Below are 55,965 nucleotides of genomic sequence, written 5' to 3' on the forward strand. Positions count from 1 at the left end.
ACTTGCATGTGTTAAGCACGCCGCCAGCGTTCGTCCTGAGCCAGGATCAAACTCTCCGTTGAAAACAACACCCACACCCAACCGAAGCCAGATGCGGAAAAAGAGATGCCTGACAGACGACACTGACAAAATTGTCAGAATCATTGTCAAAGAAACCGTTCAACCGATCCACCCCAAGGGGCTTCACAGAAGACGGGGCATAACAAACTAATTCGTCGACTATGACACACTGTTGAGTTCTCAAACATCACACGCACACCGAAGTAGACCCTGTTCGGGGCCGCCTCCGGGGCAACCTGCAAAAACTTACCGGTTCCGATCCACCCCGTCAACTCGGGGGCCGATCCTCACTGGTGCCGGGCGCGCGACAAGACCCTTCGGTGTGGCCTTGCGGCCCGAGGGCGTCGCTCGCGACGACAAGAAGAACGTTAGCAGCGGGTGACGACGAAGCCAAAATCGGGTCACGATCGGGGGCGCAGGGGTGGCGCCGGACGGTAGGCGGACACGCTCCGCTCCCCCGTGATCCAGAACCGCCAGGGCCGCTCAGCTGCGGCGCGGAGACCGACGCGCGGCCCCGTCGAGACGTCGTCGACGGCGTCTCCGAGCGTGAGCCGGACGGGACCCGCGGTCAGGTCGACGCCGTCGTCCTCGAGGGTGATGCCGAGCGCCTTGCACAGACGCGCCGGGCCTCGAGCGAGGTCGCGGTCGGAGGCGCCGGGACGGCGCTCCCGGGCCAGCTCGATGCCCTCGACGACCTCGCCGGCGCGGAGCAGGACGGCGCTGGGCCGGCCCTCGGGACCGCAGACGACGTTGCAGCACACGTGCATGCCGTAGGTGAAGTAGCAGTAGAGCCGGCCGGCCGGGCCGAACATGACGGCGTTGCGACGTGTCATCCCGCGGAACGCGTGCGAGCCCGGGTCGTCGGGTCCGTCGTACGCCTCGACCTCGGTGATCCGGACGGCCACCTCTCCCCGGCGCAGCACGGCGCCGAGGAGGCGAGGCGCCTCCTCGAGGACGGGGCCCGAAAGATCAGGCAAGCCGTGCCCGATGTGCCTCGACGACGGTCGTCAGCTCGGACAGCTGGTCGCGCACCCGCTGCGGGGCGGTGCCGCCGCGACCGACGCGGGACGCGACCGACCCCTCGATCGTCAGGACCTCGCGGACCGCGGGAGTGAGGGACGGCGAGATCTCGGCGAACTGCTCGTCGCTGAGCTCGTCGAGCTCGATGCCGAGCTCCTCGCAGCGGCGGACGCAGGCGCCCGCGACCTCGTGGGCGACGCGGAACGGGACGCCCTCGCGCACCAGCCACTCGGCGATGTCGGTGGCGAGCGAGAAGCCCTGCGGAGCGAGCTCGGTCATCCGGGCGCTGTTGAACGTGAGGCTGGCGACCATGCCGGTGAACGCGGGGAGCAGGACCTCGAGGGTGTCGACGGAGTCGAAGACCGGCTCCTTGTCCTCCTGGAGGTCGCGGTTGTAGGCGAGCGGGAGCGCCTTGAGGGTGGCCAACAGGCCGGCCAGGTTGCCGATCAGGCGACCGGCCTTGCCGCGCGCGAGCTCGGCGATGTCGGGGTTCTTCTTCTGGGGCATGATGCTCGACCCCGTCGACCAGGAGTCGTGCAGCGTCACGAAGTCGAACTCGCGGGTCGACCAGAGGATGACCTCCTCGGCGAACCGGCTGACGTCGACGCCGATCTGCGCGGTGACGAAGGCGAACTCGGCGACGAAGTCGCGAGCCGCGGTGCCGTCGATCGAGTTGGCGGTCGAGCCGGTGAAGCCGAGCTCGGCGGCGACACCCTCCGGGTCGAGGCCGAGACTGGAGCCGGCGAGCGCGCCAGCGCCGTACGGCGAGTCGGCGGCCACCCGGGCGTCCCAGTCGCGGAGCCGGCCGACGTCGCGCAGCAGCGGCCAGGCGTGGGCGAGCAGGTGGTGCGAGAGCAGCACCGGTTGGGCGTGCTGGAGATGGGTGCGGCCGGGCATCACGACGTCGAGGTGGTCGCGGGCCTGGACGGTGAGGGCGTCGACGAGGTCGAGGACCCGCTCGGCGATCTCCGCCGCGTGGTCGCGCAGGAAGACCTTGAACAGCGTGGCGATCTGGTCGTTGCGGCTGCGGCCGGCGCGGAGGCGGCCACCGACCTCGGCACCGACCTCCTCGACCAGGAGCCGCTCGAGAGCACCGTGGACGTCCTCGTCCGAAGGGTCGGGGTGCAGCTCGCCGGCCGCGTACCGCTGGCCCAGGACGTCGAGGCCGCGCAGCAGCTCGACGTGGTCGGCGTCGGTGAGCAGGCCGGCCCGGTGCAGGGCGTTGGCGTGGGCACGCGAGCCCGCGAGGTCGTACGGCGTGAGCCGCCAGTCGAAGTGGGTCGAGCGCGAGAGCGCGTCGAGCTCGGGCGACGGGCCGCCCGCGAAGCGCCCGCCCCACAGCTTGCCGGTGTTGGTGCCGCCGGCGTTGTTCTCGCTCATGCCACTCCCAGGATCTGCCGCACTGCGGCTCTCATCATCGTCGTCAGGTTGTCGTTGGCGGCGGTGCCGTCGGCGTCGAGCGCGTCGGCGGACCACCAGGCCGCCTGGTCGATGGTCCCGCGCTCGATCGGCTCGAGGCCGTCGAAGTGCAGGCCGCCGGCGTCGTCGAGGCGGAGCGCGTAGAACGTCTGGTCCTGCACGAGGTGCCAGAAGCCCCAGTCGAACTCGGCGATCTCGTGGCCGACCGGTTCTCCCAGCTCGTCGGGCGAGACCTCGATCCCGGTCTCCTCGCGCATCTCGCGGGCCGCGGCGTGGGTGAGCGGTTCGTCGTGGTCGGCACCGCCGCCGATGCTGAACCAGTACGTCACGTCCGGCGCGGCCGGGTCCCACCCGTGGAGCAGCAGGACCTCGCCGGCGCCGTTCACGGGCAGCACCCGCGCGGTGGTGCGGTGCCGTACGACGCGTCCGCCCATCAGTCGGTGCCGAACTCCATGGCGGCGTAGTCGAGGGCCTCGTCCTCGCCGGCCTCCTGCTGGGCGGCCGGGTTGCGGGCGATCCGGTCTGCTCCTCCGGCCTCGATCTCGCCGAAGAGGGTGCCGTTCTCGACGAGAACCTGGCCCTGGTCGAGCGGCTGCGCGGCGTACGCCTCGAGCTTCCAGCGCGAGTCCGCGATGTCGAGGTTGCGCATCGTGAGCTGGCCGATCCGGTCGTTGGGGCCGAAGGCGGCGTTCTCGGTGCGCTCCATCGAGAGCTTGTCGGGGTGGTAGGAGAAGTTCGAGCCGTCGGTGCGCAGGACGGTGTAGTCCTCGCCGCGGCGCAGCCGCAGCGTCACCTCGCCGGTGACGAGCGAGGCGATCCAGCGCTGGATCGACTCGCGGATCATCAGGGCCTGCGGGTCCAGCCAGCGGCCCTCGTAGAGCAGCCGGCCGAGCTGGCGGCCCTGGGCGTGGTAGTTGGCGATCGTGTCCTCGTTGTGGATCGCGTTGAGCAGGCGCTCGTACGACGTCCACAGCAAGGCCATCGCCGGCGCCTCGTAGATGCCGCGGGACTTGGCCTCGATGATGCGGTTCTCGATCTGGTCGGACATGCCCAGGCCGTGCCGGCCGCCGATCAGGTTGGCCTCGTGGACGAGCGCGACCGGGTCGTCGTAGCGGACGCCGTTGATCGCGACCGGGCGGCCCTGCTCGAAGCGGACGGTGACGTCCTCGGTGTCGATGGCGACGTTGGGGTCCCAGAACTTCACGCCCATGATCGGCTCGACGGTCTCGAGCGACACGTCGAGGTGCTCGAGCGTCTTGGCCTCGTGGGTGGCGCCCCAGATGTTGGCGTCCGTGGAGTACGCCTTCTCCTGGCTGTCGCGGTAGGGCAGGTTGTTGTCGGTGAGCCACTGGCTCATCTCGTGGCGCCCGCCGAGCTCGGTGACGAAGTCGGCGTCGAGCCACGGCTTGTAGATCCGCAGGTCCGGGTTGGCCAGCAGGCCGTAGCGGTAGAACCGCTCGATGTCGTTGCCCTTGAACGTCGAGCCGTCGCCCCAGATGTCGACGCCGTCCTCGTGCATCGCACGCACCAGCATCGTGCCGGTCACGGCGCGGCCGAGCGGCGTGGTGTTGAAGTAGATGCGCGCGCCGGAGCGGATGTGGAAGGCACCGCACGCGATCGCGGCCAGGCCCTCCTCGACGAGCGGGCGGCGGCAGTCGACCGCGCGGGCGATCTCCGCGCCGTACTGGACCGCACGGTCCGGGACGCCGCTGATGTCGGGCTCGTCGTACTGGCCGATGTCGGCGGTGTAGGTGCAGGGCACGGCGCCCTTGGACCGCATCCAGGCCACGGCGACCGACGTGTCGAGCCCTCCCGAGAACGCGATGCCGACGCGTTCGCCGACGGGGAGGGACGTCAGGACCTTGCTCACGGGGAATCTTCCTTCTGGTGGTGGGTGTCGGCGAGGGCGAGGAACCGCCGGGCGAGGTCGTCGCCCCCGCTGGGCTCCCGGCCGATCACGAGGACGGTGTCGTCGCCGGCGATGGTGCCGAGGACCTCGGGGAACTCTGCCTTGTCGAAGGCGGAGGCCAGGAACTGGGCGGCGCCGGGCGGGGTGCGCAGCACGACCAGGTTGGCGCTGGCGTCGGCGCTGACGAGCAGCTCACCGCACAGCCGGGCCAGCCGGGCCGCTGCAGCAGCGGTCTCCCCCGGCGCCGCGGGTCGTCGGTCGCCGCCCTCGGCGGGGACGGCGTAGACGAGCGCGCCGGACGCCGTACGGACCTTGACGGCGTCGAGCTCGACCAGGTCGCGCGACAGGGTGGCCTGGGTGACGCGCAGGCCGCTCTCGGCGAGGAGGTCGGCGAGGTCGCCCTGGGAGCGCACCTCGTGCTGGGTGACGATCTCGACGATCCGCTGGTGGCGGGCGTTCTTGGTCGTGGGGCGGAGGGCGGTGTTCATCGCAGCTCCTCGGCCAGGAAGGCCAGGATCGCCTTCTGGGCGTGCCGCCTGTTCTCGGCCTCGTCCCAGACGACGCTCTGCGGCCCGTCCAGCACCTCGGCATCGATCTCCTTGCCGCGGTACGCCGGCAGGCAGTGCATGGCGATCGCGTCGGGCTTGGCCTGCTCGAAGAGCGTCGTCGTCAGGGAGTACGGCGCGAAGACCTCGGCGCGGGCCGCGGCCTCGTCCTCCTTGCCCATCGAGATCCAGGTGTCGGTGACGACGGCGTCGGCGCCGGTCACGGCCGCGACCGGGTCGGGCTCGAGCACGGCCGACCCGCCCGTGGTCGCGGCGATCGCCGAGGCCCGGTCGACCATCGTGGCGTCGGGCGCGTAGCCCTCGGGCGAGCTGACGCGGACGTGCATCCCGGCGGTGGCGCCGGCGAGCAGCCAGGAGTTGCCCATGTTGCAGGCGCCGTCGCCGACGAACGCGACGGTGAGGCCGGCGAGCTGCTGCTTGTGCTCCTGGATGGTGAGCAGGTCCGCGAGCAGCTGGCAGGGGTGGAAGTCATCCGTGAGCGCGTTGACCACCGGGACGCCGGAGTGCTCGGCCATCTCCTCGAGGTGGGCCTGCGCGTAGGTGCGCCACACGATCATCGAGGCCTGGCGACCGAGGACGCGGGCGACGTCGTGCACGGACTCCCGGACGCCGATGCCGGCGAGCGCGCCGTCCACCAGCATGGGGAAGCCTCCGAGCTCGGCGATGCCGGCCGCGAAGGACGCCTGGGTGCGCAGCGTCTGCTTGTCGAAGATCATCGCGACCGTGCGCGGACCGGCCAGCGGCTTCGCGTCGTACGGCGCGTGCTTGAGCTCGGCCGCGAGCGCGAGGACCTGCGCCTGCTCGGCCGGGGTCAGGTCGTCGTCGGCGAGGAAGTGCCTGAGCTGGGCGTTCATGCCATCGCCTCGTCGAGGATCTTGGGCCAGGCCTCGAGGAACGCGTTGACGTCGTCCTCGGTCAGCACGAGCGGCGGTGCGAGCCGGATCCGTCGCGGGGTGGCGTTGTTGACGATGAACCCGGCCTCCAGGGCCGCGGCCGCGACCTCGGCGGACACGTCGGCGGCCAGCTCCAGGCCGACGAAGAGCCCGTCGCCCCGGACCTCGGTGACGCGCGGGTCGACGGCAAGGCCGTCGCGGAGCTTCTGGCCGAGCACGGTGACGTGCTCCAGCAGGTCCTCGTCCTCGATGGTGCGGATGACGGCGAGCGCGGCCGCGCAGGCGACCGGGTTGCCGCCGAACGTGGTGCCGTGGTTGCCGGGCTCGAGCAGTGTGCCCGCGTCGCCCAGGCCGATGCACGCGCCGATCGGGAACCCGCCGCCAAGGCCCTTGGCGACGGTGACGACATCGGGCCGCACGCCGGTCCCCAGGTGCGCGAACCAGGCGCCCGTGCGCCCCATGCCCGACTGGATCTCGTCGAGCCAGAGCAGCGCGCCGTGCTCGTCGGCGACCGCGCGGGCCGCGGCGAGGTAGTCCTCGGGAGGCACGACGACACCGGCCTCGCCCTGGATCGGCTCGAGCAGGATCGCGGCGGTCTCGTCGGTGACGGCGGCGGCGAGCGCGTCGGCGTCGCCGTACGGGACGAAGGTGACGTCGCCGGGCAGGGGCTCGAACGGCGTGCGGTAGGCCTCCTTGGAGGTCAGCGCCAGGGCGCCCATCGTGCGGCCGTGGAAGCTGCCCTCGGCGACGACGACGTGCGTGCGGCCGGTGCGGCGGGTCAGCTTGAACGCGGCCTCGTTGGCCTCGGTGCCGGAGTTGGTGAAGAACACCTTGCCCTCCCCCGGCTCCAGGCCGAGCAGGGTCAGCAGCTTCTCCGCCAGCTCGACCTGCGGCGCGCTGGTGAAGAAGTTGGAGATGTGTCCGAGGGTGCCCAGCTGGCTCGTCACGGCGTCGACGATGGCCGGGTGGGCGTGGCCGAGGGCGTTGACGGCGATGCCGCCGAGGAGGTCGACGTACTCCTTGCCGTCGGTGTCCCAGACGTGCGCGCCCTCACCGCGGGCGAGAACCAGCTTCGGCGGGCCGAAGGTGTTCATCACGCTGGCGGCGTACCGCTCTGCGTAGTCGCTCACTGGGAGTCCCTCGCCTTCCGGGTCTTCGTGTCGACGCCGGGCAGGACCTGGGTGCCGACGCCTTCCTTGGTGAACAGCTCGAGCAGCACGGCGTGCTCCTCGCGGCCGTCGACGACGGTCGCGCGGGGTACGCCGCCCTGGACCGCCTGGAGGCAGGCGTTCATCTTCGGGATCATCCCGGAGGCGAGCGTCGGGATGATCTCGGCGAGCGCCTCCGGGCCGATCTCGCCGATGACGTCGTCGGAGTCCGGCCAGTCGAGGTAGAGGCCTTCGACGTCGGTGAGGACGAGCAGCTTCTCGGCCTTCAGGGCCACCGCGAGCGACGCGGCGGCGGAGTCGGCGTTGACGTTGTGGACGCGGCCGTGGACGTCGGGGGCCACGCTGGAGACGACCGGGATCCGGCCGGCCTCGATGAGGTCGAGGACCGACTCGGGGCGGACGTGCTTGACCTCGCCGACGAGGCCGAGGTCGACCTCCTCGCCGTCGACGACCGTGTTGGTCGGCTCGGCCGTGAACAGGCCGGCGTCCTCACCGGAGCAGCCGACCGCCAGCGGACCGTGCTCGTTGATGAGACCGACGAGCTCGCGCTGGACCTGGCCGACGAGCACCATGCGGACGACGTCCATCGCCTCGGGGGTGGTGACGCGCAGGCCGCCGCGGAACTCGGACTCGATGCCGAGCCGGTCGAGCATGGTCGAGATCTGCGGGCCGCCGCCGTGCACGACGACCGGCTTGAAGCCGGCGAACCGCAGGAAGGCGATGTCCTCGGCGAAGGCACGCTTCAGGGTGTCGTCGGTCATGGCGTTGCCGCCGTACTTCACCACGACGATCTTGCCGTGGTACTTCTTCAGCCACGGCAGCGCGGCCGCGAGCGTGCGGGCCTTCGCCGGGTCGGGCTTGGACGGGTCGTGGTGGATGTGTTCGATGCTCATGAGGAGTACGCGCTGTTCTCGTGGACGTAGGCGTGGGTCAGGTCGTTGGTCCAGACGGTCGCCCGCTCGGAGCCGGCCTTGAGGTCGATGGTCACGCTCACCTCGCGGGGCTTCAGGTCGACGGTCTCGGGGTCGGCGTGCGGGGTCGACTGCTTGCAGACCCAGACGCCGTTCATGGCGACGTCGAGGTCGGCCGGGTCGAAGGCGGCCTGCGTCGTACCGATGCTGGCGAGGACGCGCCCCCAGTTGGGGTCGTTGCCGAAGACCGCTGCCTTGAAGAGGTTGGAGCGGGCGACGCTGCGGCCGACCTCGACCGCCTCGTCCTCGGTCGCCGCGTTGAGCACGGTGATCGCGATCTCGTGGTCGGCACCCTCGGCGTCGCGCAGCAGCTGCATCGCGAGGTCGGTGCAGGCCTGGGTGAGCGCCTCGGTGAAGTCCGGCAGCGACGGGGTGATGCCGCTGGCGCCGCTGGCCAGGACCGTGACCGTGTCGTTGGTGGACATGCAGCCGTCGGAGTCGAGCCGGTCGAAGCTGACCCGGGTGGCCGCCCTGAGGGCGGTGTCGAGGTCGGCGGCCGGCACCACGGCGTCGGTGGTGAGCACGACGAGCATGGTGGCGAGCTGGGGTGCGAGCATGCCGGCGCCCTTCGCCATCCCGCCGATCGACCAGCCGGCGCCCTCGACGACGACCTGCTTGCTGACCGAGTCGGTGGTCATGATCGCCTCGGCGGCCTGCTGGCCGCCGTCGGTCGCGAGGACGTCGTACGCCGCGGTCGCGCCGGCGAGCACCTGCTCACGGCTGTTGGTGAGGCCGATCAGGCCGGTCGAGCAGACGACGACGTCGAGCGCGCCGATGCCCAGCCTGTCGGCGACGGTCTCCGCGACCGCGTGCGTCGTCTGGAAGCCCTCGGGGCCGGTGTAGCAGTTGGCACCACCGGAGTTGAGGAAGACCGCGCGGACGGTGCCGTCCTTGACGACCTCCTGGCTCCAGAGCACGGGGTTGGCCTTGCAGCGGTTGGCGGTGAAGACGCTGGCGGAGTCGTAGGTCGGCCCGTCGTTGACGACGAGCGCGACGTCCTTGGCGCCGGTGGACTTGAGGCCGGCGGCGACGCCGGCGGCCCGGAAACCTGCGGGGGCGGTGATCATGGGGCGATTCCTACGGTCGTGAGGCCCAGGCCTTCGTCGAGGCCGAGCGCGAGGTTCATGCACTGGACGGCAGCGCCGGCGGTGCCCTTGGACAGGTTGTCCACGGCACCGACGGCGACGAGTCGTCGCGCGTCCTCGTCGACCGTGACCTGGAGGTGGACCGCGTTGGAGCCCATCACCGACTTGGTCTGGGGCCACTGGCCCTGCGGCAGCAGGTGGATGAACGGCTCGTCGGCGTACGCCTTGGCGTAGACGTCGTAGGCCTCGTCGGCCGAGAGGTCGGACGTGAGCCTCGCCGAGCAGGTCGCGAGGATGCCGCGCGGCATCGGCACGAGGAGCGGCGTGAAGCTGACCGCGACGGTGCCCTCGACGAGCTTCGAGAGGTTCTGGGTGATCTCGGGGGTGTGCCGGTGGACGCCGCCGACGCCGTACGCGCTGGCGTTGCCCATGACCTCGCTGCCGAGCAGGTGCGGCTTGGCGGCCTTGCCGGCGCCGCTGGTGCCGGAGGCGGCGACCACGGTGACGTCGGGCTCGATGATCCCGGCCGCGACGGCCGGGGCCAGCGTCAGGCTCGAGATGGTCGGGTAGCAGCCGGGGACGGCGACGCGGGTCGCGCCGCGCAGCAGGTCGCGCTGGCCGGGGAGCTCGGGCAGGCCGTAGGGCCAGGTGCCGGCGTGCTCGCCGCCGTAGAACTTCGCCCAGGCTGCGGGATCGGCGAGCCGGAAGTCGGCGCCGCAGTCGATCACGACGGACTGGTCGCCGAGCTCGGCGGCCACGGCGCCTGACTGGCCGTGCGGCAACGCGAGGAACACCACATCGTGACCGGCGAGGGTTTCGACGGTCGTCTCCTCGAGCACCCTGTCGGCCAGGGGCACGAGGTGCGGCTGCAGGGCACCGAGCGGCTGACCGGCGTTCGACGCCCCGGTGAGGGCGCCGATCTCGACGTCCGGATGGGCGAGGAGAAGGCGCAGCAGCTCACCTCCGGCGTACCCGCTGGCTCCGGCGACGGCCACACGCTTCCTGGTCATGTGCATGACTATACACATCCTTGCATGTTCATTTGCACCGGGGTCCGTAAGTCAGGTGCACCGGGTCCGGCCCCGTGGCTACGTTGGCCCCATCATGACGAGACTCGACTTCGCCGACTACCTCCGCCACCTCGAGAGCGACTCGGCGCGCTTCCGTGAGGTGCTGGCCGACTGCGACCCCGACGCGCGGGTGCCGGGGTGCCCCGACTGGACCGCGGCCGACCTGCTCTGGCACCTCGCCCGCGTGCAGTGGTTCTGGGGCACCACGATCCGCACCCGTCCCGCACCGCCCGAGGGCGACGATGACGACGAGGTCGCCGGCCCCGAGCGCCCGGCGTCGTACGACGGCCTGCTGGCGGCGTACGACGAGTACTCGGCGCTGCTGGTCTCGGAGCTGCGCGCCGCCGACCCCGCCGAGCCGGCCTGGAGCTGGTCGACCGAGCAGACCGTCGGGTTCACCTACCGCCGACAGGCGCACGAGGCGCTGATCCACCGGCTGGACGCCGAGCAGACCGCCGGCCAGGTGACCGCGCTCGACCCGGTGCTGGCCACCGACGGCGTCGACGAGTGCCTCGACATCATGTTCGGGGGTGCCCCGCCGTGGGGCGCGTTCGCGCCGCTCCCCCACTTCGTGCGCATCGACGTCACCGACCAGGACGAGTCGGTCTGGGTGCAGCTGGGCAGGTTCACCGGCACCGACCCCGACGGCGAGCACCACGACCTCGACGACATCCGCGTCGTACCGGCGCCGGAGTCCGAGGCCGACGCCGTGGTGAGTGGCCCGGCCGCCGCGCTCGACGCCTGGCTGTGGCGGCGGGGCGACGACAGCGACGTCCGGGTGACGGGCGCGCGCGACGTCTACGACCTCTTCCGGCTCGCGGTGAACCAGCCGATCACCTGATGGCTTCGAGGCTCGCTCCGCTCGCACCTCAACCGTCGGGGCTGCTGAAACCGATGTGAAGGCGATGCGAAACCGCGGCTCCTCACGATGAGGGCATGACACAAGTTCTTGACACCGACCTGGCCGTCGCGGCCTCCGGGCTGGTCAAGACCTTCGCGGACTTCCGAGCGGTCGACGGGATCGACCTCGAGGTGCGTCGCGGCGAGGTCTTCGGCGTGCTCGGCCCCAACGGCGCGGGCAAGACCACCACCCTCAAGATGCTCGCCACCCTGCTGCCGATGGACGGCGGCGAGGCCAGCATCTTCGGCGTCGACGTACGCCGCCACCCTCACATGATCCGTCAGCTCGTCGGCGTGACCGGGCAGTACGCCTCGGTCGACGAGAACCTCACCGGCTACGAGAACCTCTGGCTCTTCGGCCGGCTCCAGGGCCTCGCGTCCTCCCGGGCGAAGGCGACCGCGGCCGACCTGCTCGAGCGCTTCGGGCTCACCGAGGCCCGCGACAAGCAGATCTCGACCTTCTCCGGCGGCATGCGCCGCCGGTTGGACCTCGCAGCCAGCCTGATCTCGCAGCCGCCGCTGATCTTCCTCGACGAGCCGACCACCGGGCTCGACCCGCGCACCCGCGGCCAGATGTGGGACACCATCCGTGAGCTGGTCCGCGGCGGGAGCACCGTCCTGCTCACCACGCAGTACCTCGACGAGGCCGACCAGCTCGCGGACCGCATCGCGGTCATCGACCGTGGCATCAAGGTCGCAGAGGGCACCCCGGACGAGCTGAAGAGCTCGGTCGGCAGCTCGACGCTGCAGCTGCGGATGGAGCAGGCGTCCGACACGACCAGTGCCGCGGACGTCGTACGCCGCGTGCTCGGCGAGGAGCCCGTCCTCACCCCGGAGGCCGGCGGCATGAACGCCGCCCTCACCGACGCCAACCAGGCCGCGGACGTGCTGATCGCGCTGCGTCAGTCCGGCCTGTCGATCGCCTCCGCGACCGTCCAGAAGCCCACCCTCGACGAGGTGTTCATGGCCATCACCGGCCACGGCGCCGAGGACGAGACCCACACCACCCTGGAGGTGGCCTCATGAGCACCACCCTGCTTCCCGATCGCGAGACGACCGAGGTGCTCGACCGCACCATCGCGGTCCGTCCGACGCTGCGGGACACCGTCGACCAGAGCCTCGCGATGGCCTGGCGCGCGCTGAAGAAGATGCGCCGGAACCCCGAGCAGTTCTTCGACGTCACGATCCAGCCACTGCTCTTCACCGCGATGTTCGCCTTCATCTTCGGCGGCGGACTCGCCGGGTCCGTCCAGGACTACCTGCCCTGGCTGATCCCGGGCATCCTCGCCCAGACGGCGCTGACCGCCTGCATGGCGACCGGCACCCAGATGCGCGAGGACATGGACAAGGGCGTCTTCGACCGGTTCAAGTCCCTGCCGATCGCCCGCATCGTCCCGCTGGCCGGCCCGATGCTCGCCGACATCCTGCGCTACGGCATCGCCGCGACGCTCACACTGCTGACCGGGATGGCGATCGGCTACCGGCCCCAGGGCGGCGTCACCGGTGTCCTCGCCGGCTGGGCGCTGACCATCTTCGCGGGCTGGTCGCTGTCGTGGATGTTCGCGTGGCTCGGCACCGTCGCTCGGTCTGCCCAGGCGGTGCAAGGCATCGGGATGATGATCATGTTCCCGCTGACGTTCCTCTCCAACGTGTTCACCGACCCCGAGACGATGCCCGAGTGGCTGCAGAAGTTCGTCGCCATCAACCCGGTGTCACAGGTCGTCACCGCCTGCCGAGACCTGATCAACGACGGCGCCTTCACGGTGCACGTCGCCTGGGCGCTGCTCGGCTGCGTGGTCGTCGTCGCGATCTTCGCGCCGCTCGCCGTGCGGTCCTACTCCCGCAAAATTTGAGCCGTTACCCGAGCTCCGCCAGGAGGTCACCGACCTCCGGGCGGAGCTCGGGTGCGTTGCGGCCCTCGACGCTGGCGCGGAAGCGCGCCTCCTCCCCCGGCAGTGCCGCCTCCGCCAGCGCCAGCCCGGGCTCCCAGGCCAGGCTCGGCAGCTGGCGGTTGTAGCCGAAGCGGTCGGCGTACACGAGCAGGTGTACGGCGCGCGCCGCGCGGGCCGGGTCGGGCTCCTCGGACAGCTCCCAGAGCGCGAGCGCGAAGAGGATGGACCCGAAGACCGGGAAGTCCAGGAAGCCGATGGCGCCGTCGAGGATCCGGGGTGACTTCTCGAGCAGGTCGCGCCGCATCCTCTCGACCTCGTCGCGGCGGCGGTGGTGCACGTGGGCGGCGATCGCCGCGGCCTCGGCGTACAGCGTCCAGGGCTCGAAGCCGACGCTCGCCTCGAGCCCGGGGAAGCTGCGCGACGACAGGATTCGCGCCGCCTCCCGGTAGCCGCGCAGGCCCTGCTCGACGCGGCCCGCCGCGAGGTCGAGCTCCGGCCGGCCGCACAGCAGGATGATCGCCGCCCCGAAGATGCCGGTGGCGCCGTCGGACGCCTCGATCTCGTCGAAGATCCGCTGCGCCTCGTCGATCCGGCCGCCCTCCAGGGCTCCCATGGCCAGCACGGCCTTGAGCTGCGCGACGTCCTCGTCGGCACCGAGCGCGTCGAGCGTGGGGATGGCGAGCTGCGCGAACTCCATCGCCTCGGCCATCTCCCCCACCTGCATCGTGAGCCCGGCCAGCTGCGCGCGGACCAGCGCAGCGCTCCAGGGGCCGTCGGCATCGTCGGTGAGCGCGAGCGCCTGACGCCCACGCTCCTGCGCGACCTTGATCTCGCCCTGGTTCTCGTGGAACTGGCTCGACCACTGCAGCGCGAGCTGGGCGACGCGGCGGTCCGGGTCGTCGCACATGGCCTCGACCGCATCGAGGTGACCCTCCTCGACGGTCGCCCGTGCAGCGAGGAGCACGGTCGCCGAGATCCCGCTGCGGGAGCCCCGATCGCCGGGACCCAGCGCCTCGAGCCGGTCGAAGGCGCGCCCGACGGCGGAGTCGGTGAAGATCATCGAGTTGAAGGCGATCGCGACCAGCGTCGCGCGGAACGCGTCCTCGAGCTCGGGCGAGATCGTCGCGTCCGCGACGACGTCCTCGACGTCGGGTGCGACGTTGACCACCTTGAGGTGGCTGCCCTCGATGGTCCAGAAGTCCGAGAGGCAGGCCATCAGGACGACGACCGCGTCAGCGTCCCGGCCGCGCAGGCACCGACGGAGCAGGTCGACCAGGTTGCCCTCCTCCGCACGGATGGCGTTCATCGTGTCCACCTGCTCGGGACCGAACAGCCGTCCGGCGCAGCGGCGCGCGTACGCGACGCCCCAGTCCCGGAGCCGCTCGACCGTGTCGCCGTCGTCGCCGGCGCCGACGAGCTGCATCTGGCCGAACTCGCGCACCGTCTCCAGCAACCGGTAGCGGAGCTCGCCGCCCCCCTCGACGACCGTCACCAGCGACTGGTCGACCAGGTTGGCGAGCGCACCGAGGGCGTCGTCACCGACGACGGCCTCAGCGCCGTCGAAGGAGAACCCGTCGCGGAAGACCGAGAGCCGCCGCAGGGCGACGCGCTCCTGGTCGCGCAGCAGGTTCCAGCTCCAGTCGATGACGGCGAGCAGGGTCTGGTGACGCTCGGGCGCGTCGCGCGACCCGCCGCGCAGCAGCGTGAAGCGGTCCTCGATCCGCCGCTCGATCTCGACCACCGACATGACCCGCACCTTGGCAGCGGCGAGCTCGACGGCGAGGGGCAGGCCGTCGAGGCGGGCGACGAGCGATCGCACCTCCGCCTCGTCGAGGCGTACGCCGGGGCGGGCGGCCGTCGCGCGCTCGCGGAAGAGCTCCTCGGCGTCGTCCAGGCTCAGCTGCGGCAGCAGGTAGACCCGCTCGGCGGCGATGCCGAGCGGCGCGCGCGTCGTGGTCAGCACGCGCAGCGCCGGGGTGCGCTGCACCAGGACCGAGACGAGGTCGGCCACCGCCTCGACGAGGTGCTCGCAGTTGTCGAGGATCAGCAGGGCCGGGGTGGTGCCGACCTGGTCGACGACCCGGCTCAGCAGGTCGACGCGGCGGGTGACTGCCGCGTTCGGACGTCCGGCGGCGACCGACTCGCGGACCCCGAGGACGTCACCGACCTCCACGGCGACCCCGTCTGCCGAGGTCACGCCGGCCAGCTCGACGAAGTGCACGACCGGTTGCTCGGCCAGCCGACCCATCAGGTGGGCGAGGCGGGTCTTGCCGAGGCCGCCCGGGCCCACGATCGACGTGACCCGCGAGGCACGCATCATCTGCTCGAGCGCCACCACGTCGCCCTCGCGACCGATCAGCCGCGACGCCTCGTAGAGCAGGCCCTCGCGCACCGGTCGGTCGCGGGTGAGGAGCTCGGCGTACAGCGCCTGGATCTCGGGGCTCGGGTCGATGCCCAGCCGGTCGGAGAGCTCGGTGCGATAGCCCTCGTAGCGGTCCAGCGCGGCCGGGACGCCATGCACGCCGGCCACCGAGCGCAGCAGGGCGGCCACGACGTCGTCGTCGGGCTCCGCGCGCTCCAGGAGCGGCAGGGCAGCGACGTAGTCGCCGGCGGCGGCCAGCCGCAGCCCCTCGGGGCGCAGCGCCCACGCGTCGACGTCGGCGGCGGCCAGGGTGAGCCGGTAGCCACGGGCGGTCCGCTCGATCGCGTCCGCGCTGGTCGCGGACCGGGCCCGGGACACGACGACCTGGAGGGCCTTGGTGGGGTTGGCCGGGACGTCGTCGCCCCAGACCTCCTCGACCAGTGCCGTCTCCGACAGGCCGCGCGGTCCGGCGTCCACGAGGCTCCGGAGCAGGGCGTGGGTGCGCTCCCCCGGCACCGGCTCGCCGCGCCAGGTGACGTCGTCGAGGACCGTGAGCCGAGGGGCGCTCGGTCCGTCAGCGCTGGACGGCACCGGTCCGCTCGGCGGCGAGCGCCACGGCCGCGTCGCGCGCGGCCGTCGTCTCCTCCTCGGTGAGCGTGCGGTCGGGGGCCCGGAACCGCAGCGCGAACGCGAGCGACTTGCGCCCCTCGCCCACCTGCTCGCCGGTGAAGAGGTCGAAGAGCCGGATCGACTCGAGCAGATCCCCGGCACCCTCGCGGAGCGCCGCCTCGACGGCCGCGGTCGTGACGGACGCGTCGACCACGAGGGCGACGTCCTCCTTCGCGAGCGGGTACGTCGAGAACTCGGGCCCGGGCGTCACGTCGCGGGCCCGTCGCATCAGCAGGTCGAGGTCGACCTCCACCGCCGCACTGCGCGGCGGGAGCCCGAACGCCTGGCAGACCTTCGGGTGCAGCTCGCCGGCGTGCCCGAGCTCGACACCGTCGACGAGCACCTGGGCGCACCGGCCCGGGTGCCACGGCGCACGCGAGGCCGACACGACCTCGACCTCGACGCCGAGCTCGGTGCCCAGGCGGCGCACGATGCCGATCGCGTCGGACCAGCCCGCTGCGCGGCCCTCGCCCCACCAGCCGGCGCGCTCACGCTCGCCGGCCAGGACGACGGCGAGGTGCAGCGGCTGCTCCGGGATCGCCTCGAGCAGCTTGGCGAGCTCCGCCTCGGTCGGGCGCCAGTCGACGCCGTAGATCGGCGCCGGGCCCCGGTCGACCGGGAACGCGACGGTGCCGGTCTCGAACAGCGACACCCCGCCGGCGCCGCGGCCGATGTTGCGGGCGGCCGCCTTGAGCAGCCCCGGCAGCAGCGTGGTCGTGTACGACGGCTCCTCGCTGGAGAGCGGGTTGGCCAGCCGGACGGTCGAGCGCAGCACGTCGTCGGCGGGCAGCCCGAGAGCGTCGAACGCGGACTCGCCGACGAACGGGAAGCTGATCACCTCGACGCAACCGGCACCGGCCAGCATCCGGCCGACCCGGCGGCGCAGCCGCTGCTCGCGGGTGAGCCCGCGGCCGGCGGCCTCACGGGGCAGCACGGAGGGCACCTGGTCGTAGCCGACGATCCGGGCGACCTCCTCGACGAGGTCGAACGGGTCGCTGAGGTCCGGACGCCACGGCGGCGGCGTCGCGACCAGCGTGGTGTCGTGCTTGTCGAGCACGCAGCCGACGGCCTCGAGGTTGGCGACCGTGGTGGCGGCGTCGATCGGCATGCCGGTGACCCGCTCGGGCAGGTCGTAGGCCATCTCGATCGGCGCCTGCTGCGGCGGGATGCCGACGACCGTGACGCCCGGGTCGGCCGTGCCCCCGCCGTACGTCGTGAGCAGCTCGACCACGCGGTCGGCGGCCGCCTGGGTGACGACCGGGTCGACGCCGCGCTCGTTGCGCTTGCCGGCCTCGGAGGTGAGCTTGTGGCGCTTGCCGGTGCGGAACATCGAGGTGGCGTCCCAGTGGGCCGCCTCGACAAGCACGGACGTCGTGGTCGCGGACATCTCCGTGGTCTCGCCGCCCATGACGCCGCCGAGGCCGATGATGCCGGAGTCGTCGGTGACGACCAGGTCCTCGGGCGAGAGCGCACGATCGGTGCCGTCGAGGGTCGTCAGCCGCTCGCCGGCGGTGGCCCGCCGGACCCGGATCGGGCCGGTGAGCTTGTCCGCGTCGTAGCCGTGGATCGGACGGCCGATCTCGAGCATCACGTAGTTGGTGACGTCGACGGCGAGCGAGATCGGGCGCATCCCGGCCTGGCTCAGGCGCCGCACCATCCAGTCCGGCGACGGGGCGGCGGGGTCGAATCCGGTCACCGTGCGGGCGACGAAGACAGGGCAGCCTTCGGGGTCGTCGATCTCGACCGGGTAGCCGGCGCCGTTCGGCTCGGGGACCGAGCGGTCGGCCGGGTCGCGGTAGGGCGCGTCGTACGCCAGCGCGGCCTCGCGGGCGACGCCGCGCAGTGAGAGCGCGTACGCGCGGTCCGGGTTGATCTCGAACTCGATGACCTCGTCGTCCAGGCCGAGCACCGGGAACGCGCTGTCGCCGGGGGCACCGGCATCCGCCGGGAGCACGATGATGCCGTCGTGGTCCTCACCGAGGCCGAGCTCGCGGGCGGAGCAGATCATGCCGGCCGAGAGGTGGCCGTAGGTCTTGCGGGCGGAGATCTCGAAGTTGCCGGGCAGCACCCCGCCCGGGAGGACGGCGACGATCAGGTCGCCCGGCTGGAAGTTGTGGGCGCCGCAGACGATGCCCTGGGGCTCGCCGGTGCCGTTGGCGTCGCCGACGTCGACGGTGCACCAGTTGATCGTCTTGCCGTTCTTCTGCGGCTCGGGCTCCATCGTGAGCACCTTGCCGACGACGAGCGGACCGGTGATCTGGTCGCCGGGCTTCTCGATCGCCTCGAGCTTGAGCCCGAGCGCGGTCAGCCGGGCCGTGAGGTCCTCGGTCGTCACGTCGGCGGGCAGGTCGACGTACTCCCGGATCCAGGAGACAGGGGCCTTCATGTCGTCAGAGTTCCGTTCCGAATGCCGTGGTGAAGCGGATGTCGCCCTCGAAGAGCTCGCGCAGGTCCTCGATGCCGTGGCGGAACATCAGCGTGCGGTCGATGCCCATGCCGAAGGCGAAGCCGGTGTAGCGCTCGCTGTCGACGCCGCAGGCGGCCAGGACGCGCGGGTTGACGACGCCGCAGCCGCCCCACTCGATCCAGCCCTCGCCGCGACAGGTGCGGCACGGCGCGCCGTCGAGGACGCCGGCACCGCGGCAGACGAAGCAGACCAGGTCGACCTCGGCGCTCGGCTCGGTGAAGGGGAAGTACGACGGGCGGAAGCGCGTGTTGATGCCCTCGCCGAACATGGACGCGGCGAAGTGGTCGAGCGTGCCCTTGAGGTTGGCCATCGTGATGCCCTCGTCGATGGCCAGGCCCTCGACCTGGTGGAAGACGGGGCTGTGCGTGGCGTCGTACTCGTCGGTGCGGAACACGCGACCGGGGCAGACGACGTAGATCGGGGGCGTGCGGGTGAGCATCGTGCGCGCCTGCACCGGCGAGGTGTGGGTGCGCAGCACGAGGTGGTTGTCGGCGGGCTCGGTCCAGAACGTGTCCTGCATGGTCCGCGCCGGGTGGTCCGGGCCGAGATTGAGCGCGTCGAAGTTCAGCCACTCGGCCTCGATGACCGGGCCTTCGGCGACCTCCCAGCCCATCGCGACGAAGATGTCGGCGATCAGCTCGGCGCCCGTGGTGAGCGGGTGCCGGGCGCCGGTGGGCACCCGGTCGGTCGGCAGCGTGACGTCGACGGTCTCCTCGACGAGCATCCGCTCCTCGTGCTCGGCCTCGAGCACGGCCTGCCGCGCCGCGAGCGCCTGGTTGACGGCACCGCGTGCCTGGCCGATCCGCTGGCCGGCCTCCTTGCGGGCCTGCGGTGGCAGCGCGCCGATCTCGCGGTTGGCGAGGGCCAGCGGGGACCGGTCGCCCGTGTGGTCGATCCGCACCTGCTTCAGCTCCGCGAGGTCCTGCGCGGCCGCGATCGCCGCGAGGGCGGCGTCACGGGATGCCTCGACCTCCTCGGGCTTCAACGGGGTGACCTCCACGGGGTCGTAATCGGTGTTCGGTCCGGACACGGAGCGCCTCTCGCGTGACGATGGATACTGCCGAGTGCGAGTCTAGGGAGCCGGTCGCCGTCCCAGCGACCCGGTTCCCGGTCGTGGCTACCCTGCGCCGGTTGCGGGCAGCTCGACGTCGATCCGGGCGCCGCCGCCCTCGGCGTCGCCGATGGCGACGGTGCCGCCGTGTGCCTTGACCAGACCGTTGACGAGGTAGAGCCCGAGCCCGGAGCCACCGCGGCCGCCGCCGGTCCAGAACTTCGTGAACACCCGCCGCCGCATCTCGGGCGAGATCCCCTCGCCCTCGTCCTCCACACGGACCCGGACACCCGGCTCCTCGGCGGTCACGCTCACCCGGACGGCGCCGGAGCCGTGGCGTACGGCGTTCTCCACGAGGTTGGTCACCACCTGGGTGAACTTGTCGGGGTCGACGGTGATCTCGGGGAGGCTCTCGCCGATGTCGAGCTCGATCGGTCGGCTGGTGCCGGCCGCGACCGACTCGACGACCCGCCGCACCAGCACGCCGGCGTCGGACGGGCGCGGGTAGAGCTGGAGCCGTCCGGTGTCGATGCGGGCGACGTCGAGCAGCTCGGCGATCAACCGGCTGAGGCGGTCGGAGTCGACGCTGACCGTGGTCAGCATCAGCTTCTTCTGGTCGTCGCTGAGCTTGTCCCAGCGGTTCAGGAGCGCCTGCACGAAGCCCTTGACCCCGGTCAGGGGCGAGCGCAGCTCGTGGGCGACGGTGGCGACGAGGTCGGAGCGCTCGCGGTCCAGGCGGTCGCGGCCGCGACCGGACCTCAGGCTGACGGCGACCCCGGCCACCGGCTGGTCCAGCGCGGGTCGGTGGATCCGGGCCACGACGAGGACCTCGGTGCCGTCCGGCAGCAGCCACGCCTGCTCGGGCACGGCGGAGCGGGTCGGCAGGCCGTCGTACGGGCAGTTGAACGAGCACCAGTCCCGGCCCTCATGGTCCTGCAGGGCGAGCACGTCGCTGAGAGGACGGCCGACGACGGCCGCCCGGTCAGCACCCAGCCAGCGGGCCGCGACCGCGTTGACCGCGGTCACCGCACCGCTGCCGTCCGCGATCACCACGCCGTCGGCGAGCAGGTCGAGGTCGGCGGGCTGCATGCCGATCACCCTACGGGCAGCGGTCCGGGGGGCTACCGACGCTGCGCCCGGGCCGACGCGTAGAGGCACAGGGCGGCCGCGGTCGAGAGGTTGAGGCTCTCGGCGCGGCCGTGGATCGGGATCCGGACCCGGTGGTCGGCGAGCTCCGCGAGCTCGGTCGGGAGGCCCCACGCCTCGTTGCCGAGGAGCCAGGCGGTCGGCGCGGCCAGCAGCTCGTCGGCGTGGTCGAGATCCACCTCGCCGGCGCCGTCGGCGGCCAGCACCTGGAGGCCGGCGGCCTGCGCGGCGCGCACGGCGACGGCGGGGTCCGGCTCGATCGCGACCGGCAGGTGGAAGAGGCTGCCGACGCTGGCGCGGACCGTCTTCGGGTTGTAGGCGTCGACCGAGTGACCGGCGAGCACGACGGCGTCGGCGCCCGCGGCGTCGGCACACCGGATCACGGTGCCCGCGTTACCGGGGTCGCGTACGTCGGCGCAGAGCGCGACGAGTCGGGCAGCGTCGAGGGCGTGCTCGACGGGCCGGTCGAGGAAGCGGCAGAGCCCGACCACGCCGGCCGGGGTGACGCTGTCGCTGAGCGAGGCGAGCGCGCGGTCCTCGACGACCGTCCACTGCGGGGCGACCGACGCGAGGTCGGCGTACTGCTGGGTGGCTGCCTCGGTGGCGAACACCTCGACGACGCAGCCCGGCACCTCGAGGGCACCCTCGACGGCCTTCGGGCCGTCGGCAAGGAAGAGCCGCCGCTCGAAACGTTCCGAGCGGCGGCTCAACTTGCGAGCATCCTTGACGCGAGCGTTGCTCGCGACCAGGGGCTGCATCTGGCTCAGGCGGAGACCTTGGGCGCGTTGACGTCCTCGGGCAGGGCGGCCTTGGCGGCCTCGACCAGCGTGTTGAACGCGGCGACGTCGTTGACGGCCAGGTCGGCGAGGATCTTGCGATCGACCTCGATGCCGGCCAGGTTCAGGCCCTGGATGAAGCGGTTGTAGGTCATCCCCTGGGCGCGGGCCGCAGCGTTGATCCGCTGGATCCACAGCTTGCGGAAGTTGCCCTTGTTCTTGCGCCGGTCGTTGTAGCTGTAGACCAGCGAGTGGGTGACCTGCTCCTTGGCCTTCCGGTACAGGCGCGAGCGCTGACCGCGGTAGCCGCTGGCCCGCTCGAGGACGACCCGGCGCTTCTTCTGGGCGTTGACCGCCCGCTTGACGCGTGCCACTGATTTACTCCTTGTTGCTAAGACTTCTTGGGTGCGGGGGTCTCGACGAGCTCGACCACCGAAGGGTGGGGCTGGTCAGAGACCGAGCATCTTCTTCGCGCGCGGGACGTCGGACTTCGCGACCTCGACGGTGCCCGTCATGCGGCGGGTGACCTTCGAGGGCTTCTTCTCGAGGTTGTGACGCTTGCCGGCCTTCTCGCGAAGGATCTTGCCGGACCCGGTCACCCGGAAGCGCTTGCTCGCACCGGAGTGCGTCTTGTTCTTCGGCATCTCTGCTCTCTCTTCTCGTCCTGCTGGCGTGCTCGCGGCTGGCGCGACCACCCGCGTGGTTCCGGCGGCCTGGGGACCGCCGAGGTATCAGGCCTCGATCTCGGGATCGAGGTTCTCGGAGCGCCCGCGCTCCTTCTTCTGTGCGACCGGCCCGGCGGCGTGGGCGGCGTCGCGCTCCGCGCGCTCCTCCGCCTCGTGGGCCGCACGCTCGGCGGCGCGCGACTCCTTCTCCGCCTTCATCTCGACCTTGGCGTCGGCCTTCTTCTTGTGCGGGCCGAGCACCATGATCATGTTGCGGCCGTCCTGCTTGGGCGCCGACTCGACGAAGCCCAGCTCCGTCACGTCCTCGGCCAGCTTCTGGAGCAGCCGGAAGCCCAGCTCGGGCCGGTGCTGCTCGCGACCGCGGAACATGATCGTGATCTTGACCTTGTCGCCGGCGCGCAGGAACCGCACGACGTGACCCTTCTTGGTCTCGTAGTCGTGCGCGTCGATCTTCGGACGAAGCTTCATCTCCTTGATGATCACGTTCGTCTGGTTGCGACGGGCCTCGCGAGCCTTTTGGGCGTTCTCGTACTTGAACTTGCCGTAGTCCATGAGCTTGCAGACTGGCGGCTTGCCCTGCGGGGCGATCTCGACGAGGTCGAGGTCAGCCTCCTGGGCGAGCTTCAGGGCCTGGTCGGTCGGCACGATGCCGACCGTCTCCCCGTTGGGTCCAACGAGTCGGACCTCGGGAACCCGGATCCTGTCGTTGATGCGCAGCTCGGTGCTGATGTGTCCTCCTGGTGGCCATGTGACCGGAAGTCCCCGCCGGCACCGGCCTCCCGAGGAGGTCCGAAATCAACAAAGGCTTCCGCTTGTGCAAGCGGAAGCCAGTCGCGGCGCCTCCCACGCCGTGGGAGTGCCATCGAAGACGATCAGGCTCACGGTGAGGAACGCGTCCAACGCCGCAGGCCATGCCTTCGGGACCGGACCCGACGACCTGTGGTGCTGACCCATTGCTGGGGCGGTCGATGCGGGTGGGAGACGATGCTGCTGGCTCCGCTTGTGAGATCTGCTCCGGCTCCACCGCGGACGGTCGGGTCGGAACTGATCGGTCAACGCAGGATGCTAGCCGAAGATTCCCGCTCGGGCCGAATCCAGGCGACTCCCCCGGCCACCCGCGCAAGCGTCCACCCCTCGGCGAGACCACGCAGGTCGTCGCCCTCGACGACGAAACGCACCGGCCCGGCCAGGTCGACGACGAGCGCGGCGGCACCGTCCTGCAGTGCCGAGCGGGCCGCGACCTGGGCCGTCACCGGGACCGGTCGGGCCTCGCGGCTCCACGCGGCGAGGGCGGCGGTGCCGGTGAAGGCGAGGAGCGCGAGCCGGCCGTCGGCGCCCTGCACCAGGACGGTTGCCATGTCGCTGTCCTTCTCCCGGGCGAGGCCGGCGTCGTCGTGCTCGACCTCGCCGAGCACCGCGACGACCGGGACCACGACGCGGGAGCGCTGGAGGGCGCCGAGCGCCTCGGCGTACGCCGCGCTGTCGTCCTGCCAGGCGGCCAGGGCCGCGGCGAGCTCCGGCGCGGCCGAGCCGTCGTCGCCCGCGAACCCGGGGTCGGGGATGACGCGGGAGTGGGTCGGGTCGGGCTCGAGCACGGTCCCATTCTGGACGGCGACGGCCCGAGTTCCGAATCAGCCGACCCTCACCTCCCGTGTGGGACGCTGGGTGTCGTGGACGACGCAGCATGGGCGGCACTCACCCTGAGCCTCACGGTGGCCGGCGGCATCTGGACCTGGTTCGCCTTCCGCAACCGCGGACTGGCCTCCGGGACGCGTGCCCTCGGGTTCACGTTGCTGCCGCTGGCGGCGTACCTGACGAAGACGCTGCAGATGTTCACCGGGATCGCCGGCGAGATCAGCGACTGGGCGGGACACCTGGTCTGGAGCCCGGTGGTGTGGCTGGGGATCGTGCTCGCGGGCGTGTCGGTGGTGCTCATCGGGGTGTCCGGACGGCTGCGGGCGCGCGAGGTCGGGCCGGCGGAGGAACGGCGGTCCCTCCCGCCAGTCGGACCCGGTGGCAAGGGCCGGCCCGCGTTGGCCGAAGATGACGACATGGCCGACATCGAGGCGCTGCTGCGCAAGCGAGGGATCAAGTGAGCGCGGCGTCTCCCGCGGACCGCAACCAGCTGTGGACGCGCCTCGGCGACGCGGTCGCCAAGCTCGGGGTGCCGCTCCCGACGCCGATCTTCGTGGTCGACCTCGACGCGTTCGATGCGAACGCCGACGACCTGGTGCGCCGGGCGGGCGGCCTGCCGATCCGGCTGGCGTCGAAGTCGCTGCGGATCCCCGCCCTGGTCGAGCGTGCGCTGGCCCACGACGGGTTCCACGGCGTCCTGGGCTTCACCCTCCGCGAGGCCCTCTGGCTGCACGCCGAGGGGATCAGCGACGACATCGTCGTCGCCTACCCGACCGTCGACCGCGGCGCGCTCGCCGAGCTGGTCGCCTCCCCCGCGGCGGCCGCGGCCATCACGCTGATGGTCGACAGCACCGCGCACCTCGACGTGATCGACAGCGTCCGGGTCACCTCCGACATCCCGGTGCGGGTCTGCGTCGACGTCGACGCCGGGCTCCGGCTGGCCGGGAAGCACGTCGGCCCCAAGCGGTCCCCGCTGCAGGACACCGCCGGCGTCGTCGCGCTGGCCCGGGAGATCACCGGCCGCGACGGGTTCCGGCTCGTCGGGGCGATGACCTACGAGGGACAGGTCGCCGGGCTCCAGGACACCGTGCCGACCGCCAAGGCCCGCTCGGCCATCGTGCGCCGGCTGAAGTCGCTCTCGATGTCGCAGCTCGCCGTACGCCGCCGCGAGATCGACCACGAGCTCCGTCAGCTCACCGACCTGGAGTTCTGGAACGCCGGCGGGTCGGGCTCGGTGCAGGCGACCGCGGCCGACCCGGTCCCGACCGAGATCGCGGCGGGCTCCGGCCTGCTCGTGCCGACCCTCTTCGACCACTACGCGTCCTTCGAGCCGCGGCCCGCGTCGTACCTCGGGCTGCCCGTCGTACGCCGCCCCGGTCCGGGCATGGTCACCGTGCACGGCGGCGGCATCGTCGCCTCCGGCGCGGCGGGCCCGGACCGGCTGCCGACGCCGTGGGCGCCGGCCGGGCTGGAGCTCACGTCCCTCGAGGGCGCCGGCGAGGTGCAGACGCCGATCACCGGGCAGCCCGCCGACCTCCTGGAGGTCGGCGACCTGGTCTGGTTCCGGCCGGCCAAGTCGGGCGAGCCCTTCGAGCACGCGCTGACGGTGCACCTGCTGTCCGGCAGCGAGTTCGTCGACTCGGTGCCCAGCTACCGCGGGCATGGGCTCGCCTTCTGAGGCTGCCGCCGTCATCGAGCTCGCTCGGTCTCGTCCGGCGACGCTCGGTGCGGGTCGGTTGATCTGCGTCGACGGCCCGTCCGGCTCCGGCAAGACGACCCTCGCCGCCGAGATCGTCCGATCGGACCCGATGGCGGTGCTCGTGCACATGGACGACCTCTTCGAGGGCTGGGACGGGCTGCCCCGGGTGGACGCCCAGCTCGACGGGCTGTTGCGGCCGCTCGCGGCCGGTCGAGCCGGCAGCTACCGCCGCTACGACTGGGTCGCGGGGGCGTACGCCGAGACCGTGACGGTCGCGCCGGTCCCGCTGGTCGTGCTCGAGGGCGTCGGGTCCGGGTCACAGGGGGTCGCCGACCTGGTGACCGTGCTCGTCTGGGTCGAGGCGGCGCGCGACGTACGGATGGCTCGCGGGCTCGACCGCGACGGGGAGGCGTTCGCGCCGTACTGGGAGGCGTGGGCGGTCGGCGAGCAGGAGCACTTCGACCGGCACCGGACCCGGGACCGGGTGGACCTGGTGATCCGGACCTAGAGGGAACCGGTCCCGGTCTGGCATCGTCCCACCGACATGAGGCCCACCGTCCTGCTCCCGTTCGTCGCCGCGCTCACGGCCGTGCTCGCCGGCTGCGGCGGCTCGTCGTCCGAGGCCCACGACCCGGGCGCCGGCCCGGCGGCGACGTCTCCCAGCGTCGACCCCGACACGGTGTGCCCGCCGAAGCTCGCCCGGGGCGACGACCCGGACGGGCACGGCTTCGGCACCCAGGAGGACGCCCGGGAGCACCCGCAGCTGCCAGCGCCGGGGCAGGCGTGGACGTGTCGGTACGACCCCGTGGAGTCCGCCCAGACCCCCGACGGCGGGACCGAGCTCAACTGGGTGCTGCACGGTCCCGCGGACGCGGTGGCGAAGCCGGAGCTCGCGGCCCTCACCGACGCGCTGGGGCAGGTCGCGCCCTTCGAGGACGGCGACCGGATGTGCACCGCCGACCTCGGGCCGCGCTGGATGGTCGTCTACCCCGGCGACGACGGGCTCGTGGGCGTGGTCGTCGACGACTACGGCTGCCGGGAGGTTCGGCTGACCGACGACCCGGCGACCATGGCACCCGGCGCGGGCGAGGGTGACGGCACCGTCCCCGGCGTGCTCGACGGTGGCACCGCGGTGCTGACGGCGGTGGGCGTCGGGCGCTGAGCTGCTATCTGGTCTGCTGCTCGGCGAGCCTGCGGAGCTGGCGGACCGCCTGCTTGGCCCGGTCGCCGTCGGATCCCTGGATCCCCATCGCGGCGACCGTGGTGCCGTCGGCGAGGTCGATGGTGGCCCAGGGCGCGCCCGGCGGCAGGTGCACGGCGACCAGCTGGGCCCACTCGAACTCGCGGCGGCGGTAGCCGTTGACGACCACCAGGCGGGTCTGCTCGGCCACCACCCGCGAGCGCACCAGCGCGAACCACAGCGTGAAGGCCAGCAGGCCGAGGGCGAGGACGGTGCCGCGCTGGAACCAGGTGAACCGCGCCTGGGTCTCCTCGTCGAAGCCGATCCAGGTCAACGCGCACACGACGAGCAGGCCGGCGCCGAGGACCGTGCCGGCCATCCGGACGCCGAAGGGACGCCAGGTGTGGGGCAGGCTCGGGAGGCTCGGCGCCGGGCGCGGGTCAGAGCCGGCAGGCATGGATGTCGGTGAGCAGGATGCCTCGGGCACCGATGTCGTAGAGCTCGTCCATCAGCCGCTGGGACCCGTCCCGCGGGACCATCGCACGGACGGCGACCCAGCCCTCGCGATGCAGGGGCGCGATGGTCGGACCCTCGATGCCGGGGGTCAGGGCGACGGCGGCGCTGACCCGGGCCTCCTCGATGTCGTAGTCCATCATCACGTAGCTGCGCGCGACCAGGACGCCCTCGATGCGGCGCTTGAAGACCTCGAAGCCGGACGGCACCGAGCCGCCGCGGGTGACCAGCACGGCCTCGGACTCGAGGATCGTCTCCCCGAAGACCTCGAGGCCGGCCTGGCGCAGGGTGCTGCCGGTCTCGACGACGTCGGCGATCACGTCGGCGACGCCGAGCTTGATGCTGGTCTCGACGGCGCCGTCGAGGCGTACGACGGTCGCCTCGATGCCGTGCTCCTCGAGGAACGAGCGCACCACCCCGACGTACGACGTGGCGATGCGGGCGCCGGCGAGCTGGCTCAGGTCGGAGAAGACGCCGAGCGGCCCGGCGAACCGGAACCGGCTGCGACCGAAGCCGAGGCCGGTGACCTCGTCGGCCTTGGCGCCGGAGTCGCGCAGCAGGTCGCGGCCGGTGATGCCGACGTCGAGGGTGCCCTCGCCGACGTACAGCGCGATGTCGCGCGGGCGCAGGTAGAAGAACTCGACGCCGTTGTCGGTGTCGATCAGGGTCAGCTGCTTGGAGTCCTCGCGCTGCCGGTAGCCGGCCTCGCGCAGGATGTCGGTGGCCGACTGCGAGAGCGACCCCTTGTTGGGGACCGCGATTCTCAGGGACATGGTGGGCTTCCTACAGGTGGGCGTAGACGTCGTCGAGCTCGATGCCGGTCGCGAGCATGAGCACCTGGGCGTGGTAGAGCAGCTGGCTGATCTCCTCGGCTGCCCGCTCCCGGCCCTCGTGCTCCGCGGCCATCCACGACTCGGCGGCCTCCTCGACCAGCTTCTTGCCGATGAAATGGACCCCGGCGTCGAGCTCGCGCACGGTGCCGGATCCCTCGGGGCGGGACCGGGCCTTCTCGCTCAGCTCGGTCCAGAGCTCGTCGAACGTCTTCACGGTCAGAGAGCCTACGGCGTGCCGGTCCTCACCGACGCCAGGGTCCGGGCGGTGAGCAGCGCGGCCGAGGTGGCTTCGTAGCCCTTGTCCTCGCGCGAGTGCGGGAGGCCGGCTCGCTCGAAGGCCTGCTGGTCGTTGTCGCAGGTGAGCACGCCGAAGCCGACGGCGACCGTGTGGTCGAGGCCGACGCGGACCAGCCCGTCGGTGGCGGCGTTGCAGACGTAGTCGAAGTGCGGCGTGCCGCCGCGGATCACGACGCCGAGGGCGACGACCGCGTCGTACCCCTGCGCGGCGAGGGCGCTCGCGACGACGGGGAGCTCGAAGGTGCCGGGCACCCGGACGGTGCGGTGCTGCGTGACGCCGTACTCCGCGAGCGCGCGCTGGGCGCCGCCGAGCAGGCCGTCCATCACCTGGGTGTGCCAGCTGGCCGCGACGATGGCGACCTTGAGGCCGCTGGCGTCGAAGACCTCCTGGTCGGGTGCTCCTTCTCCGGACATGTCAGGCTCCGTTCGCGAGGTCGGCTGCCTCGGCAGCGAGGTTGGGGAGATCGTGGCCCATCCGGTCCCGCTTGGTCAGCAGGTAGGCGAGGTTGTGGTCGTTGGGGTGCGGCGTCAGCGCCACCCGCTCGGCGACGTGGACGCCGAAGTCCTCGAGGTTGTCGACCTTGTCGGGGTTGTTGGTCATCAGCCGGACGTTGGTGACGCCGAGGTCGCGCAGCACCTGGGTCGCGGTGCCGTAGTGGCGCGCGTCGGCCGGCAGGCCGAGGTCGAGGTTGGCGTCCACGGTGTCGCGGCCGCCGTCCTGGAGCTGGTAGGCCTGCAGCTTGGCGACCAGCCCGATCCCCCGGCCCTCGTGCCCGCGCAGGTAGACGACCACGCCGCGGCCCTCCGCGACGATGCGCTCCAGCGCCTCGTCGAGCTGGGGGCCGCAGTCGCAGCGGCTGCTGCCGAAGACGTCGCCGGTCAGGCACTCGGAGTGCACCCGCGTCAGGACGGGCTCGGGGCCGGACACGTCGCCGTACACGAGGGCGATGTGCTCGGAGTCGTCGACGGTGATCCGGTAGCCGTACGCCGTGAAGTCGCCGTGGCGGGTGGGCAGCCGGGTCTCGGCGACCCGCTCGACGAGGTTCTCGTGGCGGCGCCGGTAGCGGACCAGGTCGTCGATGGAGATCATCGCCAGTCCGTGCTCGTCGGCGAACTCGCGCAGCTCGGGGGCGCGCTTCATGGTGCCGTCGTCGTTGACGACCTCGACCAGCACGCCGGCGGGGGTGAGCCCGGCGAGGGTGGCCAGGTCGACGGCCGCCTCGGTGTGGCCGCGGCGGACGAGCACGCCGCCCTCGCGGTAGCGCAGCGGGAAGACGTGGCCGGGCCGGGTGATCTCCCACGGCTCGGTCGCCGAGTCGGCGAGCACCCGGGCGGTGTGTGCCCGGTCGGCGGCGGAGATGCCGGTGCTCACGCCGTCGCGGGCGTCGACCGAGATCGTGTACGCCGTGCGCAGCTTGTCCTTGTTGTGCGGGGTCATCAGCGGGATCTCGAGGCGGTCCAGCATGTCGGCCGGCATCGGGACGCAGATGACGCCGCTGCTGTGCCGGATCGTGAACGCCATCAGGTCCGGGGTCGCCTTGCTGGCGGCGAAGATGATGTCGCCCTCGTTCTCGCGGCCTTCGTCGTCGACGACGATGACGGCCTTGCCGGCCGCGATGTCGGCGATCGCGCGCTCGACGGTGTCGAGCCGGACGTTCTCGTGCTCGTGCTGGGTCATGCGGGGACCTTCTCTCGGAGCGGCTGTTCGGGCGCGGCGGTGGTCGCCCGCAGCCAGGTGACGAAGCCGGCGACGCAGAGGCCGCCGTAGAAGACGTAGAGGATCGCGGAGGGGTAGTAGCCGGAGTGCCACAGCAACGGCACCCCGACCAGGTCGACGGCGATCCAGGCGAGCCAGAAGTCGTTCCAGCCGCGAGCCATGGCGTACGTCGCCAGCATCGAGCCGACGAAGATCCAGGCGTCGCACCAGTAGTACCAGCGTGGTGCGGGCCAGCCGGCACCGACGACGGAGAAGACCCACTGGCAGACGAGCACGCCCGCGGCCGCCGCGACGAGGTAGGCGACCCGCTCGCGGGCGGTCGCCCAGCGCGGGTCGACGGCGGGGACGTCGCCGCCGCCGTGGGCGCGCTTGGCCTGCTGCCAGCGCTGCCAGCCGTAGATGCTGGTGATGATGAAGAAGACCTGGCGCCCGGCCTGGCCGAAGAGCGGCTGCTGGGCCTGGGCGTCGAACGTCGCGGCGATGAAGACGGTGAAGAGCAGCACGTTGCCGACGATGCCGACCGGCCACGCCCAGACCCGGCGGCGCAGGCCGCCGACGGCCGACGCGAAGCCGAACGCGTTGCCGAGGATCTCGCGCCAGGTGATCGGGTGCCCGGCGATCGTCAGGTGGGCGTCGTAGAACGAGGCCAGCGTGCTCATGCCTGCTCCTTCGCGTAGGGCAGCAGCCGCTCGACGTACTTGGCGATGACGTCGACCTCGAGGTTGACGCGGTCGCCGGGCTGCCGGGTGCCGAGCGTGGTGCGGGCAAGGGTCTCGGGGATTAGGCTGACCGTGAACCGGTCGCTGCCCGCCTCGACGACCGTCAGGCTGACGCCGTCGACGGTGATCGAGCCCTTGTCGACGAGGTAGCGGCTCAGCTCCCTCGGCAGTGAGATCTCGACGACCTCCCAGTGCTCGCTGGGGGTGCGACTCACGACGGTGCCGACGCCGTCGACGTGGCCCTGGACGATGTGGCCACCGAGGCGCTTGTCGGCGGTGACCGCGCGCTCCAGGTTGACCCGGTCGCCGGGGCGGACGCCGTACAGGCTGGTCTTGTCGAGCGTCTCCTGCATGACGTCGGCGGTCCAGGTGTCGGCGTCGTACGTCGTGATCGTCAGGCAGCAGCCGTTGACGGAGATCGAGTCACCGAGGCCGGCGTCCTCGAGGACGGTGGTGGCGCGGATGCTGAGGCGGATCGCGTCGCCCTGGTCCTCGATCGCGGCGACGGTGCCGAGCTCCTCGACGATGCCGGTGAACATGTCAGTCCTCTCCTGGTGCCAGCGTGAACCGGACGTTGCCGTCGGGGTCTCCGGCGAGCACGGTGATGTCGGTGATGCGGGGACGCAACGCGTCCGCGATGGTGGTGATTCCGAGGTCGGCCACGGCGGAGCGGCCGGCGCCGAGGATCATCGGGGCGACGTAGACGACGATCTCGTCGACGAGCCCGGCCTGCACGAACGCCGCCGCGAGGGTCGGGCCGCCCTCGAGGAAGACGTGCTGACGGTCGCGGGCGTAGAGCTGGGTGAGGGCTTCCTTCGGGTCGCGGGTGCGGAGGTGGAGGCTCTCCGCGTCCGCGTTGAAGATGCGGCGACCAGGGTCGAGGTCGCGCTCCCCCATGACCACGCGGAGCGGCTGGGTCGCGAGCGGCTGGTCGTGGTCGTCGCGGACGGTCAGCAGCGGGTCGTCGACGGCGACCGTGTTGGTGCCGACGAGCATCACGTCGCAGAGCGCGCGCAGCCGGTGGGTGTCGCGCCGCGCGGCGAGGCTGGACACCCAGCGGCTGGTGCCGTCGGCAGCGGCGCTGCGGCCGTCGAGGGTGGTGGCGAACTTCCAGGTGACGAACGGGCGACCGTGCTCGACCGCGAAGGTCCAGACCCGGTTGAGGGTCCGGGCGTCGTCGACCAGGACACCCGCCTCGACCTCGATGCCGGCTGCGCGTAGCGTGTCGGCCCCCCCGGCGGCGGCCGGGTTGGGGTCGGACTGCGCGAACACCACACGGCGTACGCCCGCGGCGACCAGCGCCTGCGCGCAGGGAGCGGTGCGGCCCGTGTGGTTGCAGGGCTCGAGGGTGACGACCGCCGTGGTGCCGCGGGCGCGATCGCCCGCCGTGGCGAGGGCGTCGGCCTCGGCGTGGGGGGTGCCGGCGCCGCGGTGGAAGCCCTCGGCGACCGTGCTGCCGTCGTCGGCCAGCAGGACGCAGCCCACGCGGGGGTTGGGGCCGAGCGGGACGCCGGGGGTGGCCGCCAGCTCGAGGGCGCGACGCATCGCCGCCTGCTCGGCTGCGGTGGTGCTCATGCGGGGCCCCTCATGTCCGTTCACGGACTCCGGGGCTGGACGGGTCGCACACGTACGACGTACGCGTGACGACACCTGCGTGCGCTTCCCATCCGGACTTTCACCGTCGGTCCAGGATTCTCACCTGGTCAACCGGTCACTGGCTGTGACCGGGTCGCGGACTTCTGATCTCTCAGTCACCGCCGGCTCGGAATTACACCGACCCCAGAGCACGCGAGTTGAAAACTCGTCGGGTCGAGTCTGCCACAGAGCCCACCGAGCCAGGCCGTGGGACGGGTCACATCGCGGACTGTGCCTTCGCGCGCAGCTCGCCGATCATCCGGTCGGGGTCGTCGGCGGAGTAGACGGCCGAGCCGGCGACGAAGACGTCCGCGCCGGCCTCGGCGCAGCGCTCGATCGTCTCGAGGCTGACGCCGCCGTCGACCTGGAGCCAGGTCTCGACGCCGTGCCTGTCCATCAGCTCGCGGGCGCGGCGGATCTTCGGCAGGCAGAGGTCGAGGAACTTCTGGCCGCCGAAGCCCGGCTCGACGGTCATGATCAGCACCATGTCGAGCTCGGCGAGCAGGTCCTCGTAGGGGTCGATCGGGGTCGCCGGCTTGAGCGCCATGCTGGCCCGCGCGCCGTGGGCGCGGATCTCGCGGGCGAGGCGCACCGGGGCGTTCGCGGCCTCGACGTGGAAGGTGACGGAGCCGCAACCGGCCTCGACGTACGCCATCGCCTCGGTGTCGGCGTCCTCGATCATCAGGTGCGCGTCGAGGGGTACGTCGGTCGAGCGGGCGAGCGCCTCGACCATGGTCGGCCCAAACGTCAGGTTGGGCACGAAGTGGTTGTCCATCACGTCGACGTGCACCCAGTCGGCGCTGCCGATCCGCGCGACCTCCTCGCCCAGGCGGGCGAAGTCGGCGTTGAGGATGCTCGGCGTGATCTGGATGTGTCCCACGGGCGGGAGTCTAGTGAGGGCCTAGCGTGGCTCCGTGGCCACGTACGAAGAGTTCCGCGACCACGTCCGCGACCTGGTGCTCGACGCCGCGCCGGACGCGGAGGAGGGCACGTCGTACGGCATGCCCGCGTGGAAGTGCGCAGGGAAGCCGCTGCTCGGCCTCAACCGCGCGAAGGCCCACATCGGGGTCTACCCGTTCAGCTCGACCATCGTCACCGCCGTCAGTGACCGGCTCGACGGCTTCACGCTCACCAAGGGCGGGGTGCAGTGCACGCCTGACCACCCGGTGCCCGACGAGGTCCTCGTCGAGATGGTGCGGCTGCGGCGCGCGGAGATCCTCGGCTAGGAGCCACCGGAACGGGTCATTCCTCGGGTTCGGCCGGAGCTTCAGCACCGGCCGCCTCGTCGCGCGCGGCCCACTCCAGCAGCGGCGTGATGTCGAAGACCTGGTCATCGATGTCGGCGTGCAGGTCGCCGAGCTCGGCGAAACGGGCCGGCACGGTGAAGATGGTGAAGTCGTGCGGGTCGGCGTCGTCGACCTCATCCCACCTGATCGGCGTGGAGACCCGGGCATCGGGCAGGCCGCGCACGGAGTACGCCGCGGCGATCGTGTGGTCACGGGCGTTCTGGTTGTAGTCGACGAAGAGGTGGTGCGGGTCGCGGTCCTTCTTCCACCACTGCGTGGTGACGTCGTCGGGCATCCGGCGCTCGATCTCGCGCGCGAAGGCGAGCGCGCCCCGGCGTACCTGCTTGAAGCCGTGCTCGGGCCGGATCCGCACGTAGACGTGCATCCCCTTGCTGCCGCTGGTCTTGGGGTAGCCGACGGCACCGAGCTCGTCGAGCACCTCGTGGACGACGTGCGCGACGCGGCGGACCTGGTCGTAGTCGCTGAGGGGGCCCGGGTCGAGGTCGATGCGCCACTCGTCGGGGACCTCGGTGTCCTCGCGCCGGCTGTTCCAGGGGTGGAACTCGACGGTCGACATCTGGACGGCCCAGATCACCGAGCCGAGCTCGGTGACGCAGAGCTCGTCGGCGGTGCGGTTCCAGCGCGGGAAGTGCAGCTGGACGGTCTCGACCCAGGGCGGGGCGCCGTTCGGCAGCCGCTTCTGGTGGACCTTGTCCCCCGCCAGTCCCTTCGGGAAGCGGTGCAGCATGCACGGGCGCTCGAAGAGCGCGTTGACGATGCCCGGGCCGACGGCGAGGTAGTACTCGACCAGGTCGAGCTTGGTCGCGCCCGACTCCGGGAAGTAGACCCGGTCCGGGTTGCTGATCCGCACCACCCGGTTGTCGACCTCGATCTCGACCGCGGGCGGCTTGGACGGCATGCGGACAAATCTAGGGGGTGGCACGCCGTACCGTTCGGACGTGGACTTCGACCAGCCGCCCGTGGTGGGTGTGGAAGTGGACCGCGAGCGCGGCCTCGACCCCGACGCGTGGCCGATGACGGTCCCCGCCGTCGCGCAGCTGGCACGTGAGGGCCTGGAGCTGTCGCCGTTCGTCACCTTCCTGGTCGGCGAGAACGGCTCGGGGAAGTCGACGATCGTCGAGGCGGTGGCGGCGGCGTACGGTCTCTCGCCGGAAGGCGGCTCGGCGCAGGGGCACTTCTCGACCCGCGCGACCGAGTCGCCGCTCGGTGCCTCGCTCCGGCTGCAGCGTGGCCTCGGAGCGGCGCGGTGGGGCTTCTTCCTGCGGGCGGAGACCATGCACAGCTGGTACACCTACAGCGAGCAGACCGGCCGGGACCTGCCGCCGGACCAGCCGGTGCCGCCGAGCTACCACGAGATGAGCCACGGCGAGTCCTTCCTCGAGGTGCTGCGCACCCGCTTCGACTCCCCCGGGTTCTACTGCCTCGACGAGCCCGAGGCGGCGCTGTCGTTCTCGTCGACCCTGGCCCTGATCGGGTCGCTGGGGCGGATCGTCGAGTCGGGCGGGCAGGTCCTCTGCGCGACCCACTCGCCGGTGCTCGCGGCGATGCCCGGCGCCACGATCCTCGAGGTGGGTGAGTGGGGCATGCGGCGTACGACGTGGGAGGAGCTCGAGCTGGTGCAGCACTGGAAGGCCTACCTCGACGCGCCGGGTCGCTACCTGCGGCACGTGCTGGACTGAGAAATCTTCGGGTCACCTGTCACCGAACCGCCCTGTCGAGGAGTCTGATCTGGTGTGACGAGGACCGATGCCGAGGCGTTCGCCGAGTTCGTGCGGGCGACCGGCCCGCGGCTGCACCGCTCGGCGCTGCTGCTCACCGGGGACCACCACCTCACCGAGGACCTGACCCAGGCGACGTACGCCCGGGTCTACGCCTCGTGGCGCCGGGTGTCGCGCGCCGACGACCCGCTGGCCTACGCCCGCAGGACGCTGCTCAACACCTACCTCTCGCACCGCCGGCTGCGTCGCAACAGCGAGCTGCCGGCCGATCCCACCCTCGGACCGGAACCCGCCTCGCCCGAGGCCGACCACGCGACCCGGCTGGACCTCCTGGACGCGCTCGCCACCCTGCCGCCGCCCGACCGGGCGGTGCTGGTGCTGCGCTACTGGGAGGACCGCAGCGTCGCCGACACGGCCCACGACCTCGGCATCACCGAGACGGCCGTCCGCACCCGCTCCCGGCGCGCGCTCCAGCGGCTCCGTCCGCTGCTCGGCGCCGACCTGATCGAGAGGACCTCCTGATGACCCACGACGACCACCCCGAGCTCAGCACCGCGCTCCGCGAGCGGGTCCGCGACGAGGCGCCCGACCTCGACCAGCTGATCCGCGTCTCCACCCGCACCGGCACCCGGATGCGGCGCCGTCGTACGGCGGCCGCCGGCCTCGGCTGCGTCGTCGCCGGGGTCGCCGTCGTCGGGATCGTCGCCAGCAGCCTCGGGGGCGCCGGGGACACCGCCGGCACCGACCCCGGGGTGGCGACGCAGCCGACGGCCGCGGCATCTGCCTCGCCGACACCGACGCCGGCCGACGTCGTGCCGCCGCAGCCACCGGCCCAGGACCTGCCGGTCACCGTCGCCCTGGGCGCCCTGCGGGACTGGGAGGTGGGCACGGCCGCGGACGACAAGTTCCCGGTGTCCAAGGGCGACTACTTCCTGACCGTGCACGCACGGCCGATGTCGGAGTACGCGGCGTGGTCCGGCAACGACCCCGACCACCCGTCCAGCGACGTCGTACACGTCGGCGAGAACTACTTCGTGACCGTGCAGCCCGCGGAGGGCATGCCGATGGACGTCGTCTCCGAGCTCGTCGACGCGCTCCGCTACCAGGTGCGCTGGAAGCAGTAGGTCAGCGTCGACGCAGCAGGGCGAGGAACATGGCGTCGGTGCCGTGCCGGTGCGGCCACAGCTGCACCGTGCCCGGCACGGGCCCCTCCGCGTCCGGGACGTCGAGCTCGACGGGCTCGAGGACGACGTCGTCGCGACCCTGCAGGACCGCGGTGACCACGCCGCTCGTCTCGGCGAGCACCGGCGAGCAGGTCGCGTAGAGCACGACGCCACCGGGCCGGATCAGGTCCAGGGCGGAGCCGACCAGCCGCTCCTGGAGCGGCACCAGCTCGGCGATGTCGGCGGGGCGGCGGCGCCACCGCGCCTCCGGCCGTCGTCGCAGCGCACCGAGGCCCGTGCACGGAGCGTCGACCAGCACGCGGTCGAAGGAACCGGTCCGGTACGGCGGCGTGGTGCCGTCCGCCGCGACCACGCCGAGCACGCCCTGCGAACCGCTCAGCGCCTTGCGGACGAGGCCGGCACGGTGCGGCTGGCGCTCGGAGCCGACCAGGCCGGCACCACGCTCGGCGGCCAGCGCCGCCAGCAGTGCCGCCTTGCCGCCGGGTCCGGCACACAGGTCCAGCCAGCGGGCGTCGCTGCCCTCGACCGGCGCCGCCGCGGCCGCGATCGCGACCAGCTGCGAGCCCTCGTCCTGGACGCCCGCGCGCCCCTGGGCCACCGCCCGGACCTGGCCGGGGTCCCCGCCGGCCAGCACGACGCCGTACGGCGAGAAGCGGGTGGGCTCCCCCGGCAGCTCGTCGCGCGTGGCGCGGCCGGGCCGGGCGACGAGGGTGACCTTCGGTGGTGCGTTGTCGGCCGCCAGCAGCGCCTCGAGCTCGTCGTCGCGTCCCAGCGCCGCGCGCAGCTCGTCGACGACCCAGGCGGGGTGGCTCGTGGCGGTCGCCGCGTCGGGGGCCACCTGGGTGATCCATGCGGCCAGGTCCTGCTGCGACACCGTGCGCAGCACCGCGTTGGCGAAGCCTGCGGCGCCCTGGCTGACCCGGAAGCGCACGAGGTCGACGGTGGTGCTGATGGCGGCGTGCGTGGGCACCCGCATGGCGAGCAGCTGGTGGCAGCCGAGCCGCAGCCCGTCGAGCACCTTCAGCTCGACCTTGCTCAGGGGGCGGTCGATGCAGGCGGTCAGGATCGCGTCGTACGTGCCCTGCCAGCGGATCGTCCCGGACGCCAGCTCGGTCGCGAAGGCCGCGTCGCGACCGCTGAGCCGGTGCTCGCGCAGCAGCGCCGGCAGCACCAGGTTGGTGTAGGCGTCGTCCACGCGGACCGCCTTGAGCACCTCGAACGCGACCATCCGGGCCGGGTCGACGCGACGCCTCTGGTCAGCCGGCATCGAACGCCGAACCGCTCTCGATCCGCTGGCCCCGGACCCAGTCGGCGGCCGGCATCTGCTTGCGCCCGTGCGGCTTGACGTCGCCGAGTCGTACGGCGTGGGTGCCGGTGCCGACGAGCACCTGGGACTTGCTGACCTCGAGCCGACCGGGCTGGAGCACCTGCTCGGTGAGCGTGACCGGGCCGAGCTTGACCCGCTCGCCGTCGTACGTCGTCCACGCACCGGGGGCGGGCGTGCAGGCGCGCACCTGGCAGTCGACGGCGATCGCCTGGCGCGACCAGTCGATGCGGGCGTCGTCGACCAAGATCTTCGGGGCGAAGGACACACCCTCGGCCTGCTGCGGGCGCGCGCCCAGCGAGCCGTCCTCGATCCCGTCGAGGGTCGCGACGAGCAGCCCGGCGCCGCCCTCGGCGAGGCGACCGAGGAGGTCGCCGGAGGTGTCGTCGGGACGGATCCGCTCGGTCATCACGCCGAAGGTGGGGCCGGCATCGAGCTCCTTGACGATGAGGAACGTGGTCGCACCGGTGACCTCGTCGTTGTTCCAGATCGCGTGCTGCACGGGGGCGGCACCGCGCCAGTGCGGGAGCACCGAGAAGTGCAGGTTGATCCAGCCGATGGTCGGGATGTCGAGCGCCGACTGCGGCAGCATCGCGCCGTACGCGACCACCGGGCAGGCCTCCGGACGGAGGGCGCGCAGCGCCTCCTGGAAGTCGGGGTCCCGCGGGTGCTCCGGCTTGAGGACGGGGACGCCCAGCTCCTCGCCGCGCACCGCGACCGGGCTGGGGGTGAGCTTGCGGCCGCGGCCGAACGGCGCGTCAGGACGGGTGACGATCCCGACCAGCTCGTGGCCGGACGCGGCGATCGCCTCCAGCGAGGGCAGTGCGACCTCGGGGGTGCCGGCGAAGACGACGCGCATCAGAACCCGAAGCCGTTGGTGGCGTGCGGGGAGACCTTGACGGTGGGTTGCTCGAGGCCGAACCACTCGGCCTCCCGGATCGCCTTCATCGCGGCCTTGCGGGCGTCGGTGTCGAGCCGGTCCACGAAGAGCACGCCGTCGAGGTGGTCGGTCTCGTGCTGGATCGCGCGGGCGAGCAACTGCGAGCCCTCGATGACCACCGGCTCGCCGTGCATGTCGAAGCCGTGGGCGACCACGGAGAGCGCGCGGGTGCAGTCGAAGCTCAGGTCCGGGATCGACAGGCAGCCCTCGGGGCCGTGCTGGGTGTCGGAGGAGAGCTCGAGTCGCGGGTTGACCAGGTGGCCGAGCTCGCCGTCGACGTGCCAGGTGAAGACCCGCAGGCCGACGCCGATCTGCGGCGCGGCCAGGCCGGCGCCGGGTGCCTCCAGCATCGTGTCGGTCAGGTCCTCGACCAGGCGGCGCAGCTCCTTGTCGAAGTCGACGACCTCGATCGCGGGCTTGCGCAGGACGGGGTCTCCGAAGAGTCGGATCGGCTGGATGGGCACCGCGCCAGTCTAGGGAGGACGCACAGCGGACTCCCTGTCGGTGGTCGAGCGAGCGCCCGGGGACGCGCCAGCGGACCCGACGGCGCGTGTCGAGACCAGGATGGGCTCAGAGGGTCGGCGGATCGACCTGGATGCGTACGGCGTCCAGCTTGCGGGCCGAGCGGAGCCGCTGGAGCTCGCCGAGCGCGCGGGAGAGGTCGGCGCCCTCCGCCCGGGGCACCCGGACCACGACCCGGCTCTCCCCGTCCGCGACCTCGACGGGCCCGAGCAGCTCGGCCGACTCGGGCGCCGCCAGCAGGGTCACCGCGTCGTCGACGGCCCCGGGCTCGCCGGTGATCGTGGCGAGCCGGCTCGCGGGCGGCAGGTGCGCCGCCAGCCGCTCGTCGGTCTCGCGCTCGGCGTGGCCGGCCGGGTCCCAGCGCACCAGCGCCTGGAGCGTCGGGTGCGCGGGGTCGCCGACCGCGACCACCCGCCCTCCGGGGCGCACCAGCGCCGCGGCGTCGGCCCAGCGGCGCAGCGCCTCCTCGCCCGCGCGCAGGTCGATGCGCGAGAGCAGCAGCCAGGTGTCGAGCAGCACCACGGCGGCGTACCCGCCTTCGGCGACCGGTTCGGCGCCCGGGGTGGCCACGACGACCTGGCGTGCGGCCGAGACGGTCGCGAGCACGGTGTCGCCCGAGCTGGTGCGGACCCGGGTGTTCGGCAGCGCGCGGCCCAGCTCCTCGGCGGTGCGGGCGTCGCCGAGGACCGGCGCCCGCAGCCCGCGGTATCCGCACTCGCGGCACGCCCAGGCCTCGTCGACGGTGCCGCACCAGCGGCACGCCGGCGGGGTCGCCGGACCGGTCAGCGCGAGCGGGCCCTGGCAGACGTCGCAGCGGGCGGGCGTCCGGCAGCGCTCACAGGCCAGCACGTTGACGTAGCCCAGGCGCGGCGTCTGGACGAGCACCGGGCCGCTCTCCAGGGCGTCGCGGACCAGCAGGTGCACCTCGCGCGGGATCCGGGCGCCGCGCGCGTGGACGTCGCGGTCGGTCTCGTTGCCGGCGACCTGGACGCTCACCCGACGGCGTACCTCCGCGCGGTCGGCGGCGATCTCCTGCGCCCAGCCGGTGCGCAGCAGGTAGGCCGCCTCGACGGTGCGCACGAACCCGCCGATCAGCGCGCCCGCACCCTCGCGCTCGGCGCGGAGCAGCAGGGTCTCGCGGGTGTGGGGGTACGGCGCGCGCGGCTCCGCGTGCAGGTCGTCGCCGTCGTCCCAGATGACGACCAGCCCGAGGTCGCGGACCGGCGCGAACCCGGCCGCGCGGGTGCCGACGACGACGCGCCGGGCACCTCGGCTGACGGCCAGGAAGTCGCGGTAGCGCCGCGCCGGACCGGCGTCGGCCGTCAGCGTCACGTGCTGGCCCTCCCCGAGGACCGCGACCAGCGCCCGGTCGACCCGGGCCACGTCCTTGCCGTCCGGCACGCAGATCACGACACCACGGCCGGACGCGTGGGTCGCGGCGGCGGCGTGGGCGACGAGGGTCGGCCAGTCGGTGGCGGGCGCCGCCGCCCAGACCGCGCGCGGGCTGCCGCCGACGGCCAGGTGCCGCAGGAAGGCGGGTCCGGGCAGGTGCTCGGCCCAGGCCTGCTCCCCCGCCTCGGCGTCGTGCTGCCACGGCACCGTGGGCGGCGCCGGCTCCTTCTCGGTGGTCGCGTGCCGGGTCGGGATCGCCAGCCGCAGCACGTCGGAACGGGTGCCGGCGTACCGCTCGGCGAGCTCCGCGGCCAGCCCGGCGATCTCGGGGTGCAGGACCGGCTCCGCGCTGACCACCCGACGCAGCGGGCTCAGGCGTCCCGTGTGCTCGCTGCGCTCACCGCGGGCGAGCACGAAGCCGTCGACGTCCTGGCCCGCGAAGCGCACCTTGACCCGGGCACCGGGGACGGCCGCTTCGCCCATCGCCGCCGGGACGGCGTAGTCGAAGAGGCGGTCCAGGTGGGCGAGCGGCACGTCGACCAGCACCTGCGCCACCGGGTCCACGGCCGCCGGCTCGGCCTCCGCCGCCTTGCGGGCGCGGGTGGCACGGGCCTTGGCCTGCGACGCCTTCACCGACGCCCGAGCCATGCCCGGCAGCAGCTCGGGGTGCTCGTCGGGGTCGGCCATGGGCGCAGTTCTACCAGCGCCCGCTGACGGTCCGGACTACCGGCGCTTCTTGGCCTTCACCTTCCCGGAGGCCTTCGAGGTCGCGGTCGTCGTGGTGTAGCCGGCCTTCGTCCCGGTCACCCGCACCGAGATGCGCTTGCCCTGGTCGGCCTTCGTGAGCGTGTACGACGTCCGGGTCGCCCGCGGGATCGGCTTCCCGCTGCGCAGCCACTGCAGGCGCAGCGCCACCGGGGCGGGCTTCCAGGTCCCCGGCCTGGCGACCAGGCGCGCCCCGACCTGCGGCTTCCCGGTGATCACCGGCCGGCCGCGGACCAGCGTGCCGCGCGCGACGGCGGCCGTGGCGGCGCTCGTGGCCGAGGAGGAGCCGAAGCCCGCCTTGGTCGCGGTGACCGTGACGGCCAGAGCCTGGCCGACGTCGGCCGCCGTCGGGTGGTAGGTGGTCGACGTCGCGCCGCCGATCGGCGTACTGCCGCGCAGCCACTGGAACGCGACGGAGTCCGGGGTCGGCGTCCACGTGCCGGCCGTCGCGGTCAGCGTGGCGCCCACGGCAGGCGTGCCCGACACGGTGGGAGCCACGGAGCCCGCGATCGCCGGCGGGTCGCAGGTGTAGAGCGAGACGTCGTCGACCGCCCAGCCCGGGAACGAGACCGAGCTGTCGGTGTTCATCGTGAACCGAGGCTTGACCGAGGTGCCCGCGAACGACGTCAGGTCGACGCGGCTGGCGACGTACCCGCGGCTGTCGCCACCGAAGCCGAGGCGGCCGGCCGCCGGGTTCGAGAAGCCCGAGCTGATCGTCTGGCTGGGCCCGTTGACCCAGGGCAGGCTCGCGGTGTCGACCGGACCGGAGCCGGCGTCGACCTCCACGGTGCCGGCGTCGTAGAAGCCGTTCGTGTCGTAGTCGAGCACCCGCCACTGCTGGAAGAAGAGGTACGCCGGCTGACCTGCCGGCAGGGCGACCGCGGTGCTGGCGACCAGCGAGCTCGTCCCGACGGTCGACGGATCGTCGGAGAGCCACGCGTCCGGGCCGGTGTGCGAGACCGAGGCGCCGCGGGTCCAGGTGGATCCGGCGACGAACGTCGACTCCGGCGTGCCGGTCTCGCTGTCGAGCAGCACCCGCTTGACCGTCCCGACCGGGCACTCGGCCGTCGCGTCGGCCGGCTGGGGGTTGTTGGTCGGGGTGGTCAGCAGCTCGGTCGCGAGCGTCGCCTTGTGCACGTTGGTGCAGTCGGCGGCGGTGAACCCGGCCGTGCCCGCCGCGAGCAGCGCCTGGCAGCTCTGGTCCAGCACGGCGCCCTCGTCGGCGTAGTCGCTGCCGGACGTCAGCGACTGGTCCACCAGGATCCAGAGCCGGGCCGACTTCGTCAGGGTCGGGTCACCTGCGTCGATGCCCGTCATCGTCTGCCCGTTGAAGGTTCCGCCCTGCGAGATCAGGAACGCCGTCTTGTTGCCGACCCCCGAGTTGGTGTGCACCCCGTCGTTGTCGGGGTAGGTGCTGCCCTCGATCTTGTAGAAGCCGCTCGAGGTCTTGTCGGGGTCGCTGAACACCGTCGGGTCCGCCATGTTGCGGATGCCGTTCGGGAAGCCCGGGATGTCCTCGCCGAGGTCCCAGTCGGCGTCCGACTCGGCGCCGTGCCGGTGGTCGATGATCTCGCCGATGATGTCGGACATCGACTCGTTCATGGCGCCGGACTGGCCCCAGTAGAAGAGGCCCGAGTTGCGCTCGGTGAAGCCGTGGGTGATCTCGTGGCCCACGACGTCGTCCGCCACGGCGTACCCCTGGCCGTAGTACATCTGGGAGCCGTTCCAGAAGGCGTTGTCGTACGGGCAGGCGTTGCTGGCCCCCGTGTAGCACCACCGCACGGTGGAGGCGAACTTCTTCTGCCCTGACACGGTGACACCCAGCAGCTGGGTGATGTCGACCCCGGCGACCTGCTGGTAGAAGTCGGCCACCACGCCGCTCAGGTCGTACGCCGTGTCGACGTCGGCCTGTCCGGTGGCCGACCCACCCTCGGTGCGCGCGAAGCCCGACGTGCACGGGATGTCGCTGCCGCGGCGGACGTTCGCGTTGTCGCAGACCACCCGGTCGACCGCGTGCTGGACCTCGTCCACGTCCATCAGCACGGCGCCGGTGCGGTCGTCGACCATGACCTGGCGTCGCTCGTCGGCGCCGCGGGTGACCTCGAAGCGCCAGACGCCCCGGGCCGCGACCGTCGGGTCGCCGCCGATCAGCCCGGCGTCGAGCAGCCAGCGACCCAGGGACTCGACGGTGGTCCCGCCACCGGCGCCGGCCTGCTTGAGGAACGCCGCGCGAGCCTGCGTCTCGGCCTCGCCCTCGGTGACCGTCGCGGACGCGACCTCGGTCGCCTCCGAGGACTCCGCGAGGATCGAGGACAGCTCGCGGTCGTCGCGCAGGCTGACCACGACCTGGCCACCGACGACCGGCACGCCGCCGACCGCCTGCTGGTAACGGACCAGGTCACCGGCGGACGTCGACTGCGCGGACACCTGCTCCCACGTCGTGCCGTCGTGCCAGGTGCCGGCCGCCGCGCCGTACCGGGCCAGGTGCAGGTCGGCCGCCGCGGTCACGCTCGTGCCGGGGCCGACGTCGGGGTTGTCGAAGTCGGAGCCGGCCGGGACACCGACGAAGCCGGCGTGCTCCCGGACCCCGGCGCTGCGCACCGTGACCGGTCGGTCGGAGTCGTGGTCGAGCCGGGCCGTCGCCTGGGCTTCCGGGTCGGCGGCGAGCGCGGGCGTGGTCGCGACGGCGACCAGGCCGCCACCGACCATCAGGAGCGCGAGGAGGTGCGAGAGCGTGCGTGGCCTGGACATCGTTTGCTCCTGAAGGCGGGACGGCACCCGAGCGGACGATTCACGGTAGGCCGCGAACGCGACAGCGGACATGCCCCGATCGGGGCATGTCCGCTGTCGATCTGCTGTGAGTCTGCGCCTCGTCAGAGGCCGGCGGCCGCCTTGAGGGCGTCGGCGCGGTCGGTGCGCTCCCAGGTGAACTCGGGGAGCTCGCGACCGAAGTGGCCGTAGGCCGCGGTCTTGGCGTAGATCGGGCGCAGCAGGTCGAGGTCGCGGATGATGGCGGCCGGGCGCAGGTCGAAGACCTCGAGCACCGCCTCCTGGATCTTCTCGTCGGAGACCGTGCCCGTGCCGAACGTCTCGATGAAGACACCGACCGGCTGCGCCTTGCCGATCGCGTAGGCGACCTGGGCCTCGCAGCGACGGGCCAGGCCCGCGGCCACGACGTTCTTGGCGACCCAGCGCATGGCGTACGCCGCGGAGCGGTCGACCTTCGACGGGTCCTTGCCCGAGAACGCGCCGCCGCCGTGGCGGGCCATGCCGCCGTAGGTGTCGACGATGATCTTGCGGCCGGTCAGGCCGGCGTCGCCCATCGGACCGCCGACGACGAAACGACCGGTCGGGTTGACCAGGAGGCGGTAGCCCTCGGACGGGATCTGGAAGGTGTCGAGGACCGGGTCGATGACGTGCTTCTTGACGTCGGCCTCGAGGGCGTCGAGCTCGGTCTCCTCGGAGTGCTGCGTCGAGAGCACCACGGTGTCGACGCGCACGGGCCGGTTGTCGGCGTCGTACTCGATGGTGACCTGGGTCTTCCCGTCGGGGCGCAGGTAGGCCAGCGTGCCGTCCTTGCGGACCGCCGTCAGCTGCTCGGCGAGCCGCTGGGCGATCACGATCGGCAGCGGCATCAGCACGTCGGTGTCGTCGCACGCGTAGCCGAACATCAGACCCTGGTCGCCGGCACCCTGCTTGTCCATCGCGTCCACGGAGCCGGTGCGGCTCTCGTGACCGGTGTCGACGCCCTGGGCGATGTCGCCGGACTGGCCGCCGATCGCCACCATGACGCCGCAGGACGCGCCGTCGAAGCCCTTGAGCGAGGAGTCGTAGCCGATCTCGAGGATGCGGTCGCGCACCTTCTGCTTGATGTCCACGTAGCCGGTGGTGGTCACCTCGCCGGCGACGACGACGAGGCCGGTGGTGAGCAGCGTCTCGACCGCGACCCGGCTGTGCGGATCCTGCTCGAGCATCGCGTCGAGGACGGAGTCACTGATCTGGTCAGCGATCTTGTCCGGGTGACCCTCGGTCACCGATTCCGACGTGAAGAGACGTCCGGTCACTGCTGCTCCTTGGTGCGGTAGGCGTGCGATTGGGGGTGCTACGGGCGGTGCGGAACACCCTAACCGGCGTCCCGCAGGGTGGTACGGCGGTCTCAGCAGTTCACCTGAGACGGCCGCGGACCTGGTCCCAGATGACGTGGGCGAGCGCGGACTTGGACCCGCGCGACACCTCCACGTCGGCGCCGTCGGCGGCCAGGATCACGGCCTCGTTGTCGGGGCTGCCGAACACGGCTCCCCCGCTGACGTCGTTGACCACGAGCAGGTCGCAGCCCTTGCGCACCAGCTTGGTGCGGGCCAGGTCGAGCACCGACCCGGTCTCGTCGCCGGTCTCGGCGGCGAACCCGACGACGACCTGCCCCTCGCGAGCGCGCTCGGTGCCGATTTCGTGGAGGATGTCGGGGTTCTGGACGAGCTCGATCGTGGGCGCCGACCCGTCGGCAGCCTTCTTGATCTTCGCGTCGCTGACGCCGGTGGGCCGGAAGTCGGCGGGGGCGGCAGCCATCACGACCGCGTCCGCGGCGGCCGCGGCGGAGACGACCTCCTGGCGGAGCTGAGCGGTCGTCTCGACCCGCACGACCTTGACGCCGGCCGGGTCCGGCAGCGTCACGTTGGCGGCGACCAGGGTGACCTCGGCGCCGCGGGCGGCGGCGGCGCGGGCGAGCGCGTAGCCCTGGAGCCCGGAGGAGCGGTTGCCGAGGAAGCGCACCGGGTCGAGGTACTCACGGGTGCCGCCTGCGGACACCACCACGTGGCGGCCGGCGAGGTCGAGCTCCGTCGTACCACGCTCCAGGACCTCGCGGCAGACCTCGAAGATCTCGTCGGGCTCGGGCAGCCGACCCTTGCCGGTGTCCTTGCCGGTCAGGCGGCCCTCGGCGGGCTCGATGACGAGAGCGCCGCGGTCGCGCAGGGTGGCGACGTTGGCGCGGGTCGCCGGGTGCTCCCACATCTCGGTGTGCATCGCGGGTGCGAAGACCACCGGGCAGCGCGCGGTCAGCAGCGTGGAGGTGAGCAGGTCGTCGGCGAGACCGTGCGTGGCCTTGGCCAGCAGGTCGGCCGTCGCGGGTGCGACCACGACGAGGTCGGCCTCCTGGCCGATCCGCACGTGCGGCACCTCGTGCACGTTGCTCCACACGTCGGTGGCCACCGGCTTGCCGGACAGCGCCGACCAGGTCGGCGCGCCGACGAACTCGAGGGCGGCCGCGGTGGGCACGACGGTGACGTCGTGGCCCGACTCGGTGAAGCGACGCAGCAGCTCGCACGCCTTGTAGGCGGCGATCCCGCCGGACACCCCGAGAACGACACGAGGCCGCCTCCCGGAGGAGACGGCCGTGTCGTGGTGCTCGGTCGGGCTCATCGACCCGTCAGGTCAGTTGCCCGCGAGGCCGGCCTCGGCGGCAGCCTGGGCGGCGGCCTCCTCGGCAGCGAGCTCGGCGGGGTCGATGTCCTCGCAGACCAGGAGGTCGTCGTTGATCTCGCGGAGCGCGATCGACAGCGGCTTCTCCTGCACGTGGGTGTCCACGAGAGGGCCGACGTACTCGAGCAGGCCCTCGCCCAGCTGCGAGTAGTAGGCGTTGATCTGGCGAGCACGCTTGGCGCTGAAGAGAACCAGCTTGTACTTGCTGTCGGTCTTGGAGAGCAGGTCGTCGATCGAGGGGTTGGTGACACCCTCAGCGGCGATGTTCGGGGCAGCCACGCAGAAGCCTCACTGATCGGTTGGGGATTGCAGCATCAAGGCTACCAACTCCTCGGCTGCAGCGTGAACTTCGTGGTTCACGATGCTCACGTCGAACTCCGCCTCGGCGGCCAGCTCCTCGCGTGCGGTGACCAGGCGACGCTCGCGCTCCTCCTCGGTCTCGGTGCCCCGGCCGACCAGCCGGCGCACCAGCTCGTCCCACGAAGGCGGCTTGAGGAAGACGAACAGTGCGTCGGGCATGCTCTCGCGGACCTGCCGCGCGCCCTGGAGGTCGATCTCGAGCAGCGCCGGTCGACCGGCCGCGAGCACGGCCTCGACCGGCTGCCGCGGGGTGCCGTAGCGGGCGGCCTTGTGCACGACCGCCCACTCGAGCAGGTCGCCGCGCTCGACCATGGCGTCGAACTGGTCGTCGTCGACGAACCAGTAGTGGACGCCGTCCTGCTCCCCGGGACGTGGCGCCCGGGTCGTCGCGGACACGGAGATCCAGGCCTCCGGGTGGTGCCGGCGTACGTCGGCGGCGACGGTGCCCTTCCCGACCGCGGTCGGTCCCGCGAGAACGACGAGGCGGGAGGCCTTAGTCACGCGCCGCGAACTCCTTCTCCAGCGCCGCGACCTGCTTGGTGCCGAGGCCGCGGACCCGGCGGCTCTCGGCGATGCCGAGGCGCTCCATGAGCTGGCGCGCGCGGACCTTGCCGAGGCCGGGCATCGCCTGGAGCAGGTCGACGACCCGCATCTTCCCGATGACCTCGTTGCGCTGGCCCTCCTCGAGCACGTCGGCGATCGAGGCGCCCGAGTTCTTCAGCCGGTTCTTGACCTCGGCCCGCTCCCTCCGGGATGCGGCGGCCTTGTCGAGGGCCGCCTGACGCTGTTCAGGGGTGAGCGGGGGCAGGGCCACGAGCACAGGTCCTTCGGAGTTCGGGAGGTGGAGCGGGACGCAGGTGGTCAATCTAGTCAGAAGCGCGGACGGGCAGCAATCGGGGCGTCAGACAGTCAGCGGGGTGTGGCAGACGTCGCGTGCCTGCTGGTCGAGGTCCGACAACGCCTGCAGCGTGGCGCCGCTGCCGACGTCGGCCGCGGCCGCGTCGATCTTGCGCTTCTCGTCGGCGGTGAGACCGGCCGGTGGGTGCGCGCGGTCATAGGTCGCCGGGTCGACGCCGGCGTCCTCGAGCGCCTGCTGCAGGCCCTCCAGGCTCCGGATCACCTGCTGCCACTCGTCCTGGATGTCGGCGGGCGACTCGTCGGCGAGGTCCTGGAAGATCCCGAGCGCCTTGAGCAGCGCGTCCGGCGACCCGTCACCGAGGGTCTCGCTGAGCTTCTGCTGGTGGTCCTCGACGGCGCCGCAGTAGGCGTCCTTGTCGTCGCCGCAACCGGCGGCCAGCAGCGGCAGCAGGAGCGCGGCCACGGCGAGCCGCCTCACGGACGGAGCTCCTCGTTGGTGCGCAGGACGTAGTCGCGCATCGCGTCCGGCCGCTGGAGCCGGAGCACGTCGCGCGACGAGCTGGGCAGCACCGCCGCAGCCGAGCCGAAGAGCCGGCGTACGTCGGCGATGGTGCCGCCCTGCGCACCGAACCCGGGTGCCAGCACCGGCCCGTTGAAGGCCAGGTCCTCGTCCGTGGTCCCGATCGTGGCGCCGACGACCGCGCCGAAGGAGCCGAGGGGCTCGGCGTCCGCGTTGAGCCGGCGCAGGTGGTCGAGCATCAGGCCGGCGACCGTGCCGCCATCCGCGGTGCTGGCGTGCTGGACCTCGGGCCCCTCCTTGTTCGAGGTCAGCGCGAGCACGAAGACACCGCCGTCGTGCCGGCGCGCGCTGTCGAAGATCGGGTCGAGCGAGCCGAAGCCGAGGAACGGGCTGACCGTGATCGCGTCCGAGGCCAGCGGCGAGGTCGGGTCGAGGTAGGCGTCGGCGTACGCCTGGCTAGTCGAGCCGATGTCGCCGCGCTTCACGTCGAGCAGCACGAGCGCACCGGCGGCGCGGGACTCGGCGATGACGCGCTCGAGGACGGCGACGCCCCGGCTGCCGAACCGCTCGTAGAACGCGGACTGCGGCTTCACAACGCTCACGTGTGGGGCGACCGCCTCGACGACGGTCATCGCGAACGTCTCGAGGCCCGCCACGTCGTCGGTGAGTCCCCAGTCGTGCAGGAGCGCCGAGTGCGGGTCGATGCCGACGCAGAACGGGCCGCGCTCGGCGATCGCGGTGTGGAGGCGGGCTCCGAAGGTCATGGTCATGCCTGCACTCCCTGGACGATCCGGCGCGGCCACAGCGGGCCCTCGTAGATGAACGCGGTGTAGCCCTGGAGCAGCGTGGCGCCGGCGTCGAGGCGGGCCCGGGCGTCGGCGACGGTGGTGATGCCGCCGACGCCGATCAGGGTGAGGTCGGGACCGACGCGGCCGCGCAGCAGGCGGAGCACGTCGAGCGACCGGTCGGTGAGCGGGCGACCCGACAGTCCGCCGGCACCGACCTCCTCGACCTTGGCGTCGGGTGTGCGCAGCCCGGCGCGGGAGATGGTCGTGTTGGTGGCGATGATGCCGTCGAGGCCGATCGCGAGCGCCAGGTCGGCGACGCCGAGCACGTCGTCGTCGGCGAGGTCGGGAGCGATCTTCACCAACAGCGGGACCCCCGCCGCAACCCCCTGGACCGCGGTCAGGATCGGCTCGAGCTTCTCGACCGCCTGGAGGTTGCGGAGGCCGGGGGTGTTCGGGGAGCTGACGTTGACGACCAGGTAGTCGGCGTACGGCGCGAGCAGGCGGGCCGACTTCACGTAGTCGTGGACCGCCTCCTCCTCCGGCACGACCTTGCTCTTGCCGATGTTCACGCCGAGGACGGGGCCGGGCCGACGGCCACGCGCCTTCAGCCGCTCGGCGACGACCTCGGCGCCGTCGTTGTTGAAGCCCATCCGGTTGACGACCGCGCGGTCCTCGGGGAGCCGGAACAGGCGCGGCTTCGGGTTGCCGGGCTGCGCCTCCCCCGTCACCGTGCCGACCTCCACGTGTCCGAACCCGAGTGCGGCCAGCCCGTCGATGCCGACGGCGTTCTTGTCGAAGCCGGCGGCCAGGCCGAGCACGTTGGGGAACGTCAGGCCCAGGGCCCGGACCGGCGTGCCCGGCGTACGACGGACGGCCGTGACCGGCCGGGCCGCCCGGATCGCCCGGAACGCCGCGTGGTGGGCCTTCTCGGGGTCGGTCCGGGAGAAGCCGTGGTCGAAGAGCGCGCGGTAGATCAACGGCGGGCCCAGTCCTGCAGCGACCGCACACCGATCTCCCCACGCTCCAGCGCCTCGATGCCCTGCACCGCGGCACCCAGGCCCTGGACGGTCGTGATGCACGGGATGTTGGCCATCACCGCGGCCGTGCGGATCTCGTAGCCGTCGACGCGCGCCGAGCCGCCGCTGGTCGAGCCGTTGGGCGTGTTGATGACGAGCTGGATGTCGCCCTCGAGGATCAGCTGCACGGTGGTCTTCTCGCCGTTCGGGCCCTCCCCCTCCCAGTGCTTGCGCACGACCTCGGTGCGGACGCCGTTGCGGCGCAGCACCTCGGCGGTGCCTTGGGTCGCGAGGATCTCGAAGCCGTGGTCGGCCAGCACCTTGATCGGGAAGATCATGTGCCGCTTGTCGCGGTTGGCCATGCTCACGAAGACCTTGCCGCCGGTCGGGAGCGGGCCGAACGCGCCGGCCTGCGCCTTCGCGAACGCCGTGCCGAAGTCGGCGTCGAAGCCCATCACCTCGCCGGTCGACTTCATCTCCGGGCCGAGCACCGTGTCGACCTGCTTGCCGTCGGGGCTGCGGAACCGGTTGAAGGGCATCACCGCCTCCTTGACGGCGATCGGCTGGTCGGCCGGCAGCGTGCCGCCGTCACCGGTCGCCGGCAGCATGCCGCTGGCGCGCAGCGAAGCGATCGACTCCCCCAGCATCACCCGCGCCGCCGCCTTCGCGAGCTGGGTGGCGGTGGCCTTGGAGACGAACGGGACCGTGCGGCTGGCGCGCGGGTTGGCCTCGAGGACGTAGAGCACGTCGGAGCCGAGGGCGAACTGGATGTTGAGCAACCCCAGCACGCCGACGCCGCGCGCGATCGCCTCGGTCGCCGTGCGGATCCGGTCGATCTCGGCCTTGCCGAGCGTGATCGGCGGCAGCGCGCACGACGAGTCGCCGGAGTGGATGCCGGCCTCCTCGATGTGCTCCATCACGCCGCCGAGGAAGAGCTCCTCGCCGTCGAAGAGTGCGTCCACGTCGATCTCGACGGCGTCGTCGATGAACCGGTCGACCAGCACCGGGTGCGCCGGACCGATCTCGGTCGAGCGCCCGATGTAGCCCGCGAGCGCCTCGTCGTCGTACACGATCTCCATGCCGCGGCCGCCCAGCACGTACGACGGCCGCACCATGACCGGGTAGCCGATCTCGGCGGCGATCCGGTGGGCGTCGGGGAAGCTGGTGGCCATGCCGTACTTCGGCGCGGGCAGCCCGGCATCGGCGAGCACCCGCCCGAAGGCGCCGCGCTCCTCGGCCAGGTGGATCGCCTCGGGCGAGGTGCCCAGGATCGTCACGCCGTTGTCCTTGAGGCCCTGCGCGAGCCCGAGCGGGGTCTGGCCGCCGAGCTGGCAGATCACCCCGAGCACCGGGCCGGCCTGCTGCTCCGCGTGCACGATCTCGAGCACGTCCTCCAGGGTGAGCGGCTCGAAGTAGAGCCGGTCGGAGGTGTCGTAGTCGGTCGAGACCGTCTCCGGGTTGCAGTTGACCATGATCGTCTCGTAGCCCGCCTGGCTCAGGGTGAGCGAGGCGTGCACGCACGAGTAGTCGAACTCGATGCCCTGGCCGATCCGGTTCGGACCCGAGCCGAGGATGATCACCGCTGGCTTCTCCCGGGCCGAGACCTCGGTCTCCTCGTCGTACGACGAGTAGTGGTACGGCGTGGCCGCGGCGAACTCGGCGGCGCAGGTGTCGACCGTCTTGTAGACCGGCCGGATGCCGAGCGCGTGCCGCACCCCGCGGACGACGTCCGCCGTCATGCCGCGGATCTTGCCGATCTGCACGTCGGAGAAGCCGTGCCGCTTGGCCTTGCGGAGCAGCGCGGGCGTGAGCTCGGGCGCCGCGGTGACCTCCTCGGCGACCTCGTTGATCAGCAGCAGCTGGTCGACGAACCACGGGTCGATCTTGGTGTGGTCGAAGATCTCCTCCGCGGTGGCGCCGGCGCGCAGCGCGTCCATGACCTTCTTGAGCCGGCCGTCGTGCGGGACCTCGATCTCGGCCAGCAGCGCGGCCTTGTCGAGCTCGACCCACTCCTGGTGCCAGTCGAAGGCGGCGTCCTTGGACTCCAGCGAGCGCAGCGCCTTCTGGAGCGCCTCGGTGAAGCTGCGGCCGATCGCCATCGCCTCGCCGACCGACTTCATGTGCGTCGTCAGCCGCGGGTCCGCCCCGGGGAACTTCTCGAACGCGAACCGGGGCACCTTCACCACGACGTAGTCGAGCGTCGGCTCGAACGCCGCGGGGGTGCTGGAGCCGTCGGCGCGCACGGTGATGTCGTTGGGGATCTCGTCGAGCGTGTAGCCGATGGCGACCTTGGCCGCGATCTTGGCGATCGGGAAGCCGGTGGCCTTCGAGGCGAGCGCGCTGGAGCGCGAGACCCGCGGGTTCATCTCGATGACGATGACGCGGCCGTCGGCCGGGTTGACGGCGTACTGGATGTTGCAGCCGCCGGTGTCGACGCCGACCTCGCGGATGATGCCGATCGCCAGGTCGCGCAGGTGCTGGTACTCGCGGTCGGTCAGGGTCATCGCGGGGGCGACGGTGATCGAGTCACCGGTGTGCACGCCCATCGGGTCCAGGTTCTCGATCGAGCAGATGATCACGACGTTGTCGGCCTTGTCGCGCATCACCTCCAGCTCGTACTCCTTCCACCCGATGATCGACTCCTCGATCAGCACCTCCGTGGTCGGGCTGGCGGCCAGGCCGGCGCCGGCGATGCGGGCCAGGTCGCCCTCGTCGTACGCGATGCCCGAGCCGGTGCCGCCCATCGTGAACGACGGACGCACGACGACCGGGTAGCCGAGCTCGACCGTGGCCTTCTCGCAGTCCTCGAGCGTGTGGCACACGAAGCTGCGGGCGACCTCGCCGCCCACCTTCGCCACGATGGCGTTGAAGAGCTCGCGGTTCTCGCCGCGGTGGATCGCCTCGAAGCTGGCGCCGATCATCTCGACGCCGTACTTCTCGAGGATGCCGCGCTCGTGCAGCGCGATCGCCGCGTTCAGTGCGGTCTGGCCGCCGAGCGTCGGCAGCAGCGCGTCCGGGCGCTCCTTGGCGATCACCTTCTCGACGAAGTCCGGGGTGATCGGCTCGACGTACGTCGCGTCCGCGAACTCCGGGTCGGTCATGATCGTGGCCGGGTTGGAGTTGACCAGGATGACCCGGATGCCCTCCTCCTTGAGGACCCGGCAGGCCTGGGTGCCCGAGTAGTCGAACTCGCAGGCCTGGCCGATGATGATCGGCCCGGAGCCGATCACCATGACCGACTTGATGTCGTCGCGCTTCGGCATCAGGCGCCCTCGTTTTCGGTGGTCGAGTAGTCGGTCGTGAGGAACGAACGACCGTCGTATCGAGACTCCATGACGTCGATGAACCGGTCGAAGAGGTACGCCGCGTCGTGCGGACCGGCGGCGGCCTCGGGGTGGTACTGGACGGAGAAGCCCTTGAGCCTGCCGCCTTCGCGCAGCTCGAGGCCCTCGACCACGTCGTCGTTGAGGCAGACGTGGCTGACGCTCGCCTCGCCGTACGGCGTGGTGGTGCTGCCCTCGAGCGGGGCGTCGACCGCGAAGCCGTGGTTGTGCGCGGTGACCTCGGTCTTGCCGGTGGTGCGGTCCATCACCGGCTGGTTGATGCCGCGGTGGCCGTACTTCAGCTTGTAGGTGCCGAAGCCGAGCGCGCGCCCGAAGAGCTGGTTGCCGAAGCAGATGCCGAAGTACGGGATCCCCTCGGCCAGCGCCCCCTGGAGCACCTCGATCTGGTGCGTGGTCGCGGCCGGGTCGCCCGGACCGTTGGAGTAGAAGAGGCCGTCGGGCGCGACCGCTTGGATCTCCTCGAGCGTCGCGGTCGCGGGCAGCACGTGCACCTCGATGCCGCGCTCGGCCATCCGGTAGGGCGTCATGCCCTTGATGCCGAGGTCGAGGGCGGCGACGGTGAAGCGCTTCTCCCCCGCGGCGGGCACGACGTACGCCTCCTGCGTGGAGACCTCCGAGGCGAGCTCGGACCCGGCCATCTCGCCGGAGGCGAGCACCCTCTCGAGCAGGGCGGCCGGGTCGGTCTCGGTGGAGGAGATCCCGACCCGCATCGCACCGCGCTCGCGCAGGTGCCGGGTCAGGGCGCGGGTGTCGATGCCGGAGATCCCGACGACGCCCTGCGCCGCGAGCTCCTCGTCGAGGCTGCGGCGCGAGCGCCAGTTGGAGGCCCGCCGGGCGGGGTCGCGCACGACGTAGCCGGCGACCCAGATCCGGTTGCTCTCCGGGTCCTCGTCGTTGACGCCGGTGTTGCCGATGTGCGGGGCCGTCATCACCACGACCTGGCGGTGGTACGACGGGTCGGTGAGCGTCTCCTGGTAGCCGGTCATGCCGGTGTTGAAGACCGCCTCGCCGAACGTCTCGCCCTCGGCGCCGTACGTCTCGCCGTGGAAGGTGCGCCCGTCCTCGAGGACGAGCAGTGCCGACTTCTGGCCGCCGCTCATGCGAGCTTCCCGTCGAGCACGGTGGCGGTCCCGCGGAGGAACGTGGCGACCACGCGGCCAGGCAGCTCCATCCCGCGGTAGGGCGTGTTGCGGCTCAGGCTGGCCGACTCGGACGGGTCGACCGTGCGGGTCGCGGCCGGGTCGTAGAGCACCACGTTGGCGGGCGCGCCCACCTCGATGGGCCGACCGTGATCGGCCGCGCGGCCGATCCGGGCCGGGGCGTAGGACATCCGCTCGGCGACGCCGGCCCAGTCGAGCAACCCGGGGTCGACCATCGTCTGCTGCACGATCGACAGCGCGGTCTCGAGGCCGAGCATCCCGAACGCGGCCGCCGACCACTCGCAGTCCTTGTCCTCGTGCGGGTGCGGCGCGTGGTCGGTGGCGACGATGTCGATGGTGCCGTCGGCCAGGCCCTCGCGGAGCGCGGCCACGTCGGCGGCCGAGCGCAGCGGCGGGTTGACCTTGTAGATCGGGTCGTACGTCGCCGCCAGCTCGTCGGTGAGCAGCAGGTGGTGGGGACACGCCTCGGCGGTGACCTCGACGCCCTTGCCCTTGGCCCAGCGGATCAGCTCGACGGAGCCCGCGGTGGAGACGTGGCAGACGTGGAGCCGGGAGCCGACGTGCTCGGCGAGCAGCACGTCGCGGGCGATGATCGCCTCCTCGGCGACCGCCGGCCAGCCGGCCAGCCCGAGGCGGCCGGAGAGCTCGCCCTCGTTCATCTGCGCGCCCTCGGTGAGCCGCGGCTCCTGGGCGTGCTGGGCGACGACGCCGTCGAACGCCTTGACGTACTCCAGCGCGCGGCGCATCAGCACCGCGTCGCTGACGCACTTGCCGTCGTCGGAGAAGACCCGGACGCGCGCGGCCGAGTCGGCCATCGCACCGAGCTCGGCGAGCCGCTCGCCCTGGAGACCGACGGTGACGGCGCCGACCGGATAGACGTCGCAGTGCCCGGCCTCGCGGCCCAGCCGCCAGACCTGCTCGACCACCCCGGCGGTGTCGGCCACCGGCTC

Annotated in this window: 56 protein-coding genes, 1 rRNA gene and 1 riboswitch (1 of these 58 only partly in view); of the genes, 11 read left to right on the forward strand and 46 right to left on the reverse strand. The window is 72.1% G+C overall.

What is annotated here, in order from left to right:
- From ACFPYL_RS17410 to argC, 11 genes are all read right to left on the reverse strand, one after another.
- Window positions 1-62 (reverse strand): 16S ribosomal RNA (locus tag ACFPYL_RS17410); the annotation flags it as partial.
- Between the two features lie 399 nt (window positions 63-461).
- Window positions 462-1,037: a DNA-3-methyladenine glycosylase gene (locus tag ACFPYL_RS17415; RefSeq protein WP_379157057.1), complete on the reverse strand. Its 576-nt coding sequence runs from the start codon at window positions 1,035-1,037 to the stop codon at window positions 462-464.
- Window positions 1,030-2,460 carry an argininosuccinate lyase gene (gene argH, locus ACFPYL_RS17420; protein ID WP_379157059.1) on the reverse strand — a complete coding sequence of 477 codons (1,431 nt, stop codon included), beginning with the start codon at window positions 2,458-2,460 and terminating at the stop codon, window positions 1,030-1,032. Before argH ends, ACFPYL_RS17415 begins: the two co-directional genes overlap by 8 nt.
- Window positions 2,457-2,933, reverse strand: coding sequence for an NUDIX hydrolase (locus ACFPYL_RS17425; protein WP_379157062.1), 477 nt, complete (start codon window positions 2,931-2,933; stop codon window positions 2,457-2,459). Before ACFPYL_RS17425 ends, argH begins: the two co-directional genes overlap by 4 nt.
- A complete protein-coding gene (gene argG / locus ACFPYL_RS17430) occupies window positions 2,933-4,369 on the reverse strand; it encodes an argininosuccinate synthase (protein ID WP_379157065.1) in 1,437 nt (478 codons plus the stop codon). The genes ACFPYL_RS17425 and argG overlap by 1 nt, the downstream gene beginning before the upstream one ends.
- Complete coding sequence (locus ACFPYL_RS17435; RefSeq protein ID WP_379157069.1) at window positions 4,366-4,896, reverse strand: arginine repressor; 531 nt, start codon at window positions 4,894-4,896, stop codon at window positions 4,366-4,368. Before ACFPYL_RS17435 ends, argG begins: the two co-directional genes overlap by 4 nt.
- On the reverse strand, window positions 4,893-5,828 hold the full coding sequence (argF, locus tag ACFPYL_RS17440) for an ornithine carbamoyltransferase (protein WP_379157072.1): 936 nt from the start codon (window positions 5,826-5,828) through the stop codon (window positions 4,893-4,895). Before argF ends, ACFPYL_RS17435 begins: the two co-directional genes overlap by 4 nt.
- Window positions 5,825-6,997, reverse strand: a complete 1,173-nt coding sequence (locus tag ACFPYL_RS17445) for an acetylornithine transaminase (protein WP_379157075.1) — start codon at window positions 6,995-6,997, stop codon at window positions 5,825-5,827. The genes argF and ACFPYL_RS17445 overlap by 4 nt, the downstream gene beginning before the upstream one ends.
- On the reverse strand, window positions 6,994-7,929 hold the full coding sequence (gene argB, locus ACFPYL_RS17450; RefSeq protein WP_379157078.1) for an acetylglutamate kinase: 936 nt from the start codon (window positions 7,927-7,929) through the stop codon (window positions 6,994-6,996). The genes ACFPYL_RS17445 and argB overlap by 4 nt, the downstream gene beginning before the upstream one ends.
- Window positions 7,926-9,074, reverse strand: a complete 1,149-nt coding sequence (gene argJ / locus ACFPYL_RS17455; RefSeq protein WP_379157081.1) for a bifunctional glutamate N-acetyltransferase/amino-acid acetyltransferase ArgJ — start codon at window positions 9,072-9,074, stop codon at window positions 7,926-7,928. The genes argB and argJ overlap by 4 nt, the downstream gene beginning before the upstream one ends.
- The gene (argC, locus tag ACFPYL_RS17460; RefSeq protein ID WP_379157084.1) at window positions 9,071-10,108 is read right to left on the reverse strand and encodes an N-acetyl-gamma-glutamyl-phosphate reductase; all 1,038 of its coding nucleotides are present in this window, start codon (window positions 10,106-10,108) and stop codon (window positions 9,071-9,073) included. Before argC ends, argJ begins: the two co-directional genes overlap by 4 nt.
- 88 nt (window positions 10,109-10,196) lie before the next feature.
- On the opposite strand from argC, the gene ACFPYL_RS17465 reads away from it, so the two are divergent.
- The 3 genes from ACFPYL_RS17465 (at window position 10,197) to ACFPYL_RS17475 (ending at window position 12,915) form a co-directional block, all read left to right on the forward strand.
- The gene (locus ACFPYL_RS17465) at window positions 10,197-11,003 is read left to right on the forward strand and encodes a maleylpyruvate isomerase N-terminal domain-containing protein (RefSeq protein ID WP_379157087.1); all 807 of its coding nucleotides are present in this window, start codon (window positions 10,197-10,199) and stop codon (window positions 11,001-11,003) included.
- Window positions 11,004-11,098: 95 nt separating this feature from the next.
- Window positions 11,099-12,088: an ATP-binding cassette domain-containing protein gene (locus ACFPYL_RS17470; RefSeq protein WP_379157089.1), complete on the forward strand. Its 990-nt coding sequence runs from the start codon at window positions 11,099-11,101 to the stop codon at window positions 12,086-12,088.
- Window positions 12,085-12,915, forward strand: coding sequence for an ABC transporter permease (locus tag ACFPYL_RS17475; RefSeq protein ID WP_379157092.1), 831 nt, complete (start codon window positions 12,085-12,087; stop codon window positions 12,913-12,915). The genes ACFPYL_RS17470 and ACFPYL_RS17475 overlap by 4 nt, the downstream gene beginning before the upstream one ends.
- Window positions 12,916-12,919: 4 nt before the next feature.
- Here the strand turns inward: ACFPYL_RS17475 and ACFPYL_RS17480 are convergent, their stop codons facing one another.
- The 9 genes from ACFPYL_RS17480 to ACFPYL_RS17520 all read right to left on the reverse strand — a co-directional run bounded on the left by ACFPYL_RS17480 (window position 12,920) and on the right by ACFPYL_RS17520 (window position 23,706).
- The gene (locus ACFPYL_RS17480; RefSeq protein ID WP_379157094.1) at window positions 12,920-15,907 is read right to left on the reverse strand and encodes an ATP-binding protein; all 2,988 of its coding nucleotides are present in this window, start codon (window positions 15,905-15,907) and stop codon (window positions 12,920-12,922) included.
- Complete coding sequence (pheT, locus tag ACFPYL_RS17485; RefSeq protein ID WP_379157097.1) at window positions 15,891-18,371, reverse strand: phenylalanine--tRNA ligase subunit beta; 2,481 nt, start codon at window positions 18,369-18,371, stop codon at window positions 15,891-15,893. Before pheT ends, ACFPYL_RS17480 begins: the two co-directional genes overlap by 17 nt.
- 4 nt (window positions 18,372-18,375) lie before the next feature.
- Complete coding sequence (pheS, locus tag ACFPYL_RS17490) at window positions 18,376-19,482, reverse strand: phenylalanine--tRNA ligase subunit alpha (RefSeq protein WP_379157100.1); 1,107 nt, start codon at window positions 19,480-19,482, stop codon at window positions 18,376-18,378.
- A gap of 87 nt (window positions 19,483-19,569) precedes the next feature.
- On the reverse strand, window positions 19,570-20,592 hold the full coding sequence (locus tag ACFPYL_RS17495) for a sensor histidine kinase (protein WP_379157103.1): 1,023 nt from the start codon (window positions 20,590-20,592) through the stop codon (window positions 19,570-19,572).
- A gap of 32 nt (window positions 20,593-20,624) precedes the next feature.
- The gene (locus ACFPYL_RS17500; protein WP_379157105.1) at window positions 20,625-21,407 is read right to left on the reverse strand and encodes a TrmH family RNA methyltransferase; all 783 of its coding nucleotides are present in this window, start codon (window positions 21,405-21,407) and stop codon (window positions 20,625-20,627) included.
- Between the two features lie 5 nt (window positions 21,408-21,412).
- Entirely contained in the window at window positions 21,413-21,799 is a 387-nt protein-coding gene (rplT, locus tag ACFPYL_RS17505; RefSeq protein WP_056159644.1) for a 50S ribosomal protein L20, read from the reverse strand.
- 75 nt (window positions 21,800-21,874) lie between these two features.
- Entirely contained in the window at window positions 21,875-22,069 is a 195-nt protein-coding gene (gene rpmI / locus ACFPYL_RS17510) for a 50S ribosomal protein L35 (protein WP_379157108.1), read from the reverse strand.
- Between the two features lie 87 nt (window positions 22,070-22,156).
- Window positions 22,157-22,840: a translation initiation factor IF-3 gene (gene infC / locus ACFPYL_RS17515; RefSeq protein WP_235547968.1), complete on the reverse strand. Its 684-nt coding sequence runs from the start codon at window positions 22,838-22,840 to the stop codon at window positions 22,157-22,159.
- A 323-nt stretch (window positions 22,841-23,163) separates the two neighbouring features.
- On the reverse strand, window positions 23,164-23,706 hold the full coding sequence (locus ACFPYL_RS17520) for an SseB family protein (RefSeq protein ID WP_379157111.1): 543 nt from the start codon (window positions 23,704-23,706) through the stop codon (window positions 23,164-23,166).
- A 75-nt stretch (window positions 23,707-23,781) separates the two neighbouring features.
- On the opposite strand from ACFPYL_RS17520, the gene ACFPYL_RS17525 reads away from it, so the two are divergent.
- The 4 genes from ACFPYL_RS17525 to ACFPYL_RS17540 are packed head-to-tail and all read left to right on the forward strand — an operon-like array spanning window position 23,782 to window position 26,607.
- Window positions 23,782-24,207: a hypothetical protein gene (locus ACFPYL_RS17525; protein ID WP_379157114.1), complete on the forward strand. Its 426-nt coding sequence runs from the start codon at window positions 23,782-23,784 to the stop codon at window positions 24,205-24,207.
- Window positions 24,204-25,424, forward strand: coding sequence for an amino acid deaminase/aldolase (locus ACFPYL_RS17530; protein WP_379157116.1), 1,221 nt, complete (start codon window positions 24,204-24,206; stop codon window positions 25,422-25,424). Before ACFPYL_RS17525 ends, ACFPYL_RS17530 begins: the two co-directional genes overlap by 4 nt.
- Entirely contained in the window at window positions 25,408-25,953 is a 546-nt protein-coding gene (locus ACFPYL_RS17535) for a uridine kinase family protein (protein WP_379157119.1), read from the forward strand. The genes ACFPYL_RS17530 and ACFPYL_RS17535 overlap by 17 nt, the downstream gene beginning before the upstream one ends.
- A 36-nt stretch (window positions 25,954-25,989) precedes the next feature.
- On the forward strand, window positions 25,990-26,607 hold the full coding sequence (locus ACFPYL_RS17540; RefSeq protein ID WP_379157122.1) for a hypothetical protein: 618 nt from the start codon (window positions 25,990-25,992) through the stop codon (window positions 26,605-26,607).
- 4 nt (window positions 26,608-26,611) lie between these two features.
- Here ACFPYL_RS17540 and ACFPYL_RS17545 read toward each other — a convergent pair whose 3' ends face one another.
- From ACFPYL_RS17545 to rpe, 9 genes are all read right to left on the reverse strand, one after another.
- Window positions 26,612-27,082, reverse strand: a complete 471-nt coding sequence (locus tag ACFPYL_RS17545; RefSeq protein WP_379157125.1) for a PH domain-containing protein — start codon at window positions 27,080-27,082, stop codon at window positions 26,612-26,614.
- Window positions 27,066-27,911 (reverse strand): ATP phosphoribosyltransferase, encoded by an 846-nt coding sequence (gene hisG / locus ACFPYL_RS17550; RefSeq protein ID WP_379157128.1) that lies wholly within the window; start codon window positions 27,909-27,911, stop codon window positions 27,066-27,068. Before hisG ends, ACFPYL_RS17545 begins: the two co-directional genes overlap by 17 nt.
- 10 nt (window positions 27,912-27,921) lie before the next feature.
- Window positions 27,922-28,185: a phosphoribosyl-ATP diphosphatase gene (locus ACFPYL_RS17555; RefSeq protein WP_056159606.1), complete on the reverse strand. Its 264-nt coding sequence runs from the start codon at window positions 28,183-28,185 to the stop codon at window positions 27,922-27,924.
- 11 nt (window positions 28,186-28,196) lie between these two features.
- Entirely contained in the window at window positions 28,197-28,682 is a 486-nt protein-coding gene (gene ribH / locus ACFPYL_RS17560; protein ID WP_379157132.1) for a 6,7-dimethyl-8-ribityllumazine synthase, read from the reverse strand.
- 1 nt (window position 28,683) lies between these two features.
- Complete coding sequence (locus ACFPYL_RS17565) at window positions 28,684-29,946, reverse strand: bifunctional 3,4-dihydroxy-2-butanone-4-phosphate synthase/GTP cyclohydrolase II (protein ID WP_379157135.1); 1,263 nt, start codon at window positions 29,944-29,946, stop codon at window positions 28,684-28,686.
- On the reverse strand, window positions 29,943-30,644 hold the full coding sequence (locus ACFPYL_RS17570; protein WP_379157138.1) for a nicotinamide mononucleotide transporter family protein: 702 nt from the start codon (window positions 30,642-30,644) through the stop codon (window positions 29,943-29,945). The genes ACFPYL_RS17565 and ACFPYL_RS17570 overlap by 4 nt, the downstream gene beginning before the upstream one ends.
- Entirely contained in the window at window positions 30,641-31,243 is a 603-nt protein-coding gene (locus tag ACFPYL_RS17575; RefSeq protein WP_379157141.1) for a riboflavin synthase, read from the reverse strand. The genes ACFPYL_RS17570 and ACFPYL_RS17575 overlap by 4 nt, the downstream gene beginning before the upstream one ends.
- 1 nt (window position 31,244) lies before the next feature.
- A complete protein-coding gene (ribD, locus tag ACFPYL_RS17580; RefSeq protein ID WP_379157144.1) occupies window positions 31,245-32,279 on the reverse strand; it encodes a bifunctional diaminohydroxyphosphoribosylaminopyrimidine deaminase/5-amino-6-(5-phosphoribosylamino)uracil reductase RibD in 1,035 nt (344 codons plus the stop codon).
- Window positions 32,280-32,354: 75 nt separating this feature from the next.
- Window positions 32,355-32,496, reverse strand: a riboswitch (FMN riboswitch).
- A 60-nt stretch (window positions 32,497-32,556) separates the two neighbouring features.
- Window positions 32,557-33,219 carry a ribulose-phosphate 3-epimerase gene (gene rpe / locus ACFPYL_RS17585; RefSeq protein ID WP_379157147.1) on the reverse strand — a complete coding sequence of 221 codons (663 nt, stop codon included), beginning with the start codon at window positions 33,217-33,219 and terminating at the stop codon, window positions 32,557-32,559.
- 34 nt (window positions 33,220-33,253) lie between these two features.
- Between rpe and ACFPYL_RS17590 the strand changes: the two genes are divergently transcribed.
- Window positions 33,254-33,565, forward strand: coding sequence for an iron chaperone (locus ACFPYL_RS17590; RefSeq protein ID WP_379157150.1), 312 nt, complete (start codon window positions 33,254-33,256; stop codon window positions 33,563-33,565).
- A gap of 16 nt (window positions 33,566-33,581) precedes the next feature.
- Here the strand turns inward: ACFPYL_RS17590 and ligD are convergent, their stop codons facing one another.
- Window positions 33,582-34,544 (reverse strand): non-homologous end-joining DNA ligase, encoded by a 963-nt coding sequence (gene ligD, locus ACFPYL_RS17595; RefSeq protein WP_379157153.1) that lies wholly within the window; start codon window positions 34,542-34,544, stop codon window positions 33,582-33,584.
- Window positions 34,545-34,584: 40 nt separating this feature from the next.
- On the opposite strand from ligD, the gene ACFPYL_RS17600 reads away from it, so the two are divergent.
- From ACFPYL_RS17600 to ACFPYL_RS17610, 3 genes are read left to right on the forward strand one after another with little or no spacing between them, the layout of a single operon-like run.
- Window positions 34,585-35,325: an AAA family ATPase gene (locus ACFPYL_RS17600; RefSeq protein ID WP_379157155.1), complete on the forward strand. Its 741-nt coding sequence runs from the start codon at window positions 34,585-34,587 to the stop codon at window positions 35,323-35,325.
- A gap of 54 nt (window positions 35,326-35,379) precedes the next feature.
- Window positions 35,380-35,886, forward strand: a complete 507-nt coding sequence (locus ACFPYL_RS17605; RefSeq protein ID WP_379157158.1) for a SigE family RNA polymerase sigma factor — start codon at window positions 35,380-35,382, stop codon at window positions 35,884-35,886.
- Window positions 35,886-36,488 carry a hypothetical protein gene (locus ACFPYL_RS17610; RefSeq protein ID WP_379157161.1) on the forward strand — a complete coding sequence of 201 codons (603 nt, stop codon included), beginning with the start codon at window positions 35,886-35,888 and terminating at the stop codon, window positions 36,486-36,488. Before ACFPYL_RS17605 ends, ACFPYL_RS17610 begins: the two co-directional genes overlap by 1 nt.
- A 1-nt stretch (window position 36,489) precedes the next feature.
- On the opposite strand, the gene ACFPYL_RS17615 is transcribed toward ACFPYL_RS17610, so the two are convergent.
- The 16 genes from ACFPYL_RS17615 to ACFPYL_RS17690 all read right to left on the reverse strand — a co-directional run.
- Window positions 36,490-37,815 (reverse strand): RsmB/NOP family class I SAM-dependent RNA methyltransferase, encoded by a 1,326-nt coding sequence (locus tag ACFPYL_RS17615; protein ID WP_379157164.1) that lies wholly within the window; start codon window positions 37,813-37,815, stop codon window positions 36,490-36,492.
- Window positions 37,805-38,731, reverse strand: coding sequence for a methionyl-tRNA formyltransferase (gene fmt, locus ACFPYL_RS17620; RefSeq protein ID WP_379157167.1), 927 nt, complete (start codon window positions 38,729-38,731; stop codon window positions 37,805-37,807). The genes ACFPYL_RS17615 and fmt overlap by 11 nt, the downstream gene beginning before the upstream one ends.
- Complete coding sequence (def, locus tag ACFPYL_RS17625) at window positions 38,731-39,276, reverse strand: peptide deformylase (protein ID WP_379157170.1); 546 nt, start codon at window positions 39,274-39,276, stop codon at window positions 38,731-38,733. Before def ends, fmt begins: the two co-directional genes overlap by 1 nt.
- A 106-nt stretch (window positions 39,277-39,382) precedes the next feature.
- Entirely contained in the window at window positions 39,383-41,413 is a 2,031-nt protein-coding gene (locus ACFPYL_RS17630; RefSeq protein WP_379157173.1) for a primosomal protein N', read from the reverse strand.
- Window positions 41,414-41,449: 36 nt separating this feature from the next.
- Window positions 41,450-44,242 (reverse strand): M4 family metallopeptidase, encoded by a 2,793-nt coding sequence (locus ACFPYL_RS17635; RefSeq protein ID WP_379157176.1) that lies wholly within the window; start codon window positions 44,240-44,242, stop codon window positions 41,450-41,452.
- 122 nt (window positions 44,243-44,364) lie between these two features.
- Window positions 44,365-45,555, reverse strand: coding sequence for a methionine adenosyltransferase (gene metK, locus ACFPYL_RS17640; protein WP_379157179.1), 1,191 nt, complete (start codon window positions 45,553-45,555; stop codon window positions 44,365-44,367).
- Between the two features lie 100 nt (window positions 45,556-45,655).
- Entirely contained in the window at window positions 45,656-46,909 is a 1,254-nt protein-coding gene (gene coaBC / locus ACFPYL_RS17645; protein ID WP_379157182.1) for a bifunctional phosphopantothenoylcysteine decarboxylase/phosphopantothenate--cysteine ligase CoaBC, read from the reverse strand.
- Between the two features lie 12 nt (window positions 46,910-46,921).
- Window positions 46,922-47,248 (reverse strand): DNA-directed RNA polymerase subunit omega, encoded by a 327-nt coding sequence (gene rpoZ, locus ACFPYL_RS17650; RefSeq protein WP_056159553.1) that lies wholly within the window; start codon window positions 47,246-47,248, stop codon window positions 46,922-46,924.
- Between the two features lie 9 nt (window positions 47,249-47,257).
- On the reverse strand, window positions 47,258-47,830 hold the full coding sequence (gene gmk / locus ACFPYL_RS17655; RefSeq protein WP_379157185.1) for a guanylate kinase: 573 nt from the start codon (window positions 47,828-47,830) through the stop codon (window positions 47,258-47,260).
- Window positions 47,823-48,143 (reverse strand): integration host factor, actinobacterial type, encoded by a 321-nt coding sequence (gene mihF / locus ACFPYL_RS17660; RefSeq protein WP_056159754.1) that lies wholly within the window; start codon window positions 48,141-48,143, stop codon window positions 47,823-47,825. The genes gmk and mihF overlap by 8 nt, the downstream gene beginning before the upstream one ends.
- 87 nt (window positions 48,144-48,230) lie before the next feature.
- On the reverse strand, window positions 48,231-48,665 hold the full coding sequence (locus ACFPYL_RS17665; RefSeq protein WP_379157190.1) for a hypothetical protein: 435 nt from the start codon (window positions 48,663-48,665) through the stop codon (window positions 48,231-48,233).
- Entirely contained in the window at window positions 48,662-49,471 is an 810-nt protein-coding gene (gene pyrF, locus ACFPYL_RS17670) for an orotidine-5'-phosphate decarboxylase (protein WP_379158135.1), read from the reverse strand. Before pyrF ends, ACFPYL_RS17665 begins: the two co-directional genes overlap by 4 nt.
- 2 nt (window positions 49,472-49,473) lie before the next feature.
- The gene (locus tag ACFPYL_RS17675) at window positions 49,474-50,472 is read right to left on the reverse strand and encodes a quinone-dependent dihydroorotate dehydrogenase (protein WP_379157193.1); all 999 of its coding nucleotides are present in this window, start codon (window positions 50,470-50,472) and stop codon (window positions 49,474-49,476) included.
- Window positions 50,469-53,774: a carbamoyl-phosphate synthase large subunit gene (gene carB / locus ACFPYL_RS17680; RefSeq protein ID WP_379157196.1), complete on the reverse strand. Its 3,306-nt coding sequence runs from the start codon at window positions 53,772-53,774 to the stop codon at window positions 50,469-50,471. Before carB ends, ACFPYL_RS17675 begins: the two co-directional genes overlap by 4 nt.
- The gene (gene carA / locus ACFPYL_RS17685; protein WP_379157199.1) at window positions 53,774-54,955 is read right to left on the reverse strand and encodes a glutamine-hydrolyzing carbamoyl-phosphate synthase small subunit; all 1,182 of its coding nucleotides are present in this window, start codon (window positions 54,953-54,955) and stop codon (window positions 53,774-53,776) included. Before carA ends, carB begins: the two co-directional genes overlap by 1 nt.
- Window positions 54,952-55,965: the 3' portion of a dihydroorotase gene (locus ACFPYL_RS17690; protein ID WP_379157202.1), read on the reverse strand. The gene runs 279 nt beyond the window's last position; only the last 1,014 of its 1,293 coding nucleotides appear in the window; its start codon lies beyond the right edge, outside the window — the gene reads right to left on this strand; its stop codon occupies window positions 54,952-54,954. Before ACFPYL_RS17690 ends, carA begins: the two co-directional genes overlap by 4 nt.

Origin of the sequence: Nocardioides hankookensis, assembly GCF_042658885.1 — a bacterium.
Classification (GTDB): Bacteria; Actinomycetota; Actinomycetes; order Propionibacteriales; family Nocardioidaceae; genus Nocardioides; species Nocardioides hankookensis.

Bases quoted from the DNA above. Each gene is read 5' to 3' on its own strand.
- argH (WP_379157059.1), bottom strand. From the start codon at position 2,460: ATGAGCGAGAACAACGCCGGCGGCACCAACACCGGCAAGCTGTGGGGC.
- ACFPYL_RS17425 (WP_379157062.1), bottom strand. From the start codon at position 2,933: ATGGGCGGACGCGTCGTACGGCACCGCACCACCGCGCGGGTGCTGCCC.
- ACFPYL_RS17435 (WP_379157069.1), bottom strand. From the start codon at position 4,896: ATGAACACCGCCCTCCGCCCCACGACCAAGAACGCCCGCCACCAGCGG.
- argF (WP_379157072.1), bottom strand. From the start codon at position 5,828: ATGAACGCCCAGCTCAGGCACTTCCTCGCCGACGACGACCTGACCCCG.
- argB (WP_379157078.1), bottom strand. From the start codon at position 7,929: ATGAGCATCGAACACATCCACCACGACCCGTCCAAGCCCGACCCGGCG.
- argJ (WP_379157081.1), bottom strand. From the start codon at position 9,074: ATGATCACCGCCCCCGCAGGTTTCCGGGCCGCCGGCGTCGCCGCCGGC.
- argC (WP_379157084.1), bottom strand. From the start codon at position 10,108: ATGCACATGACCAGGAAGCGTGTGGCCGTCGCCGGAGCCAGCGGGTAC.
- ACFPYL_RS17465 (WP_379157087.1), top strand. From the start codon at position 10,197: ATGACGAGACTCGACTTCGCCGACTACCTCCGCCACCTCGAGAGCGAC.
- ACFPYL_RS17470 (WP_379157089.1), top strand. From the start codon at position 11,099: ATGACACAAGTTCTTGACACCGACCTGGCCGTCGCGGCCTCCGGGCTG.
- ACFPYL_RS17475 (WP_379157092.1), top strand. From the start codon at position 12,085: ATGAGCACCACCCTGCTTCCCGATCGCGAGACGACCGAGGTGCTCGAC.
- pheT (WP_379157097.1), bottom strand. From the start codon at position 18,371: ATGAAGGCCCCTGTCTCCTGGATCCGGGAGTACGTCGACCTGCCCGCC.
- ACFPYL_RS17495 (WP_379157103.1), bottom strand. From the start codon at position 20,592: ATGCAGCCCGCCGACCTCGACCTGCTCGCCGACGGCGTGGTGATCGCG.
- ACFPYL_RS17500 (WP_379157105.1), bottom strand. From the start codon at position 21,407: ATGCAGCCCCTGGTCGCGAGCAACGCTCGCGTCAAGGATGCTCGCAAG.
- rpmI (WP_379157108.1), bottom strand. From the start codon at position 22,069: ATGCCGAAGAACAAGACGCACTCCGGTGCGAGCAAGCGCTTCCGGGTG.
- ACFPYL_RS17535 (WP_379157119.1), top strand. From the start codon at position 25,408: ATGGGCTCGCCTTCTGAGGCTGCCGCCGTCATCGAGCTCGCTCGGTCT.
- ACFPYL_RS17540 (WP_379157122.1), top strand. From the start codon at position 25,990: ATGAGGCCCACCGTCCTGCTCCCGTTCGTCGCCGCGCTCACGGCCGTG.
- ACFPYL_RS17545 (WP_379157125.1), bottom strand. From the start codon at position 27,082: ATGCCTGCCGGCTCTGACCCGCGCCCGGCGCCGAGCCTCCCGAGCCTG.
- hisG (WP_379157128.1), bottom strand. From the start codon at position 27,911: ATGTCCCTGAGAATCGCGGTCCCCAACAAGGGGTCGCTCTCGCAGTCG.
- ribH (WP_379157132.1), bottom strand. From the start codon at position 28,682: ATGTCCGGAGAAGGAGCACCCGACCAGGAGGTCTTCGACGCCAGCGGC.
- ACFPYL_RS17565 (WP_379157135.1), bottom strand. From the start codon at position 29,946: ATGACCCAGCACGAGCACGAGAACGTCCGGCTCGACACCGTCGAGCGC.
- ACFPYL_RS17570 (WP_379157138.1), bottom strand. From the start codon at position 30,644: ATGAGCACGCTGGCCTCGTTCTACGACGCCCACCTGACGATCGCCGGG.
- ACFPYL_RS17575 (WP_379157141.1), bottom strand. From the start codon at position 31,243: ATGTTCACCGGCATCGTCGAGGAGCTCGGCACCGTCGCCGCGATCGAG.
- ribD (WP_379157144.1), bottom strand. From the start codon at position 32,279: ATGAGCACCACCGCAGCCGAGCAGGCGGCGATGCGTCGCGCCCTCGAG.
- ligD (WP_379157153.1), bottom strand. From the start codon at position 34,544: ATGCCGTCCAAGCCGCCCGCGGTCGAGATCGAGGTCGACAACCGGGTG.
- ACFPYL_RS17610 (WP_379157161.1), top strand. From the start codon at position 35,886: ATGACCCACGACGACCACCCCGAGCTCAGCACCGCGCTCCGCGAGCGG.
- ACFPYL_RS17615 (WP_379157164.1), bottom strand. From the start codon at position 37,815: ATGCCGGCTGACCAGAGGCGTCGCGTCGACCCGGCCCGGATGGTCGCG.
- fmt (WP_379157167.1), bottom strand. From the start codon at position 38,731: ATGCGCGTCGTCTTCGCCGGCACCCCCGAGGTCGCACTGCCCTCGCTG.
- ACFPYL_RS17630 (WP_379157173.1), bottom strand. From the start codon at position 41,413: ATGGCCGACCCCGACGAGCACCCCGAGCTGCTGCCGGGCATGGCTCGG.
- ACFPYL_RS17635 (WP_379157176.1), bottom strand. From the start codon at position 44,242: ATGTCCAGGCCACGCACGCTCTCGCACCTCCTCGCGCTCCTGATGGTC.
- coaBC (WP_379157182.1), bottom strand. From the start codon at position 46,909: ATGAGCCCGACCGAGCACCACGACACGGCCGTCTCCTCCGGGAGGCGG.
- pyrF (WP_379158135.1), bottom strand. From the start codon at position 49,471: ATGACCTTCGGAGCCCGCCTCCACACCGCGATCGCCGAGCGCGGCCCG.
- carB (WP_379157196.1), bottom strand. From the start codon at position 53,774: ATGCCGAAGCGCGACGACATCAAGTCGGTCATGGTGATCGGCTCCGGG.
- carA (WP_379157199.1), bottom strand. From the start codon at position 54,955: ATGAGCGGCGGCCAGAAGTCGGCACTGCTCGTCCTCGAGGACGGGCGC.